Here is a 57,671-nt window from a genome sequence, read left to right as displayed (position 1 = left end):
TCGCCGGGTGGGCCCGCAAGCCGATCGACCTCGGACACCCAGGCCTCGTCTTGCGGCCTCTCGTCCTCGGCCCGGACGAGGTTCCCGTCCTGACGGATGGGCAGACGGTTCCCGCTCCGGAGCTTGCCGTCCTGTCTGCCGCGGTGCACGGTCCCGGTCCCGATGGCCCCAAGGTCTTCGAAACGTTGCTCGACTGTATGAAGACCATCGACGTCGATCGGGCACAAGGTTTAATGGATGAGGTACTCGCCGTGCTTCCTCGGGCGGCTCGGGCTCTTCTGGAGGGGATGATGAAGACCGAAGCGGGTTACAAGAGCGACTTCGCCCGCCGCTACTTCCACGAGGGTAAGACGGAAGGCAAGGCAGAGGGACAGGCCGACATGGTCCTCGCCGTGCTGTCCGCCCGGGGGATCGTGGTGCCGGACGAGGCCCGGGCGCGCATCGTCGAGTGCACCGACCTCGAGCAGCTCGTGGAGTGGGGACGGCGAGCCGCTACGGCGCAGTCAATCGACGACGTGTTCGATCAATGACACGTGTCGCGATCACCGACCCCTGCAGATACAAAAGCGATTTCTTCCGCAGGAACTTCTACGCGGGCGCGGCTGAGCTGGTCTTGGCCATGCTCGCCGCTGATGAAGTGGCGGTCCCGGATCGGGAGCGCATTCGTATCGCCGAGTGCACCGATTGGGGACAACTCGTTGAGTGGGGGATTCGGGCCGCTACGGCCAACTCCATCGAGGATGTTCTCGGCTGAGGATCCCCGTACGTGAGCGGGCCCCGGGACGGTTGTCCCGGGGCCCGCTTCATTCGGTGATCAGTGGAAGTCGTGGGGCTGCTTGGGCAGGACCACGTGGGTCGGGCCGCGCCACTTCTGCTCGGCCGAGAAGGTCGACTCCGACGGCGTGCCGCCGACGATCACCGGGAGGGTGATCTTGCTGCCGGCCAGGTCGACCGTCACGGCGGCGCCGGTGGCGTCGTCGTCCTGGGTGTCGGCGTCGGTGCCGATGAGGACGAGGGCGAGCCGGTGCCCGGCCTTGAAGCGGTAGTCCTGCGGCAGGGTGTCCCAGCGGACCGAGTAGGCCGTGCCCGGCGTCAGCGGTGACGCGTGGCTGAGGGAGTGCCGGTTCTGCGCGTCGAGGTAGCCACGGGTCACCACGTTGACGTCGGACGTCACCGTGTCCGTGACCACCTTCTTGTAGCAGGCGTCGTCGGCGGCCGTGCTCTCACCGTGGCAGTCCTCGGTGGTCAGTGTCTTCACTCCCGAGCCGGCGCCGAGGTAGTTGACCCGCGTGTCGGTGCCGTAGTCGACGAGCAGCGCGCCCAGGTTGGCGGTCGGCTTGTCGAGCTTGATCTTCAGGCTCACCTCGGGTGTGCCGGACAGCCGTACGTCCCGCTTCAGCGGCGCGGTGGTGTAGGCCAGCCGGTACGCCTTCGCCGTGGTGGGGTCGGACACGTCGTCGCCCTCGGCCTGCTTGCTGTCGGTGTACGCGCCGGTGCCGGTGCCCGCCTTGAGCCCCAGGGTGCCGTCCGCCTGCGGGCGCAGGCTCAGCGCACGGGTGTGCGGCGCGGGCCAGTCGGACTGGGTGACCCACTGGTCGGGGCCCACCTCGAGGTCGGCGCGCGGCTGCTGCATGACGCCGTTGGGGAGCTTCCACAGCCAGTGGTCGAACCACTGGTGGAGGGTGTCCACCCAGACGTCGCGGCGGAAGTCGAACGGGTCGACGTGGCCGTACTGCGACAGCCAGACCTTCCGCGGCACCCCGCGCTTGGCCAGTGCCGCCCACCAGGTGGAGAACTGGCTCGGCTTGACGTTGAGGTCGTTCATCCCGTGAATCGCGAAGACGCTGGCGTGCACGTTGCCAACGTCGGCGATCGGCCCGACCCGGTAGTTCCGCTCGTTCCAGAACGGGTTGTAGTTCCCGGTGGCGTCGTCCTGGCCGTCGGCGAGCTTCTGGCGGACGGCGGCGCACTTGGCGGGCGGGTCGGTGTCGACGAACTCCGCGAGCCCGTCCTCCTCGCCCTTGAACCAGATGGTCCCGTTCACGCGGCTGTAGTCGTACCAGGAGCTGATCGCCGAGATCGGCACGATCGTGTCCAGGCCCTTGACGCCGGTGGCGGCGACGGCGTTGGCGAGCGTCCCGTCGTACGACTTGCCGATCATGCCGGCGTGGCCGGTGGACCAGGTGGCCTTCACCTCCTTGCCGTTGGCGTCGAAGGCCTTGGCCCGGCCGCCCAGCCAGTCGATGACGGCCTTGCCGCCGAGGACGTCGGAGGCGCCGCCGGAGGTGGGGCAGCCGTCGGACTTCGTCGTGCCGTCCATGTCGACGTTCAGGACGGCGTAGCCGCGCGGCACGAAGTAGTTGTCGTAGAACAGCGGGAACTTCACCGGGTTGCCGTTGGCGTCGTACTGCTTGCGCTCGGACTCGTTGCCCCGGCCCGCGTTGTCGTAGTACGGGCTCTCGTCGATGATGGCGGGCACCTGGAGCCCGGCGTTCGTCTCCTTCGGCCGGATGATGTCGACCCGGATCAGGTCCTTCTTGCCGTCACCGTCGGCGTCGACGCTCGACTGGACCCGGACGAACTCCCGGATGGCGTTCTGGTACGAGAAGACGGGCTGGGTGACCCCGCCCGACACCTTGATCGTCGGCTTCTTCGCCGCATGGGCGGCGGGCGTCCCGGCCGCCGCGAGGGCGGCCGCGACTGCGATGGGGGCGAGGACTCCTCGCCGTGCTGAGATCCGCACGCGCTACCTCCTGAGGTTGCGCGCGAAATCTCTCGCAGTGCGCGGCGCCGTCACAAGGTCATTGCCACATGTGGCCCCGTTCATCGCGACCCCTTGGGGCGACGAGGCCGGGCACCGCGGATCAGAACCGGTTGAGCGGCCGGATGTTCGGAGCGATCGCCGAATTCAGCTGGAGCAGCACGACCAGCGCGATGCTCACATAGGTGTTGACCACGCACAGCGCGAACGCGGCGGCGTACAGCACCTGGGGGATCGCGATCCGGCGTTCGAAGGCCCGCTGGAATCCGGGCGTGCGTTCGGTGTCGAGGAGCCCGGCCCTCCGCGCGTACCGGACGAGGGCCAGCAGCAGCAGGCCCAGCGCCAGCAGGTTCAGCCAGTACAGGGCGACGGCGATCCGGAAGGTGATGAACTTCGCCAGCAGGGCGGTGGTGAAGGGCAGCAGGGAGACGCCGAGCAGGAAGGTCAGCTGCAGCCAGGTGAAGTTCCGGTCGCTGCCCCGCAGGTGGTTGAACAACGTCTGGCAGCCGACGTAGAACATCCCCAGGGTCAGGAAGCTCATCAGGTACGTGAGCAGGTTGGGCCCGACCTCTCCGAGGAGATGCCACAGCTCGCGCTCCGACGAGAGCGAGCCGTCACTCCACAGCGGCCGCTGCCGGTGGATCACCTTCTCCGCCGGCACGTGCAGATCCAGCACGAGCAACGTGAGCACGATCGCGAACACGCCGTCGTTCAGCGCCGACAGACGTTCCAGGCTTCCGCCCGCGACGCGGTGGTACAGCGACGTCACTGGTCACCGACCCGATGATCATTGAACATCGCTCCATCATGGCCGTGTCACCGACACGGCCACAACGGTTATCCGGGGCGGAGGGACCGTCACTCCGGGGCGAGCCAGACGGCGCCGAGCGGCGGCACCCGCAGGCGGGTCGAGGCCGGCAGGCCGTGGCTGGGCTCCTCGACCGCCTCGACGTGACCGAGGTTGCCGACGCCGCTGCCGCCGTACTCGTACGCGTCGGTGTTGACCAGTTCGCGCCAGCGGCCCGGGCGGGGCAGGCCGAGCCGGTAGTCCTCGTGCGGGATGCCGGAGAAGTTGACGACGCAGGCGAGCGGCGAGCCGTCCGGGGCGTACCGGAGGAAGGAGATGACGTTGCCCGCGACGTCGTCCGCGGCGATCCAGCGGAACCCCTCCGGGTCGGCGTCCATCGTCCACAGCTGAGGCGACCCCGTGTAGGCGTGGTTCAGGTCGCGGACCAGCTCCTGGACCCCCCGGTGGTAGTTGTTCTCGGCCTCGTCGAGCAGCCACCAGTCGAGGGAGCGGGACTCGGCCCACTCGGCGCCCTGCCCGAACTCCTGGCCCATGAACAGCAGCTGCTTGCCCGGGTGTGCCCACATGAAGGCCAGCAGCGTCCGGAGGTTCGCGAACCGCTGCCACTCGTCACCGGGCATCTTGCCGAGCAGGGAGCCCTTGCCGTGCACCACCTCGTCGTGCGAGAGCGGCAGCACGTAGTTCTCCGAGTAGGCGTACACCATCGAGAACGTGATCTCGTGGTGGTGGTAGCCGCGGTAGAGCGGGTCGCGCTCGAGGTACGCGAGCGTGTCGTGCATCCAGCCCATGTTCCACTTGAACCCGAAGCCGAGCCCGCCGAGGTGGGTGGGGCGCGAGACGCCGGGCCAGGCGGTGGACTCCTCGGCGATCGTCATGATGCCGGGGGAGCGCTTGTAGACGGTGGCGTTCATCTCCTTGAGGAAGTCGATGGCCTCGAGGTTCTCCCGGCCGCCGTAGATGTTCGGCGTCCACTCGCCCTCGGCCCGTGAGTAGTCGAGGTAGAGCATCGAGGCGACGGCGTCCACGCGCAGCCCGTCGACGTGGAACTCCTCCAGCCAGTAGTTCGCGTTGGCGACGAGGAAGTTGCGGACCTCCGTACGGCCGAAGTCGAAGATGAGCGTGCCCCAGTCCTTCTGCTCGCCCCGGCGCGGGTCGGCGTGCTCGTACAGCGGCGTGCCGTCGAAGCGGGCCAGGGCCCACTCGTCCTTCGGGAAGTGGCCCGGGACCCAGTCGATGATGACGCCGACGCCGGCCTGGTGCAGCCGGTCGACGAGGTGGCGGAAGTCGTCGGGGTTCCCGAAGCGGGACGTGGGCGCGTAGTACGAGGTGACCTGGTAGCCCCACGACCCGCCGAACGGGTGCTCGGCCACCGGCAGGAACTCCACGTGCGTGAACCCCATGTGGGTGACGTAGTCGACCAGCTGGTCGGCGAGCTCGCGGTAGCCCAGCTCGGTGCGCCAGGAGCCGAGGTGGACCTCGTACGTGCTCACCGGCGAGTGCAGCGCGTCGTACGACTTGCGGCGCGTCATCCACTCGTCGTCCGCCCACTCGTAGGAGGACGTGAAGACGGTGGACGCGGTGGCGGGCGGCTTCTCGGCGTACCGCGCCATCGGGTCGGCCTTGCGCCGCCAGACCCGGTCGGCGCCGAGGATCTCGAACTTGTAGTTCGTGCCGTCGCCGACCCCGGGGACGAACAGCTCCCAGACCCCCGTCGCGCCGAGCGAGCGCATCGGGTACGCCCGGCCGTCCCAGTGGTTGAAATCGCCGACGACCCGGACCCCGCGGGCGCTCGGGGCCCACACCGCGAACGACGCGCCGGGGACCGGGCCGAAGACCGAGCCGTACGTGCGGGTGTGCGCGCCGAGGACCTTCCACAGCTCCTCGTGCCGGCCCTCGCCGATCAGGTGCAGGTCGAGCTCGCCCAGGGTCGGCAGGTGGCGGTACGGGTCGTCCTGCAGGAGCTCGGGCCCGTCGTACGTGACCGCGAGCCGGTAGTCGGGCACCGCCTGGGGCTCCTCGCCGGCCAGCGTGGCGTCGGCGGGCAGCGTGGCCGCGAAGACGCCCTCGTGCACGTGACGCATCGGATGCCGGGCACCGCCCGGGAGCACGACCTCGACCTTCGAGGCCAGCGGCCGCAACGCGCGGACGGTGATGCCGTCACGCCCGGGATGGGCGCCGAGCACGCTGTGTGGGTCGTGGTGATCTCCACCGATCAACCGGTCGATCTCATCGTGGGTGACCCGCGCCATGACGCTCCTCGGTTCTTGTGTGCCACGTCTCCCTAAGCCTGCCCGACCGTCGATGACTAATCCTCCGGCGGGGCCCGATCTCCGCGCGGTCACGGCGGTGGGGCGGCCTGGCTCTGTATGCGGACTGTACGGCCAATGTATGAGCCCCGGCCATGATCGCCGCGCGAGTGCGGAGACAGCCGGCGTCCCGGACGCGGCTGCCGATGGCCGGAGGTAGTGGCGTTGATGCGACGAATCATGCGGGGCCTGACCGCGACCGTGGCCGTCGGGGCCGTGCTGTCGGGGACCCAGGGGATCGCGAGCGCGGCGACGCCGCCGCGGAACAACAGCAAGAACGAGGCCGTCTACTTCGTCCACGGCAGCGATCTCGTGCACAGCGACGTCAACGGCGGCGGCGACGACTGCAACTCGGCCTGGGGCGCCGAGATGTCCGCGCTGCGCAAGCGGGGCTGGACCGGGGACTTCGTCACGTGGGGCTTCTACAAGGGCGACACCCACTGCACCCGTAAGTTCGACGGCGACCTGAACAGCAGGATCCAGGAGCTCGGCCGCCGCCTGGCGTGGGACATCTACGACCACTATTCCAAGCACGGCAAGTCGGTCGACGTGGTCGCGCACTCGATGGGCGGTCTGGTGGTCCGGGCGGCCATCACCGGAGTCAACAGGTACGGCGCGACGTCGAAACAGTGGCCGAAGTACCTCTACGTCGAGGACGTCGCGACGCTCAGCACCCCGTTCACCGGGACCAGCTGGGCCACGACGTGCACGGTCGCCTACGGCTGGAAGCAGTGCAGCGACATGCGCCCCGGCAGCGGCTTCCTCAAGTGGTCGGGGCAGAACCCCCAGTCGACCCAGGGCACCGACTGGACGCTGGTCGGCGCCAGCGACGACGACATGGTCACCAGCGGATCGGCCACCGGCATGACCGCCAAGCACAAGGTCATCTACGCCGCGCATCAGGGACTGGAGCACAGCGCGCTCCCGCACAAGGGACCCGGCACCGGCTGGACGATGAAGTACTCCCACGACAACGGGAAGAGCTGGAAGAACACCACCAACGGCGCCGGCCCGATCCGCCTCGTCGGCGATGCCCTGTACTACTGGACGGCCTCCTGACCGGCGGCCGGTTCGGCGCCGAGCCGCCCCGGGATCATCCCGCTTCGAGGAGGTCCTCGGCGCCGAACCTCCGGCCGCGCGCCGGCGGCTCGTCCCGGCCGTCGAGGTCGCCGCGGAGCATCCGGTCGTAGAGCCGGCGCAGCTCGATTCCCGGCTCGACGCCCAGCTCGTCGATCAGCCGCAGGCGCAGCACGTGGTAGACGGTGAAGGCGTCGGCCTGACGGCCCGACCGGTACAGCGCCAGCATCAGCTGCGCGTGGAGGCGCTCGTGCAGCGGCTGCTCGACCGTCAGCCGCCGCAACTCGCCGATCATCTCCGCGTGCCGGCCGAGGACGAGCCAGGCGTCGCCGAGCTGGACCGCGGCCCTGAGGCGCTGCTCGGTGAGCCGGAGTGACTCCGCGGTCAGCGAGGGCCACGCCGGAACGTCCTCGCACACCTCGCCCCGCCACAGGGCCAGGGCGCGGCCGAGGGCGTCCGCCGCGCGTTCCACGTCGGCGCACCGCAGTGCCGCGTCGCCCTCGCGGGCGACGGCGGTGAACTCCAGCGCGTCCACCTCGGACGGCTCGACGGACAGCAGGTAGCCGCCCGCCCTCGTCTCCAGGCGGGACGCGGCCGATCCGAGGATGGTCCGCAGCTCACGGACGTACGTGCGGATGTTGGCGACCCCGGACGCCGGCGGCCCGGACGGCCACAGCGCGGCGGCCAGCGAATCCAGCCGTACGAGACTGCCCGGCCGGAGGAGCAGAGCCGCGAGGAGCGTACGGTGCTTCGGCGCCCGTACGTACGTCGTCCGGCCGTCGGCCCGTAGCTCCAACGGTCCCAGCATGTTGAAACGCATGGCGCCTCCCCGCTTCCGAGATGACTGTCGCGGTTCGGCTCCAAGATCACTAGAGACCGTGGTCCCGAAATGAGGGTTTCGCTTGGGTCCCCGGTCCCAAGATCACAAATCTATCGCGTAATCGAGGACGACCCGGTCGGCGGGGAGGACGATGTCGCGGCAGACCTCGAGGACCCGGTCGCCGGAGAACATCCGCCGCGTGATGGTCAGGACCGGGACACCGGTGCCCATGCGAAGCGTGTCGGCCTCCTCCCGGGTCGGCATCCGGGACCGTACGGCCTCCTCGACCCGCGTGGCCGGATGGCCGAGGAACGCCAGCTGCGCCGGCGTGCCCCCCGGCCACGGCTCCCGGTCCGGGTCGGCCACGGGCGTGCCCTCGACCAGGCTCCACGGCAGGTAGTTCGTGGAGATCTGCTGCGGCTCGCCGCGCGCCCAGAAGACGAAGTACCGGCGCAGCAACAGGGTTCCCGGCTCCACCGCGAACAGCGCGGACAGCTCCTCGTCGGCGCGATGTCGCGAGTAGGACCGGTCCAGGCGGTAGTCGCGCCACGTGATCTGGTGGTCGACGGTGAAGGAGGTGGCGGGCACCGCGGCAGGGGCCGTCTCGGCGCGGTAGCGCTCCATGGCCAGCCGCCGGGCGGGCGGCCGGCCGCGCACCACGGTGCCGCCTCCCCGGCGCGTCTCGACCAGCCCTTCGGTCCGCAGGAGGGCGAAGGCCTGGCGGATCACGATCTCCGAGACGCCGTGGACGTCGCACAGCCGGCCGATCGTGGGCAGCCGCGTTCCGGGCGGGTAGGTGCCGTCGCGGATGAGTTCACGGAGTTCGCCGGCGATCCGGGCGTAAGCGGGGAGGATAGCCATCTTGCCCTCCTCATAGCCATACAGGGACGTTCCGCTTACGGGCGTCTTGACACCTCGACGTATACGACCCACTTTCGTATACAGAAGGCCGTGTTTCCAGCGCGAAGGGGCAAGATGGCGGAATTCGCCGTTGTCAAGGCCACATTAGAGGCCGATTTTCCGGGCTGGGTCGTCTGGCGCAGCGACGCGGGCCACTGGTACGCGACCCGGGCGGGCAATCTCACCGACCAGCAGATACAGGCCGGTTACGCGAGGACCGTGGCCGCCGAGGCGCCGGAGACCCTCCGGCTCCTTCTCGCCGAACAGGTACATCCCGGCGAGGGCGCGGGATGACGGGTCGCCCGTAGGGTTTCCGTCAGACCGGAACTCTACAGGGCGACCTGCATTTCCAAAAATGCGGGTTGCGGCCGGAAATAATCTTACGGTCGCCTTTTCTCCGTCATTCAGTACGCCAGATAATCCGACTCCGGGCGGGTGCTGAGGGCGGCGATGGAGCCGAGGGGGATCTGTAGCCAGGACGGCCGGTTGCGCGCCTCGTACATGACCTCGTAGACGGCCTTGTCGAATTCGAAGGCGCGCAGGACCATCTCGTTCGCGGCCGGGTCGGTGCCGCCGGCCTCGGCGTACCCGCGGCAGAAGGCGGCCCGGTTGCGGTCGGCCCACTCCTGGGCGCGGAACTCCAGCTGGTCGGGGTCGCCGCCGATGGCCTGGCCGTTGGCCAGCAGGTGCCGGGCCGCGTAGTCGAACGAGCGCAGCATCCCGGCGACGTCGCGCAGCGGGTGGGCGGGGGCCCGGCGCTCCTCCAGGGGCTTGGCGGGCTCGCCTTCGAAGTCGAGCAGCATCCAGCCGGAGTCGGTCCGCATCACCTGGCCCAGGTGGTAGTCGCCGTGGACGCGCTGGACGGTCAATGGCCTCTCCAGCTCGGCGAGGGCGTCGAAGGCGTCGGTGAGCCGTCCGGCGTACGGGGCGAGCTGGGGCACGGCGGAGCACGTCTCGACGAGGCGGGCGTGCATCTGGTCGGCCACCGCGCGTACCTCGGCCGGCGGCATCTCGCCGGTGCCGAACGCGGCGGCCAGGTCGCGGTGGACCTCGGCGGTCGCCGCGCCGAGCCGCTCGGACTCACTGGCGAAGTCGCCGCCGACCTCGTCGGCGCGCAGGTCGGCCTCGGCGTACAGGTCGCGGACGCTGGTGCCGGCGAGCTGCCAGCCGTCGGTCCCGCTGCGCAGGAATTCCGACATCATCGCGAGCGTGGACAGGGTGCCGTCGAGGTCGCTGGAGAACCAGCCGTACAGCTCGGGGACGTGTTTGCTGCCGGCCCGGGCGAGGCCGAGGCTGAGTTCGAGGTCGGGGTTGATGCCGGGGGTGAGCCGGCGGAAGAGCTTGCAGATGTAGGCGTCGCCGTAGATCAGCGAGGTGTTGCTCTGCTCAGCGGGGCTGGCGAGGCTGTCGAGCTCGGTGTCGATGCCGGTGATCGAGCGGAACGTGAGCGGCCCGGCGTCGACGTTGCCGGCCATGTTCTCCAGCCAGACCCGGGTCAGCTCGGGATCGTGCACGGCGTCGTAGAGGTGAGCGTCGTCGTCGAGCTGCCCGATCGCCGCGTACTCGAGTCGGCCGGGCAGCTCGCTGCGTACTCCCAGGGGCACCTGATATCGGTCGGTGCCCCCGGCCTGGCGCACGGCGATGATGACGTGGTGTAGCGACGGATCGCCCTCGACCAGTTCCGTGTCGTATAGGACGGAGATCGCATCGATCGCCCGGTCCTTGCCCGCGAACCAACGCTGGCGCGGGAGCCAGTCCACCAACAGGTCGTCGAGTCGTTCCAGTCGCACTGACTATGTCACCTCGCCTGTGCCTCCTGCGTCCTTGTCATGGCTGTTCGCCATCACCCCCGGGCTTCGGGGACAGGAGGAACCAGTAGAAACCATGCCCAGGGAGCGTCAGAAGATACGGGAGCTCCCCAATTGGCGGGAATTGCACCCCTCCCATGCACTCCACCGGATTGACGCCCTCGAATCGCCGCAGGTCGAGCTCCACCGGCTGCGGGAAACGCGAGAGGTTGTTGACGCACAGCACGCGGTCCTCGCCGTACTCCCGCACGAACGCCAGCACGCTCGGGTTGGAGGCGGTGAGCTCGGTGTAGTCGCCGACGCCGAAGACCATGTGCCGCTTGCGGATCTCGATCATCTTGCGCGTCCAGTGCAGCAGCGACCCGGTGTTGTTCTGCTGCGACTCGACGTTGATGGCCTGGTATCCGTAGATCGGATCCATGATGGCCGGGAGGTAGAGCCGGGCCGGGTCGGCCTTGGAGAACCCGGCGTTGCGGTCCGGGGTCCACTGCATGGGCGTACGCACGCCGTCGCGGTCGCCCAGCCAGATGTTGTCGCCCATGCCGATCTCGTCACCGTAGTAGATCACGGGCGAGCCCGGAAGCGACAGCAACAGCGCGGTGAACAGCTCCAGCTGGTTGCGGTCGTTGTCCAGGAGCGGCGCCAGACGCCGGCGGATGCCGATGTTGGCCTTCATCCGCGGGTCCTTGGCGTACTCGGAGTACATGTAGTCGCGCTCTTCGTCCGTCACCATCTCGAGCGTCAGCTCGTCGTGGTTGCGGAGGAAGATGCCCCACTGGGCGTTCTCCGGGATCTTCGGCGTCTGCGCCATGATCTCGGAGATGGGGTAGCGCTGCTCCCGGCGGACCGCCATGTAGATGCGCGGCATGACCGGGAAGTGGAACGCCATGTGGCACTCGTCGCCGCCCGTGGCCGGGTCGCCGAAGTACTCCACGACGTCGGCGGGCCACTGGTTCGCCTCGGCCAGCAGCACCCGGTCGGGGTAGAGCCGGTCGACCTCCTTGCGGACCCGCTTGAGGTAGTCGTGGGTCTCCTTGAGGTTCTCGCAGTTGGTGCCCTCCCGCTCGTACAGGTAGGGCACGGCGTCGAGGCGGAACCCGTCGATGCCGAGGTCCAGCCAGAACCGCAGGACCTCCAGCATCGCGTCCTGAACCGCGGGGTTGTCGAAGTTCAGGTCCGGCTGGTGGTTGAAGAAGCGGTGCCAGTAGTACTGGCCGCGCACCGGGTCGTACGTCCAGTTCGACGTCTCGGTGTCGACGAAGATGATCCGCGCGTCCTTGTACTGGTCGTCCGTGTCGGACCAGACGTAGAAGTCGCCGAACGGCCCGTCCGGGTCCTCCTGGGACGCCTTGAACCACGGGTGCTGGTCGCTGGTGTGGTTCATGACCAGGTCCGCGATCACGCGGATGCCCCGCTTGTGCGCCTCGTCGACGAGCTCCACGAAGTCACCGAGATCGCCGAACTCGGGGAGGACCTTCATGAAGTCGCTGATGTCGTACCCGCCGTCGCGCAGCGGCGACTGGTAGATCGGCAGCAGCCAGATGCAGTCGATGCCGAGCCACTGCAGATAGTCGAGCTTCTCGGTGAGTCCCCGGATGTCGCCGGTGCCGTCGCCGGTGGAGTCGTAGAAGCCCCGGATGAGGACCTCGTAGAAGACCGCGTGCTTGTACCAGCGAGGCTCGTTGGGTGCCTCACGCGTGAACGTGTCGGGAACCGGCTCGACCGGGCCGACGCCCGCCAGGGGATCGAACTGGGTCAACTGTCGCCTCTCGAGACCGTGAAGATGTGGGCAGGCCTGTTATGGGGGTCCAGGCGCACGTAGTTCGCCTGCCGCCAGTCGTACGACTCGCCGGACAGCTCGTCGTGGACGACGAACTCGTCCGACCAGTCGAGACCGAGCGCGGGCAGGTCGAGTTGGACCGTCGCCTCGCGAACCTGATGTGGGTTGAGGTTCACGACGACCAGCACGACGTCTCCGGGGCGGTCGGGACCGTCCGACACGCGTTTGGAATAACAGATCAGCTCGGGCTGGTCGACATGATGGAAATGTAGGTTACGCAGCCTACGCAACGCCGGGTGCGTTCTTCGCAAAGAGTTGAGGTTCCGGATGAGCGGAGCCAGGCTGCGGCCCTCGCGTTCGGCGGCCTCCCAGTCCCGCGGGCGGTACTGGTACTTCTCCGAGTCGCGGTACTCCTCGCTGCCCGGCCGCACCGGGGTGTTCTCGTACAGCTCGTAGCCCGAGTAGACACCCCAGGTGGGGGACAGCGTCGAGGCGAGCACGGCGCGGATCGCGAACGCCGGCGGCCCGCCGTGCTGGAGGTACTCGTTGAGGATGTCGGGCGTGTTGACGAAGAAGTTGGGCCGCATGTAGGCGGCCGCCGCGCCCGACAGCTCGCGGAGGTACTCCTCCAGCTCGTCCTTGCTGTTGCGCCACGTGAAATACGTGTACGACTGGTGAAAGCCGATCTTGCCGAGCGTGTGCATCATCGCCGGGCGGGTGAACGCCTCGGCGAGGAACAGCACGTCGGGGTCGGTCTCGGCGATGCTCTTCAGCAGCCGCTCCCAGAACGCGACCGGCTTGGTGTGCGGGTTGTCCACCCGGAAGATCCGCACGCCGTGCGCCATCCAGTGCCGGACGACCCGCTCGACCTCCGCGTAGATGCCCTCGGGGTCGTTGTCGAAGTTGATCGGGTAGATGTCCTGGTACTTCTTCGGCGGGTTCTCCGCGTAGGCGATCGAGCCGTCGGCGCGCGTGGTGAACCACTCGGGGTGCTTGCTCACCCACGGGTGGTCCGGCGAGCACTGCAGGGCCAGGTCGAGGGCGATCTCCATGCCGAGCTCACGGGCACGGGCGACGAAGGCGTCGAAGTCCTCGATCGTTCCAAGTTCGGGGTGGATCGCGTCGTGACCGCCCTCCTCCGAGCCGATCGCCCACGGCGAGCCGGGGTCGTGGGGCTCGGCGTGCAGGGTGTTGTTAGGCCCCTTGCGGAACTGCCTGCCGATCGGGTGGATCGGCGGGAGGTAGACGACGTCGAAGCCCATCTCGGCGACGGCGGGGAGCCGCTTCATCGCCGTTCGGAACGTTCCGGACTGCGGTGCCCGGCGGCCCATCGGGTCGTACGTCGCGCCCTCCGAGCGGGGGAAGAACTCGTACCAGGAGCCGAACAGCGCCCGCTCGCGCTGCACGATCAGCGGGTGCCACTCCGAGGTGGTCACGTGCTCCCGCAGGGGGTGCGCGTCGAGGACCTCGTGCACCTCCGGGGCGTCCGCCGCCTCGAACCGCAACATCGGCGGGATCGTCCGCTCCCGCAGCGTACGGGCGAGCGCGGTCAGCGCCGCCCGCTTCTTCGGGGCGCCGGCGGCCTTCTTCGGCAGGCTCGCGGCGGCGCGCTCGAACAGCCGGGCGCCCTCCTCGAGCATCAGCTCGACGTCCTGACCGCGCGGGATCTTGATGCCCGCGTCGTGGTACCAGTGCCCGATCGGATCGCCCCACGCCTCCACGCGGAAGTGCCACAGCCCGGTGGTGGTCGCCGCCACCTGCGCGGCGTACCGGTCGGTGCCGGGGGTGACCTCGGACATGCGGACGAGGGGCCCGGCTCGGCCCTCCGGATCCCGCAGGACGACGCCGGCGCCGAGCTGCTCGTGGCCCTCGCGGAACACGGTGGCGCCGACGGCGAACTCCTCGGCGGGAACGGCCTTGGCGGGCCAGCGTTCGCAGTCGATCACTGGCTGCACGTCGAGGATGGGAATGCGTCCGATCATCGCAGGCGAGCGTACAGACGCGGGTACGCGATCAGCCTGCTCTTCGGAAAGAATTGATCTTTCTTGAGGGTCGCTGTCGCCGGATCGAGTGGGGGTGCTCGGCGAGGGTTGGCGCATAACGTCTCCGTTGCCGGTATCCGCGGTATGAAACGGGTGTTTTGTCGCGTTCTGACGACGGTGGTGCCGCCGCGTCCGATGCCCGCACGCGACGGCGGTCCGTCCGCGCTCGGATTCTTTCATCGCCTCGGGTGAGGCGCCGGGTGCGACGCGTCCCCGTAAGGATCTCGTCTCCCGGAGGCGTCAGAGGCGCCCTCGCCGCGCTTCTCCGGCAATCGTCGCATGTCAGCGCCAAATTCGCATTTCCGGCGTGCTGGTTGGGCTTCCAGGCTCAAACGGAGATCAAGATGTGGGCCACTGGGCGGGTTAGGGTCGCGAGCACCGGGCCGGACCGATTAGTGTCGCCGCACGTGAAGGCGATCCGCAGATTCACCGTACGCTCCGTCCTGCCCGAGCCGCTGCAGCCGCTCGAGGAGCTCGTTCTCAACCTGCGCTGGTCCTGGCACCCCGAGACGCTCGACCTGTTCGAGTCGGTGGATCCGGACCTGTGGGAGGCGACCCGGCACGACCCGGTCCGCCTTCTCGGGGAGGTCTCGCCGGAGCGGCTCTCCGCGCTCACCGGTGACCGGCGCTTCCTGCGTGCTCTCGGCGACGCCGTCGACGATCTCCGCGAGTACGTCACCGCCCCCCGCTGGTACCAGAGGCTGTCCGACGCCCCCGCGGCGATCGCGTACTTCTCCCCGGAGTACGGCATCGCCGCCGCGCTACCCCAGTACTCCGGTGGCCTGGGCATCCTCGCCGGCGATCACCTCAAGACCGCCAGCGACCTCGGCGTGCCGATCGTCGGGGTAGGACTCCTGTACCGCCACGGTTACTTCTCCCAGTCCCTCTCGCCGGACGGCTGGCAGCTCGAGCGCTACCCCCCGATCGACCCGGCCGGGCTCCCGCTGACGCTCCTGCGCGAGACCGACGGCACGCCCACGCGGGTCACCGTCGGCCTCCCCGAGGGCCGGTCCCTGCGCGCGCAGGTCTGGGTGGCCCAGGTCGGCCGCGTGCCGCTGCTCCTCCTCGACTCCGACGTCGAGGAGAACGACCCGGCCGCCCGCGACGTCACCGACCGCCTGTACGGCGGCGGCACCGACCACCGCCTGCTCCAGGAGATGCTGCTCGGCATCGGCGGCGTCCGCGCGATCCGCGCCTACTCCCGCATCACCGGCCACAGCGCCCCTGAGGTGTTCCACACCAACGAGGGCCACGCCGGCTTCCTCGGCCTCGAGCGGATCCGCGAGTACATCGAGGAGCAGGGCCTGTCCTTCGACGAGGCGCTCGAGGCCACCCGGGCGGGCACGGTCTTCACCACCCACACCCCGGTCCCGGCCGGCATCGACCGCTTCCCCCGCGAGCTGATCCAGCGCTACTTCGGCGACTCCAACGAGGACAACGGCCTGCCCGTCGAGCGCATCCTCGGCCTCGGCGCCGAGACGTACGAAGGCGGCGACGTCTCGGTCTTCAACATGGCCGTCATGGGCATGCGCCTGGCCCAGCGCGTCAACGGCGTCTCCGAGCTGCACGGCAGGGTCAGCCGGGAGATGTTCGGCGGCCTGTGGCCCGGGTTCGACACCGACGACGTGCCGATCGGCTCGATCACCAACGGCGTCCACGGCTCCACGTGGGTGGCCCCCGAGTTCATCGACCTCGCCCGGCGGGAGCTGCCCGACGTGGTCGAGTTCGGCCGCGGCTGGGAGGGCGTGCAGCGGGTCTCCGAGTCCGAGATCTGGCGCATCCGGCGTACGCTCCGCGCCCGGCTCGTCGAGGACGCCCGCCGGCGCCTCCGCGACTCCTGGCGCCAGCGCGGCGCGAGCGAGGCCGAGCTGACCTGGATCGACGACGCGCTCGACCCCGACGTCCTGACGTTCGGCTTCGCCCGCCGCGTCCCGTCGTACAAACGGCTCACGCTGATGCTGCGCGACCCGGAGCGGCTCAAGTCGATCCTGCTCGACCCCGAGCGGCCGGTGCAGATCATCATCGCCGGCAAGGCGCACCCCGCCGACGAGGGCGGCAAGCGGCTGATCCAGGAGATCGTGCGGTTCGGTGACGACCCCGAGATCCGGCACCGCATCGTGTTCCTGCCGGACTACGACATGGCGCTCGGCCAGTCGCTCGTCCAGGGCTGCGACGTCTGGATGAACAACCCGCTGCGCCCGCTCGAGGCCTGCGGCACCTCCGGCATGAAGGTCGCCCTGAACGGCGGGCTGAACCTCTCGATCCGCGACGGCTGGTGGGACGAGTGGTTCGACGGCAACAACGGCTGGGCCATCCCGTCCGCCGACCGCGCCGCCGACCCGGACCGCCGCGACGACATCGAGGCGCAGGCCCTCTACGAGCTGATCGAGGACCACGTCTCCGTGCTGTTCTACGACCGCCCGGGCGACGGCCTCCCGCGCCGCTGGCTGGAGATGGTCAAGCACACGCTGGCCTCCCTCGGCCCGAAGGTCCTCGCCGGGCGCATGGTCCGCGACTACGTCGTCGACCTGTACGCCCCGGCCGCCGGCTCGGCCCGCCTGCTGTCCGCCGACGGCAACGCCGCCGCGAAGGCCCTCGCCGCCTGGAAGCACCGCGTCGGCAAGGCCTGGCCGTCCGTCACGGTCGAGCACGTCGAGTCCACCGGCGCGAGCGAGACCCCGCACCTCGGCACCCACCTGACCGTGCGCGCCACGGTCCACCTCGGCGAGCTGATCCCGGACGACGTCGCGGTCGAGGTCGCGTACGGCCGGGTCGACGACACCGACGCGCTGGTCGAGCCGTCCTACCTGGAGCTCACCCAGGCCGAGACCCTCGGCGACGGCCGGTGGCGCTTCGCCGGCGAGGTCCCCCTCGACCGGACCGGGGCGTTCGGGTACAGCGTGCGGGTCGTGCCCCGGCACGAGCTGCTGGCCTCCCGCGCGGAGACCGGCCTGATCGCGCTGCCCGCGGCCCCGATCGGCATGACCAACGGCGACCTGCGCTGATCACCTGATCGTCCCTGACCCCGCCCCGTACGCGGCGGGGTCAGGGACGATTCATAAGATTGCGGTCATTTGCCACATACGGGGTTGAGCTTGGTCTTCCATCGCATTTGAGCGGCAAAGACCCCCTGTGAAAGGGTTCCGTTCCGCAGGGAGGCCTGTCATGTGGCTCGAGTACATGGCCCGGCACTGGTGGCTGCTCACGGTGCGCGGCGTCCTCGCCGTCATCTTCGGCGTGCTGGCCATACTCTGGCCGGGCATCACGCTCCTCGTCCTGGCCATCATGTTCGGCGTCTTCGCCCTGGCGGACGGGATCTCCGCCATCGTCGCCGCCTTCGGCGCCCCGGCCGGAGGGCGGTCGCTGCTCATCTTCGAGGGCGCGGTCGGCATCATCGTCGGCCTGATCGCGCTGTTCTGGCCGCGCGCCACGGCTCTGGCGATCGTCCTCCTCGTCGCGATCTGGGCGATCGTCACGGGGATCAGCGAGATCGTCACCGCGCTCCAGATGCGCAAGGAGATCCACGGCGAGTGGATGTACGTCCTGTTCGGCGTGCTCTCGGTGGTCTTCGGGCTCATCGTGCTGCTCTCGCCCGTCTCCGGCATCTTCGCGGTGGCCTGGCTCATCGGCTTCTCCGCGATCGGCTTCGGGCTCGCGACGATCGCGGCGAGCTTCCGGCTCAGGAAGCTCCGCGGCGGACGCCCCGGCATCGCGCCGGGCGGTGCCATGCCGGCGCATCCCTGACCGCGTCAGCCGGCGGGCTCGATGTTCTGGTTCAGCCGGAACAGGTTGCCAGGGTCGTACGCCTTCTTGATCGAGGCCAGCCGCGCGTAGGCGTCCCGATAGTCGTCCCGGACATGGGCGCGGTCGTCCTCGGACATGAAGTTGACGTAGCCGCCGGACGCCGAATGGGGGCGCAACGCCTGGAAGTAGTCCCGTACCCAGGCGATGTTGCCCTCGTTCGCCGACGGGTCGGGCCACATGCCGGCGATCACGGTCGCGAACGTCATGTCGCGGCCCGTGAACGCGGTGGCGCCCGCGGGCACCCGGTGGCACGCCCCGTTGATCGGGTAGATGTGCACCGTGGAGTTCACGGCGGGCAGCCCCGGGCCGTGCTGGAGATGCGCCGCGATGGCGCCGTCGGTCAGCTCCGTCGCGAACGCCGTCTTCCAGTAGTGCTGCAGACCCCGGGGCACGAGCGCGTCGAGCGCGCTGTTGATCATCGGGTACGGCATCGGCGCGACGAGCTCGCCGACCGTCGGCGCGACCGTCCGGATCGGCCGTAGGGCCCGCTCACCCTCGTCGAGCGGACCGGACCAGCACGCGACCATCGCGCAGTGCGGCGTGGCCTGCTCGGACTCGGGGATGAACGGCAGCGGCGGCGTGATCTGGAAGGCCGGGTAGCAGCCCAGCTCCTCAGGCGCCTCCTTGATGTGGTCGCGGTAGAACTCCAGCACGTCACGGGCGCGGTCGAGCGGGTAGAAGAAGATCCCCGCGAAGATGTTCTCGACCGGGTGCAGGCGGTACTCGAAGGACGTCACCACGCCGAAGTTCCCGCCTCCGCCGCGCAGCGCCCAGAAGAGGTCCTCGTACTCCTTCTCCGAGGCCACGAGGAAGCGGCCGTCGGCGGTGACGACGTCCGCCGAGATCAGGTTGTCGATCGTCAGGCCGCAGCGGCGGCTCAGATAGCCGATTCCGCCGCCGAGCGTCAGCCCGCCGATGCCCGTCGTCGAGATGATCCCACCGGTCGTCGCCAGCCCGTACGCGTGCGTCGCGTGGTTGAAATCCCCCCAGGTGCACCCGCCCTCGGCCCGGGCCGTACGGGTGCGGGGATCGACGCGGACGCCGCGCATCGATGACAGGTCGAGCACCACCCCACCGTCGTTCGTGCCGTACCCCGGCACACTGTGCGAACCGCCGCGCACCGAGAGGACGAGGTCGTTCTCCCGGGCGAAGTCCACGGTGGCCATGGCGTCGCCCGCGTCGGCGCACCGCACGACCACGAGCGGCCGGCGGTCGATCATCGCGTTGTACACCCGGCGCGCCTCGTCGTACCCGGCGTCCTCCGCCGTGATCACCCGGCCCCGTACACGCTCCCGCAGGCGTTCGATCTGCTGTCCCATGAGTATGTCCCCCCAGGTCAGCCCTACCCGGGCAGAGCCGGGCCGAGACCCCGGGCGACCGGCCCAGGGGGTCGGTCACCTCGGTCGGCCGGTGGACTCCGGGTCGGCGGTGACCGTGGATGTGATCTTCTCGAGCACGGTGAGGTAGACCTGCCGTTTGTCCGGGCGCGCCCGCCCGGCGGCGTGCCTGAGAGCGGGGATCGCCGGCGCGCCGAGCAGCGTGAGCCCGTCGGTGGTGGCCCTTCGGACCGCCGGATGGGAGTGCGTGAGCAGGCCGACCAGTGCCGGGACGGCCGGCTTCCACGCCGCGTGGCACAGGGTCTTGACCGCCGAGCGCACGATGTCGGGTTGCCGGTCGGCCAGCAGCAGCGACGTCTGCTCCAGGTAGTCCCCGCGGTTCAGAACCTTGCGGGAGATCCGGTGGGCGTGCAGACGGACCCTCGCGTCGGGGTGGCCGAGCGACTCGGCGAGTAGTTCCTCGAGCTCGGTATCGCGGCCCTCCGGCCGGTCCGCGTCCTTTCGGGGTGTGCGGGCGGGGTCGTCGTCGTGACGCTCGGCGAGCAGGGTCAGCGCCCGGCGGACCTGCTCGGGGCCGCCGGTTCGGGCCAGGCGGAGCAACTCGTCGCGGGGCGGCCGTTGCTCCCGGGCGGCCGCCTCCGGGCCACGGGTTCGGCCGCGGAGTGCCGAGAGGGCGGCGGAGTCCTGCCGGTCCGCGTCGGGGTGGCGTATCGGCCCTTCCACCAGCAGGATCTTGTCGGCGAGGTCGTCGCGTCCCTCCTCGCGTAGCCGCCGGCGCGTCCGTGCCAGCGCCGGGGTGCGCAGCAGCGCGACACCGGAGATGAGATCGACCAGACCCCAGGCTCCGGCCTCGAGGCGTCCGGACAGGGCCGCGGCCAGGACGTCCGGGGCCGCGTTGCGCAACGCCCGCTCGGCCGACGCGTGAAGGGCGGGCCCGCCGCGTTCCCACCACGAAAGCAGAAGGGGGATGAGCGGTTCGACGTCCTGCGGGTCCAGATGGGCGGCGACGCGGCCGATCCGTTCCCAGACCATCTCACCGGCGGCGTCGTGCTCACCGGCCTCGCGCAGCTCGGACTCGCTCATCAAGGTCAGGGCATGCGCGAGATCCGCGGTGACGATGAGATCGACCCGGCCATCGAGGAAGGCCCGCAGCACCGTGAGCCGGATATGGGGTTCGGGCCAGCTCAGCAAGGCGTCGGCCGCGAGGTCGCGTTGACCCCGCACGGGATCGTCCAGCATCTCCAGCAGGCGCTCATTCAGGACCGCTGAGCGGGGCTGCTCCCGATCACCGGGACGAGGCGCGCGGGCCGTTGCCACGGGCCGGCGGGCGTCCTCGGCGATGGTCCAGGATGGCGCGTCGAGCGGCTGCAGCTCGATCATCCAGTCCAGGAGGGTGTCGCGCGCGTCGGTGTCGGCGGTGGGGAAGACGTCGATCAGCGTGTCGAGCCGGTCCCGTGAATCCACCGGTCGTCCGTCGTGACCGGTACGGGCGAGGTCCCGGTGGGCGGTCTCGTCAGGGTCCTGGGCGTCGACGGGCCGGTCCGCGTCGCGGAACAGCCGGAGGGCGGCGGGCGTGCGGGCGGCCGAGGCGAGGGCCTCCCGCCATCGCCGTACGGCGGGGCGGTCGGACGCCTGAGGGCTGCCGTGTACGGCGGGGCGGTCGGGTGCCGCAGCGCCGCCGTCCGGTGCGGCGGCGGGTCCGGTCGGCCCGAACGCCTCCCGCAACACCTCCTTCTCGGCCGGCCACGGGTTCGCGCCGGCGCGGGCGGCGGCCAGCGCCCGCCTGAGGTCGGTGCGGGTCAGCACCGCGCCACACCGGCGCAGCAACACCAGCAGGTACCGGCCACCCGTGGTCTCCGCCGGCAGCGTGCGGATCCGCGCTGCGATGTCGAACGCCGCGGCGGCGGGCAACGACGGGATGGTGTCCTCAAGCAGTGCGAGGAGGCGGTCACGGTCTGCATCGCCGATATCGGCCAGCCCGGCGACCAGGACCCGTACGGACCGGGCGAAGGTCCGCGTCTCTTCGGCGGTCCACGGTGCGGGGCACAGCTGCAGCGTGAGGCGCAGGGCCGGCCCGCGACGTTCCGGTTCATCCGCGGCCAGCTCCAGCCAGCGTGCCAGCATCGGCCGAAGCCGGCTGAGCCGGTCGGCGGGCAGCTCGTCAGAATCCCGGTCGTTCCGGTCCGTAAGACGCCGTGCGATCTCGGTGTCCCAGCCGTCGCGCACCAGAACGTCGAGGTCGGCATCCGGTGGGGCGGCCGGCGGTTCCTGACCGGTCGGCGGGGTGATGCCGTGAGCCGTCATGCGGCCGGCCAGCTCCGCGGCCGTACCCGAGCCGAGGACGAGTCGTCCTGTGGCGACGAGCAAGAGCAGGGCGGCCCCGGCCGGTGACCCCTGGTCGGCCAACGCGCCGACGGCACGCGCGGACAGTGAGCCGTCGAGTCCGCTCAGCAGCAGGACGCGGGTACGGTCATCGCCGGCACGATCGGCCGCGGCGACGACGGTGGCGGCGTAGGCGTCGCCGAGGATCGTTCGCAACGCCGTGATGAGCGCCTCACGCAGACCCGGGTTGTCGTGCCTGCCGAGCCACAGCAGCAGCTTCGGCACCGCCACCGGGGCGCCGGCGCGGATCAGCGCGTTGGCGGCGGTCTTCTTGACGTTCATGTTCGGATGGTCGAGGCGGTTCGCGATCGCCGCCGCCGCCCAGCACGCGCGTGCGTGCCCGAGCGCGAGCAGCGCTTGGCGTACGGTCTGCACGTCGGAGGCGGTGGTCAGGGGGACCAGGCTTGCCGACAGCGCCTGCGCGTCCTCCCCGTCGGCATCGCGGGCGAGCAGCGCGATGACATGTTTGCGAACGTGACGGTCACCGTGGCGCAGAAGCGGATGTACCCGTGACCGGATTCCGCGATGGGAGGTCTGCAGGAGCAGGCCGAGCAGGACCATTTGCTCAGCGGCCGTGAGCGCGGGCCGATCCAGCAGATCGAGCGCGACGCTCGCGACGAGCGTGTCGCCTGCCTCCCGGGCGTCCGCGGCGTCCAGAAGACAGCTCGGCCGGATCTTCGCCCTGTCGTGGAGACGAGCGCCGAGGTGACCGATGGCGGCGACCACTTCCTGCGGCACCGCCGGTTCGCCGCGGCCGTCAGCCGCGTCCGGCGTCCAGGACGCCGCGAGGTCGGATACGACCCGCAGCAGAAGGTCGGCGATGACGGGCACCGTACTGGAGCTGCCATTGCGCGCCAGCCTGCACAGGGCGGCCACGGGCTCATCGGGGTCCAGGCCCGCGCGGAGCAACGCCAGTTCCCGTTCGTCCGGGCCACCGAGATCGGCGGCGACCCGACGCGGCAGATCCTTCGGGTCGAGCCGGACCAGGATCGACTGCCGCTGGTCGGGATCCTCGGTGAGATGCCACAACACTTCCAAGGCCCGGTGCCGAACCGCCCGCAGGTAAGGCACCACGAGGCCGACCGCGTCTTGTCCGCTCAGGCCGAGCCCGTCACGCAGCACCGTGACCGTGCGGGCTCCGCCCACGGCTTCGAGAGCCTCCAACGCCGCCGCGGGCGACCGCGGCAGCGCGGCGATGACGACCTCCTCGGCGGTCACGTGGCGCAGCTCACGGATCGCCCGCAGGAACGGCCGCGGATCCGGCGCGGTGCGCAGCAGGTCAGTGATCTTCTCACCCACGGGCAGGGCCCCGGTGCCCTGCGCGGCCAAGGCGACCAAGAGCTCCATCCGCCGCGGCCAGTGCCGATCGTCCGCGGCCGCCGTCGTCAGTTCCCCGAGCGTCTCACGCCGGCACGTGAACAAGATGACGGCGACCTCGCCCGCCGGCACCGAGTGGTCGGCGATGGCCAGGCGCACGATCGCCGGTACGTCGTCGCGCGCCGGGAAGTGACCACGCCGGTGCAGCCCACGTAGGCACTGGACGACCGGCCCGGCGAGCAAGAGCGGGTCGGTCGCGGCGATCCCCACGAGATCGCGGACGTCGTCGCGGCTCGCCAGGTCTCCGAGCAGCTCCAGCGCGCGCCGTCGGAGCGCCGGGGGCCGATTCCGGTCGGCGGCCACGTCCCGGAGTACAGCCTGATGCCCGTGGTGGGCCGCGGCTTCGATCGCGGCGTCGGCCACCGCGGAGACGGCGGTCTCAAGGAGCCGGTACAGGTGCTCTTGCGGCAACGGGTCCAGAGCGGCCCAGGGCTCTGACAACTCACGCAGCGCGGCTACGGCGAGGTCGGCCGCGACAGCGTCCGTGCCGGATTCCCCGGCGATCGATCCGGTGAGCCCCACCAGGAGTGTCCGGGCTTGTGCGGGTGCCAGCAGGCCGGCGTGTACGGCTTCGCGGGCAATGCGCAGAGCCTCGGCCCGCAGCACAGGGTCGGGCCGGTCCGCCAGCTCCCGGGCGAGGTCGCCGGGATCGTCCACGTCGGCCGCGCCGAGACCGCGGACGGCCTGGTAGAGCAATTCGCCGGTGGGCTCGTCTCGCAGGGTTTCCGGCCGGTCGGCGATTTCAGCGCTCAGCCAGGCGATCCGGACCCGGGCCGGCAGATCCGCCTCTCGCCACTGCGGCCAGGGCCGGGGACGGACGTGGGCCCGTAGCCGGCGATAAAGGCGCGCCAGGGCCAACGTCGCCTCCGGCGGACCATCCAGCGAGCTCGGCAACGACGCCGCGAATGCGGCCTCCTCGGAACGGTCTTCATCGCGACCTTCAGCAAGGCGGTCGGCGAGGCACACGAGGCCCAACCCACGCAGCCGCGGATCCTCATGCCCGATGAGAAGCCGCAGGGCGGCCGGCGGACACCTCAACGGATCAAGGCCGGCTGAAAGCCGGTCCGCATCGGCGCGGCGTATGGCGGCGAAGATCGTCTCGTCGACCGACGTCATGCGCTGTCAACTTTCTCCGTCGGCGGGATCTCGGTGATCGCCGTGATGAGGAAACCTATTCCTGGCCGCCGTTGCGGTCGATCCCATTTTGACCTTGGGCGGGTCGAGGAGGCGGAGCAGCAGGACGGCTTCGCCGGCCACGGACGGGCTACGGAGATCGACGCTGCCGGTGTCTGTTGAGGGCCTCGCGCTGCGCGGCGGTGAGCCGGTGGCGTCGGGCAGTGACGGTATAGGCGCCGGATTCGAGGGTCTGCAACATGACCGGGCCGCCGATGTCCGGATATCTCTCGGCGTCGCGCAGGGAGCCGGTGACGCGGTCCGGATGCCATCCCAAAGCGACGGCGAGTTGCTCCACTGTCAGGGGCTCGCCCGCATGCAGGAGCGCGGCGAGCACGGTCAGCACGTCGCTGATCGCGGCTTGGCCGGGGCCACCGGTCATGTTCACGCTGAGCCGTGCGAAGAACCGGGCCATCTCGTCCAGCCGGGCTCCGGCAGGTGTCGTGGCGCCGAAGATCCGGACTCCCCGCCGAGCGGTATCGGCCCACATGATGTTCTTGCGGGCGCTCGCCGTCCATGCCCGGCGCCAGACATCGTCACCGATGACGTACCACTCGCGGCGTCGCCGGGGGTCGCGTTCGCGACGGACGACATCCAGGCCCTCGAGATAGGCGATCGCCTTGGACACGGACGCCGGGCTGACCTGAAGCTGCCGGACCAGATCGGCTGAGGTCAGGGCGCCGGAGTCGGTCGTGATGAGCTGCGCCAGCACCCGCCCTGCCATTCGGGGAAGCCCGATCTCGACCATCAGCGCCGCGAAGCCCTCCGCGTAAGAGCGGACCGCCTCAGCGTTGCGCCCGTGGGTGTTCCTGGCGGCCGGGGCCCGCGGCGGCGAGCCCGGTGGGCGCCGGCGGGAACGCCGCTCGGTGGACTGCTGGGCGTGGTCCGCCCGGTAGCCGCCGGGTCCGCTGTTGCGCGCCACCTCCCGGCTGATGGTCGAGGTCGGCCTGCCGAGCCGCCTGGCGATCTCCGCGCATCCGAGCCCCTCCGTCAGCCAGGCCGCGATGCGCCGGCGGTCCTGCTCGGTCAGCCTGCTTCCCGGCATCCGTGCAGTATGCATTCGCAATCATTCCGTTGCAACGGCGGGCGTTCCAGGGTTTGCAATCGTCGACAGGCCATTGCAATTTTCTCCACTAAATCCGCAGCTCAACGGCGTATTCAACGTGTATGCGCGATTGACGATCGGTGAAAAGCTACGTACTTTCCTGACCTCTCAAAGGCATCGTGAGGAGTCGACATGACCCAGTCCGACCGTGCCACTCTTCAGCGGCTGCTCGACCGGGCGGTCACGGAAGGCAGTGTTCCCGGCATCGTCCTGGAGGTCCGAGACGGCCATGGGCGGTGGTTCGGTTCGGCGGGAGCGGCCGATACCGAGACCGGGCGCGAACGCACGCCGCAAGAGAGGTTCCGCATCGGGAGCACGACGAAGACCTTCGTGGCCACGGTGATCCTGCAACTCGCCGCCGAGCGAAGCCTGAGTCTGGACGACACCGTGGACGAATGGCTGCCCGGAAGGGTCCACGGCCACGGTCACGAGGGCGGGAAGATCAGTATTCGGCGGCTGCTCGACCACACCAGCGGGATCTTCAGCTACACCGAGGACCCGGAAACGGTGAACCGCTACGAGAGCCACACCCCGGATCTGCTCGTAGACGTGGCCATGGCCCATCCTCCGGCCTTCGAGCCGGGCACGGACTGGGCTTACAGCAACACCAACTACATCCTCGCCGGAATGCTCGTCGAGCGGGTGACCGGCCAGGCGCTGGCCGACCAGATCGCCCAGCGGATCACCCGGCCGCTCGGCCTGGCCGGGACGTACCTGCCGAGCGGCGCCGACCCGACGATCCAGGGACCGCACCCACGGCACTACACGAAGCTGATGAACCCCGCCCCCGACGCCGAGATCCACGACGCGACCGAACTGGATTCGTCCATGTTCTGGGCGGCCGGCGGCATGATCTCCACGACCGGGGACCTCCACCGGTTCTTCGGCGCACTCCTGGGCGGCCGGCTCCTCCCGCCCGCCCGGCTCGAGGAGATGCTCACCACGGTCCCGACCAAGAACTGGATCCCCGACACGGCCTACGGGTTGGGCATCTCCTCGGTGACGCTGCCGTGCGGCCCCACGGTGTGGGGCATGGGCGGTGCCATCTTCGGCTCATGGTCGTACGCCTACCGCACCCGCGACGGCGAACACACGGCCGTCGTCAACGTCAACGGCGACTGGGCCCACGGCCCTTGGGGCGACCCGATCGGCATCTTCACCGACGTACTCCAGACGGAGTTCTGCCCGCCGAAGCCGACACCATAAGGCAAGATGATCATCGCAGGGCGAAGCGACCGCTGGAGCAGGTGTGCCCAACAGGCCGACCCGCGTCATGGCGTGGATGGCATTTCTCGTCATCGCGCTGACGATCTGCTCGGATTCGGTGACGGGCGGGCTGCCGGCCTGCCCGAGCGGCCCGTCGGACTCCGCGGCGCCGGCCATGCCCCCGCGGCCGGCGGAGGGGCACTGGCGCATCGTGGCCGCCGATCCGGTGCCAGTGCTCTCCGCGGCGCACGACGAACCCGCGATCGTCTCGGTGGGAGCCGGTGGCGTGTGGGTGGCCGGTACCGACTCTAAAGTTCTGCGGGATCGTATCGAGAACACTGCGGTTCTTCTGCGCTTCGACGGCGAGCGGCTGCGCAGGGTGAGAACACCCGCCGCCGAACGCGACAGCCGGTTCAGCTCCCTGTTCGCGACGCCTTCCGGAGAACTGTGGTTGCCGGGACAGAACGGCAACCGGGCTGTGGTCTACCGCTCCGATTCCGGTCGCTGGACCACTGCGAGGAGTCTTCCCGACCACGACGGATTCGGCTTCAATGTTGACGCCGGACTCGCGATCTCCGGTGACGACGTCTGGATGTACGAACCGCTCCAGATGATGCACTACGACGGCCGGGAATGGCGGGAGCCGGGCGGCCTGATGGGTGATCCTCACGTCGTCGTCTCCGGCATGGCCGGTCAGACGGCGGACGACATGTGGGCGGTCGGCGAATGGGACACCACGCCGGGTGTGAGCGACTCCTCCCCCATAGCCGGAGTCGGTGGCACGTTCTACGGTCGTGAGTGGAAGCGTGCCGGGCCTCCTTCGAATCGGTCCGACGACCCGATGCTCCGCATGGAAGCCCTTACCCGGGACGCCCACACCGGGAGGCTATGGGCGGTCGGTTTCACCGGCCGCGCCACGAGCCCGGAGCATCGCACCGTACTCGCGACCCTTGAATGACCGTCCCAGCGAACGCGCGGATCCCGCCGCCCAAAGCATGAGTGGCACTCGGCGGCAAGGTAAATCGTTCTGCGGCGTCTACTGAGCCGCGAAAATTCTCGGCTCAGTAGACGCCATGGAATTCGCCGGCCCTCCATCGTCGTCCGCTTCGGCCGGATAAGCCGAGAACGGGGCTGGTCCGTCATTCGGGCTGGTCGAGGTCGGGGAGGGCCTCGTAGGCGGGTTTGAGGACGTCGGTGAGGTCCTTGCGGCGGATCTTGACCTTGGGCGGGTCGAGGAGGCGGAGCAGCAGGGCGGGTGGGATCGGGGGAGCGGGCGGGCGGTCGTGGACGGCGGCGGGGGCCCAGAAGTCGTCCATGCGCTCGGCCAGCGGCGTCTCCTCGATCTCGAGGGGGTCGACCTCGGCCGGCTCCAGGCGGCGCAGTCCGGCCAGGAGGTCGTCCTTGGTGCGGCCGTGCCAGGCGAGGATCAGGAACGGGTCGTCGTCGAACGCCTCCGCGAGGAGGTAGAGCACCGCGGCGGTGTGCTTGCACGGGTCGCCCCAGTCGGGGCAGCTGCACATCAGGTGCATGTCCGTCGACGACCTCGGGAAGAGCGAGACGCCGAAGATGGCGAAGACGTCCTCGATCTCCGGCGGCATCTCCCCGGCCAGCAGGCGGGCGCGGAAGACCGCCTGGGAGGCGAGGGCCTCCTCGATCGACTCCCAGACCGTGGCCTGGATCGGGTCGATGCCGATCGTCACCTCGTACGGCTCGGGGTCGGAGCCCTGGACGAGGGCGGTCACCTCGTACGCCCCGACCCGCAGCTCGATCACCTGGCCCTTGCGGGCGTACGTGCGGCCGCGCGTCAGGCGGCCGCGGTCGGCGAAGGATTCGAGTACGTCGATGAAGCGGCGTGACCACCACTGCTCGCCGATGGAGCCGCGCCCGCCGGACTTCGCCTTGAGGCCGCCCTCGACCGGGCGGGCCTTTCCGTAGATCGGCATCAGTCGCTCACCGCCTCGGGGTCGAGTCGCATGATCTCGCGCAGGTCGGCGACGGACAGCTCGGTGAGCCAGCCCTCTCCGGTGCCGACGATGCGCTCGGCGAGGGCCTTCTTGCGCTCGATCATCTCGTCGACGCGCTCCTCGATGGTGCCGACGCAGATGAACTTGCGGACCTGGACGTTCTTGGTCTGGCCGATGCGGAACGCGCGGTCGGTCGCCTGGTCCTCGACGGCGGGGTTCCACCAGCGGTCGACGTGGACGACGTGGTTGGCGGCGGTGAGCGTGAGGCCCGTGCCGGCCGCCTTGAGCGACAGCAGGAAGACCGCCGGGTCGGGGTCCTCCTGGAAGTGGCGGATCAGCTCGTCGCGCTGCTTCTTGGGGACGCCGCCGTGCAGCCAGAGCACCGGGCGGTCGAGCTTGGTCTCCAGGTGCGGCCGCAGCATGGCGCCGAACTCGGCGTACTGGGTGAAGACGAGCGCCTTCTCGCCCTGCTCGACGACCTCGGCGCAGATCTCCTCCAGGCGCTCCAGCTTGCCGGAGCGGCCCGGCAGCCGGGAGCCGTCCTTGAGCAGGTGGGCGGGGTGGTTGCAGACCTGCTTGAGCTTGGCCATGGTCGCCAGGACGAGGCCGCGCCGTTCCATGCCCTCGCTGCTCGCGATCTGCTCGAGCATGTCGTCGACGGTGGCCTGGTACAGCGACGCCTGCTCGGGCGTGAGGTTGCACCAGACCTTGATCTCCTGCTTCTCCGGCAGGTCCGTGATGATCGACTTGTCGGTCTTGAGGCGGCGCAGGATGAACGGGCCGGTGACCCGGTGCAGCGCGGCGGCCGCCTCCTCGTCGCCGTGCGCCTCGATGGGCACGGCGAACCGTTCGCGGAACGCCTGGCGGGGACCCAGCATGCCGGGGTTGCCGAACTCCATGATCGACCACAGCTCGGTCAGGTGGTTCTCCACCGGCGTGCCGGTGAGCGCGATCCGGCTCCGGGCCGGGATGCTCCGGACCGCCCGCGCCTGCCGGGTGCCGCTGTTCTTCAGCGCCTGGGCCTCGTCGCAGATCACACGGTCCCAGTCGATCGTGGCCAGCGCCTCGTGGTCGCGGGCGGCGGTGCCGTACGTCGTCAGTACGAGGTCGGCCTCGGCCGCCGCCTTCGCGAGGTCCTCGCCGCGGTGCCGTCCACCGCCGTGGTGGACGTACACCCGCAGCTTCGGGGTGAACCGCGCCGCCTCCCGCTGCCAGTTGCCGACCAGCGACATCGGCCCGATCAGCAGCGTCGGCCCCGACTTCGTCCGATTCACGAGCAGTGCAAGGGTTTGGGCGGTTTTCCCGAGTCCCATGTCGTCCGCGAGGATCGCGCCGAGGCCCAGGCCGTCGAGGAAGGACAGCCAGGCCAGGCCGCGCTCCTGGTACGGGCGGAGGGTGCCCTCGAAGTCGTCGGGCGTGCTCATCGGCTCGAGGCGGCGGTCGGCCTCGCCGGACAGCAGGTCGCCGAGCGGGCCGTCGGCGTCGAGCTGGAGCAGCGGCAGCGCGTCGTCGCCCGCGTGGATCGCGGCGCGGACGGCCTGAGACGCGGTCATCTCGCCGGTGCGCCGCTGCTTGAGGAAGTCGAGGGCGGACGCGAGCTGCCGCTCGTCCAGCTCCACCCATTTGCCGCGCAGGCGCACCAGCGGCGCCTTGAGCCGCGCGAGCTCGGCCAGCTCCTCCTCGGTGACGTCCTCGCCCTCGATGGCCAGGTCCCACCGGAAGTCGACCAGGCTGTCGAGGCCGAAGCCGGACGAGGTGGCGGCGCCGGCCTCGGTCGCCGTCTTGGTGCGGGTGGTGAGCTTCATGCCGAGCCGGGCCCGGCCCGCCCACTGTGGCAGCTGGACGCCGAATCCGGCGGCGGACAGCAGCGGCGCGGCCTCCCGCAGGAACCGGAACGCGCCCTCGGCGTCCGTCGTCACGCTGGTCGGCGTCGCGACCCGCAGGGCCTGGGCGACGTCGGGGTAGAGCCGCAGCGCCCGGCCCAGGCCGGTGAGGAGGGTCTCCTCGGCGTTCGGCACGGAGGTGACCTCGCCGGTCCAGAGGGCGGCGGCCGGGACGTACAGGCTGGGGTCGTCGGTGCCCTGCACGGCGAACTCGACGGTCCACGGCCCCTGCGTGGCGGTCTCCCCGTCGGGGGCCGGGGGCTCGACGAGACGGAAGCAGACGCGCAGCGGGCCGGTCGAGCGGCGGGCCGCGGCGGCCCAGGCGTCGAGCTCGGCGGCGAGCGCGTCGGGGTCGTCGCCCGGCTCGCGGGGCACCGTGGGGTCGGGGCCGGTGAGCGCCGCCGCCCAGCGCTCGGTCAGGGGCAGCCGGTCGGGCACCCGGCCGGTGCGCTCGGGGAGGAGCGGGTGCGGCACGACGCCGCGCACGGCCGCGTCGACCAGGCCGGCCAGCGCGTCCATCAGGACGTCCGACGCGGAGCGGTCCTCGTCGGCGGCCCGGCAGGCCGGTGGCATCGCGGCGGCGAGCTCGCGGAACCGCGCGGCGTCATCCCCGGTGACGACCGGTCGCCAGCGGGCCGTCGGGTCGCCGTCCTCCCGTACGAGCGCGGGCAGGACGCGGCCCCGGGAGGCGAGGTGCACCGCCTCCTCGGCGACGTGCGCGAAGAACCTCAGGTCGGCGCCGCGCACGACGTCCTCGGCGTCGCCGGCCAGATGCAGCAGGGTCATCGCGGCGAACGGGTCGAGCACGAGCGCCGGAACCCGCCAGGGATGCGGCGCCGGTTGCCGGGACGCCGGCTCGCGCGCCAGCTCGGGGGAGGGGAACGGCCCGGTGGCGGCGCCGGGGAGCAGCAGGGTCGGCTCGATCCTCGGCGCGCCGTGAGTGACGGCGGCGTACGAGGTGCCGGCGAAGTCGGAGGTCGCGAAGGGGTGCGGCTTGGGGGACGTGCGCACCCGCGTGGTGGCCGGGAGCACCGAGTCCTCCGCCCACAGGCACAGCGCGCCACCGTGCCAGGCGGCGTGCGCCACGAGCATGATCGCCCCCCGGAAAGCGCTACGGACCAGGCGAAGGTACCAAACGGCCCCGACAGCTCTCGCCCTTCCCGCACGTACGGAGCGTCATCGGCTCAGCGGCTTTCTGTCATCAAATTTCTCCTTTTCTGCTGACTTATCGCTCTTGATCCGCGATTGTTGATCTTCACCGAAGTCGATCTTGGTGAGGAGACACGTGGCACGACGAACGACATTCGCAGCGGCCCTGATCCTGGCGGTGCCCCTCGCGGTGGGTACCGCGGTTGAGGCGTCGGCGGCCCCGCCCACGCCGCCGACGGCGGCCAAGGCCCGTACGGAGCTCACGAAGCTCAAGGTCGCCAAGGAGGGGACGCTGACCGGCTACAGCCGGGCGAAGTTCCCGCACTGGATCGACCAGGGCCATGAGTGCAACACCCGGGAAGTGGTGCTGAAGCGGGACGGCAAGAACGTCCACACCAACGCCAAGTGCGCGCCCACGTCCGGCACCTGGTACTCCCCGTACGACGGCGCGACCTGGCACAAGGCCTCCGACGTGGACATCGACCACATGGTGCCGCTCGCCGAGGCGTGGCGGTCCGGGGCCAAGGCGTGGACGACGGCGCGCCGCCAGGCGTTCGCCAACGACCTGACCCACGCCCAGCTGTGGGCGGTGACCGACAACGTCAATCAGGAGAAGGGCGACAAGGACCCGGCGAAGTGGCAGCCGCCGCTCAAGCGTGAGCGGTGCGTCTACGCGCGCGCCTGGACGGACGTGAAGTACCAGTACGGCCTCACCGTCGACACCAAGGAGAAGACCGCTCTCGCGGCCATGCTCAAGACCTGCTGACGCCCGTGCCGCGGCGCGCCACCCTCCGGTCGGCGCGCCGCGGATGTGCGGGACTAGGCTCACGGCGCAGCGCAGTCGATGAGCGGGAGGTTCCGTGGGCGAGTTCGTACGCGTGGAGACCGAGGGGGCCGTCGCCACGATCCGGCTGGACCGGCCGAAGATGAACGCCTTGAACGCCCAGGTGGTGGCCGAGCTCGCCGAGGCGGCCCAGACGGTCGACGCCGACCCGGCCGTCCGCGCCGTCATCCTGTACGGCGGCGAGCGGGTGTTCGCGGCCGGGGCGGACATCAAGGAGATGGCCGAGCTGCCGTACGCCCAGGCCACCGGGCACGCCCGGGCGCTGCAGGACGCCCTGAACGCGATCGCGCGGATCGGGAAGCCCGTCGTCGCCGCGATCACCGGCTACGCCCTCGGAGGCGGTCTGGAGCTGGCGCTGTGCGCCGACTTCCGCGTCGCAGGCGAGTCGGCCAAGGTCGGCCAGCCGGAGATCCAGCTCGGCGTCATCCCCGGCGCCGGCGGCACCCAGCGGCTGCCCCGGCTGATCGGCCCGGCCCGCGCCAAAGACCTGATCTTTACCGGGCGCCACGTCACCGCCGGGGAGGCCCTGGCGATCGGCCTGGTGGACCGGGTCGTTTCGGACGCCCAGGTGTACGTCGCCGCGACCAAGCTGGTCGCCCGGTACGCCGAGGGCCCGGCGGTCGCGCTGCGCGCCGCCAAGCAGGCGATCGACGCAGGCCTGGAGACCGACCTGGCCACCGGCCTGGAGATCGAGCGGCTGCACTTCGCCGGCCTGTTCGCCACCGAGGACCAGAAGAACGGCATGCGCAGCTTCGTCGAGGAGGGCCCCGGCAAGGCGCGGTTCACCGGCCGCTGAGCCGGCCGCCGCCGACCTGCCGGGAACCCGGCGGCCCCTGCGGGACGTCACACGACACGTGAACGAGTCGAACGATCCACTGCCGCCCGCGGCGCAGGCGCGTCTCGGGCAGGCCCGGCAGGCCGGCACCTGGACCTCGAGCCTGACCGTCGACGAGTTCGCCGGCCTGCGGTCGATCGGCTTCGAGCCGGTCGGCCAGGTGATGGGCAGCACCGTCCACAACCTCGGCTGGTGGGCCCGCTCCCAGATCAACTGCGGGTACCAGCGCGGCGTACTCGGCGGCGGCTTCGCGGCCACGGTGACCTCGGGCTTCCGCGCCTACATCGACACCCTCTACCAGGCGCGGCGTACCGCCATGAACCGGATGGCCGCCGAATGCGCGGCGCTGGGCGGTGACGGCGTCGTGGCCGTCCGGCTCACCATCGCGCCGTTCCAGGGAGCGGCGCACCACCTGGAGTTCCAGGCGATCGGCACCGCCGTACGCGCGGCGGGGGCGGTCCGGCCGGGCCGGGTCTTCCTGTCCCATGTCAGCGGGCAGGAGTTCGTGAAGCTCATCGAGACCGGGTGGGTCCCGGTCGATCTGGCCCTCGGCGCCGCCATGGGCATCCGCCACGACGACTGGCGGGTCAACTGGTCGACCGGCAGGTTCGCCCCCACGCAGGAGGTGGGCGGCTGGACGGAGCTCGTGTCGGCCACCCGGCGCAAGGCCCGCAGCCGCCTGTTCGCCGATGCCAGGCGCACCGGCGCCGACGGCGTCGTGGTCTCCGGCATCGATCTGCGTGTCGACGAGCGCGCCTGCAAGCTCGGCGGCGACCACGATCACGACCACATCGTCGAGAGCACCGTCATCGGCACCGCGATCGCCGAATTCCGTACGTCGCACCGCCCGACCCGACCACTGACGATCATGAGGTTCTGAAGAAGATGACCGATCCCGTCGCCCAAGGTGTCCCCGCCGACGCGATGGCCCGGCTCGCCGGGCTGCGGCCCGGCGCACCCGGGACGCTGTTCACCAGCGACCTGTCCGTGAACGAGTTCCTGCTCGTCCGCGAGGCCGGGTTCCGGCCGCTCGGCCTGGTCCTGGGCAGTTCGATCTACCACGTCGGCATCCAGATCGGCCGGTGGAGCAAAAATATGGAGCTCGACCAGCTGTCCGGCGCGATGTACCACGCGCGGGAGCTGGCGATGACCCGCATGGAGGCCGAGGCCGACCAACTCGGCGCCGACGGCATCGTGGGCGTGCGGCTGCAGGTGGAGTTCCGCGACTTCGGCAGCGACATCGCCGAGTTCATCGCGATCGGCACCGCCGTGAAGGCCGACGACACCTCCCAGAACTGGCGCAACAACAAGAACCAGCCGTTCACCTCCGACCTGAACGGCCAGGACTTCTGGACCCTCATCCAGGCGGGCTACGCCCCGCTGGGCATGGTGATGGGCACCTGCGTGTACCACGTGGCGCACCGGCGGCTCGGCTCGGTGCTCGGCAGCCTCGGGCAGAACGTCGAGATCCCGGAGTTCACCCAGGCGCTGTACGACGCGCGGGAGCTGGCCATGACCCGCATGCAGGCCGAGGCGCAGGCCCTGCACGCCGAGGGCATCGTCGGCGTGGACCTCGACCAGTTCCACCACCAGTGGGGCGGGCACACGATGGAGTTCTTCGCCATCGGCACGGCGGTGCGGCCGCTGCGCGAGGATCACGTCATCGCCAAGCCCCAGATGGTGCTCGGGCTGGACCGCTGATTCACTGATGACCATGGAGTTCGACATGGTCGCCGCCGCGCTGCGCCGCGACACCGCCGACGTCGCGACGTACGCCCGCGTGCTCACCGGAACGCTCGCCGACGCGCTGCCGCCCGGATGCGTGACCGTGGAGCACGAGCGCAGCCTCGGCGACCGGCTGCGCGGCCGCGACGGCCACCCCCGCCGGATCGTCGTACGGCTGGGGGAGCGCACGCTGTCCCTGACCGCGGGAGACGGCCCGCCGGTCGCCGAGATCCACCACGAGGTGCGCGGCGTGGTCCTGTCCCGCGGCCAGGTGACGCTCGACGTCTGGGTGCGCACCCTCACCGAGGGGCTCATGGCCCAGGCCGAGGCCGACGCCCGCGCCGCCGAGGCACTGCGCCGCCTGATCGCGGGCGGCTGACCGTTCGCCGCCGGACGCCGGCGGGGTACGGTCGAGACGCTGTCTCGCGGAGGAGGTCGTCAGTGCGGGTGTTCGTCTCGGTCGACATGGAGGGCGTGTCCGGGCTCACCGATCCGGATGAGATGCGGGCCGGCGGGCGCGGGTACGAACGCGGCTGCGAGCTGATGACCGCCGACGCGAACGCCGCGGTGGCCGGGGCGTTCGACGCGGGTGCCGACGACGTCATCGTCACGGACTCGCACGGCAGCACGAAGAACCTCCGGGCCGACCTCATCGACGAGCGGTGCTCGCTGATCCGCGGCCCGTACCGTCCGCTGCGCATGGGGCAGGGGCTCGACACCGCCCACGACGCGGCGATGTTCGTCGGCTACCACGCCCGCGCCGGCGTGCCGCACGGCGTGCTCAACCACACGTGGATGGGCTATGAGATCCAGAACCTCTACCTCAACGGCGAGGTGTGCGGCGAGATCCGGCTGATCGCCGGGCTGGCCGGATCGATGGGCGTGCCGGTCGCGCTCGTCGCGGGCGACGAGGCGGCCTGCGCGGAGGCCCGCGAGGTGCTCGGCGACGTCGAGACGGTCGCGGTGAAGAAGGGCATCGACCGCTACTCCGCGCAGCTCCTGCCGCCCGTCCGCGCCCAGGCACTGATCCGCGAGGCGGCCGTACGGGCGCTGGGCGACCTGGGCCGGCGCCGGCCGTACGTCGTGCCGTCCCCGTACACGCTGGGCATCGACTGGGCGTCCACGGCGATGGCGGAGTCCTGCGCGATGATCCCCGGCATCAAGCGGGCCGGACCCCGGTCGGTGGAGTTCACCACCGACGACTACGCCGAGATCGTCGGCGTCCTCGGCATCATGGCCACGATCGGCGGCAGCGTCGGCTGCACCGGGCAGCACTACGGCTGACCGTCGGTAGGGTTGCGTCGCATGTGGGGACTGTCGCTCGAGCCCGCCCTCGACCGTACCGATCTGCTCGCGCCTCCGGTCGCCGAGGCGATCCGCGGGTGGAAGGGCGAGGACGCCTTCCAGGTCACGGAGATCGACCCGGAGCTGGCCGACACCGCCGCGTTCTGCGAGCGGTACGGCACTCCGCTCGAGACGTCGGCCAACTGCGTGATCGTCGCGGCCAAGCGGGGCGGTGACGTACGGCTCGCCGCCTGCGTCGTGCTCGCCACCACCCGCGCCGACGTGAACGGTGTCGTCCGGCGCCACCTCGACGCGCGGAAGGCGTCGTTCGCGCCGCAGGATCAGGCCGTGACCGAGGCCGGCATGGAGTACGGCGGGATCACGCCATTCGGCCTGCCCGCCGACTGGCCGGTGCTCGTCGATCAGGCCGTCGTCGACACCCCGTACGTGGTCGTCGGCAGCGGCGTGCGGCGTTCCAAGCTGGTCGTCCCCGGGGCGGCGCTCGCGGGGATCGAGCAGAGCGAGGTCATCGAGGGCCTCGCCCGCTGACCGAGAACCAGGGCGGAAGGTAGACCACCCAGCCGGAGCCGAGTCTCGACAGGGGATGTGCGACCCAGGAGGCGGCGTACCGGGGCGGCGGCGTGCCGTGGGACAGAATGCCGGTGGGCTCCCGGCGGGCGAGAGCGAGGAAGCGGGCCGCGGTCGTCGACTTCAGGACCCCGCTCGTCGCCTCGGTCCCGCAGCCGAGGTAGAAGGCGACCGGCACCGCGCGCGGCCCCCCGAGCAGGCAGGGACGGCGCAACCCCAGGTGCCTCAGCGCCGTCGCACCGCGGACGTACGAGAGGCGCTCGACCGCGTTGTCACGTGTCTCCTGCGACAGGAGCAGCACCTGCGAACCGACCTGCGCGAGGACGACCATCGAGACCAGCACGGCCAGTGGCGTTCGCAGCCGCGGAACGGCGGCGGGCAGCCTGACCAGGCACTCCGCGACGGGCAACGCCAGCAGCGCGTAGACGGGCAGCAGGAACCGCGGCGCCGCGTACCCGAGGAGCAGCAGGTACGGCACCGACGCGGAGACACCGCAGGCGGCGGCGACCGCGGCCGGCACGACCTCGCGGGCCCGGGCCGCCAGGATCAGCCCGCCGACGACGAGCAGGGGAACCGCGAGCCACCACAGGGTCAGCGCCGGGCGCTGGACGCCGCCCCCGCAGGGACGGCAGAGCAGCGGCCCGTTCACGGCGTACAGCTCGTACAGCACACCCCGTGGATGCCAGGCGATGCCGCCCTCGATGGCGCTGGACGCCCTCAGGCGTTCCAGAGGCCCGCCGTATCGCAGGTACGCCTCGACGATCCACTGCGCGGCGCCGAGCGCGAGCCCTCCCACGAGGGCGACGATCAGAGCTCGGCGTCGCCACCGGCGGACCAGTACCGCCGCGATCGGCAGGGGCAGCGCGATCCACGCCGCGTCCCCCGGCCGCATGAGCGTCACGACGGCCGCCGCGGCGACCACCCCGAGGAGAGCGGTCCGCCCGCCCGCGACGGCGTAGCGGACGAACCATCCGACCAGGGCGACTCCCGCGACGGCGACCCAGAAGTTCGGGATGACCTCCGACACGTAGTAGGCGGTGATCCAGAGCCCGCTGAAGAGCAGGGCCGCCAGCGGGACGACCGCCCGGCGCGATGTCAGCGCCAGCCAGGGCCAGTAGGCGAGCACGACCGCGGTGGCGCCGATGACCGCGAGGTACGCGCGCAGCACCGTGACCGACGCGGTCAGCCAGACGACCGGCGCGATCAGATAGGTGATGCCGCGTGCCCGCGGCGCGCTGAAGAAGGCCGCCGGGAGCCTCGGGCTGACCTGGCTGATGTACAGGGCCTCGTCCCAGCCGACGTCGCCGTGGCGTACGACCAGGGCGAACTCGACCGCCGCGAGGAGCACGGCCACGGCGATCAGCCATGTGACCGGACGCCGTATCACCGCACCATCACCATCACCGCACCATCACCCCGATCATTCACGCCCCGCTCGCCGAGCGGCGGCCGAATCCGCACTAACCGACATACGTTTGTGCGTGTTCGTGAGGGGAGGGTGACCGGCGGCTGAACGGCGGCCCTCCGGCGGGGGTCGGATCGTATTCTCGGGCGCCGCCGACCCGTCTTTCGCCGGGTTGATCTGCGCGGCTTGGAACCTTCGCACCGCGACCGGCGTCAAAACCGGCATGAACGCGTCGGGACTAGCGCCGCTGGGCTCGTACGAGCTGCTGGAGCAGGTCGGTGAGGGGGCCACGTCCGTGGTGTACCGCGCCATGGACCGCTTCGGGCGGACGGTCGCGGTGAAGGAGCCGCGCCGGGAGGTCGCGCACGATCCGACCGTGCGCCGCCGCCTGCGGCGCGAGGCCCGCACGATGGCCCGGGTGCGCAGCCCGTACGTCGCCGAGGCGTTCGACGCCTGTCTGGACGGTGAACGTCCCTACCTGGTCACGGAGTACGTCGCGGGCGTGCCCCTGCGGGATCTCGTGACGATGTACGGGCCGCTGTGGGAGGACGCGCTGTGGGGCTTCGCCGGCCGGTTCGCGCAGGGGCTGGCCGCGGTGCACGGGGCCGGTGTACTGCACCGGGACCTCAAGCCGGGCAACGTCATGGTCGTGGGCGGGATCCCGAAGATCATCGACTTCGGGATCGCGCAGGAGACGGGGGCCGAGCAGGTCACGCAGCCGGGCGTGCTGACCGGGACGCCGGGCTACGTCGCGCCGGAGCTGATCGACGGCGGTCTCTGCAGCGAGGCGTCCGACGTGTTCTCCTGGGCCGCGACGGTCGCGTTCGCGGCGACGGGCCGCCCGCCGTTCGGCGCCGGGTCGCTGCACGGGATCTGCTTCCGGGTGCTGCGGGGCGCCGCCGACCTGGACGGCGTTCCGGAGCGCCTGCTGCCGCTGCTGCGCCAGGCCCTGGTCCGCGACCCCGCCGCGCGGCCCGCCGCGTCGTGGCTGGTGGACCGCCTCACCGAGAGGCGGCCGGTCTCGGCGGCCTGACGGGTTCCGCCGGAATCCCATGAGGGAACACATGCCCAGGTATCGTGACGGATCTATGGAGGGGGTAGAGACGTCCGGGGAGAGTATCGGCCGATACCGCCTGCTCGAGAAGATCGGGGAAGGCGGGATGGGGGTCGTGCACCTGGCGGCCGACCCCATGGGCCGCAAGGTCGCTGTGAAGGTTCTGCGGCCCGGGGTGGCGACGGACCAGACGGCGCTGCGCCGCCTGGCGCGCGAGGTCGACTCCATGCGCCGGGTGCACAGCCCGCACGTCGCGGAGATCGTGGACGCGGACGTCACGGCCGAGCCGCCCTATGTCGTCACGCAGTTCGTCCCCGGCCGCACGCTGGAGCAGAGCGTGCGCGACGACGGGCCGCTGCGCGGGGACAGGCTCCAGCGGCTGGCGACGGGGCTGGCCTCCGCGCTGGCCGCCATCCACGACGCCGGCATCGTCCACCGGGACCTCAAGCCGGGCAACGTCATGTTCCTGGAGAACGGTGAGCCGGTCGTCATCGACTTCGGCATCGCGCAGGGCGTCGACGCGACCCGGCTGACCGCGACCGGGCTCGTCATCGGCACCCCCGGCTACCTCGCCCCGGAGATCATCGAGGGGGAGGACGCCGGCGCGTCGGCGGACGTGCACGCCTGGGCGGGCACGCTCGCCTTCGCCGCGACCGGGCGGGCGCCGTTCGGCGGCGGCACGTTCGAGTCGATCTTCTACAAGATCATGGAGGGGCGGCCGGACCTGGACGGCGTTCCGGAGCCGCTGCTGCCGCTCGTCCGCGCGGCCATGGCGCGCAACCCCGCCGAGCGGCCGACCGCGCACGCCCTCGTGGGGCTCACCCAGCGGATCGACGTCAACAGCACCCTGGTCGACCCGCCGTCGACCCAGACCAAGCGGCTCACCGCCGTCTCGGCCCCGCCACCGGCGCGACCGGCCAACCCGCGCGACTTCAGGGGGCAGCTGCCGCCGGCGCCGCCGCCTCCTCCGCCGCAGCAGCCGTACGCCCGGTCCCCGTACGGGGCGCCCGGGCAGCAGCAGCCGCCGGCGCGGTACCAGCAGCGCCCTCCGAAAGAGCCGCGGCCCGACGAGCCGAAGCCGTACGGCATCTACCGTTTCCTGAGCCTGCTGCTCCTCGTCGGAGCGGTGGGGCTGTCCGTCGTGACGCCCGCCATCGCGTTGATCGTCGTGCTGCTCGTCCTGCTGGGTCTGCGGACCGCCGACCGTGGCGCTCAGGAGCTCACGTCCAAGCGAACGCGGCGCGGACCGCGGTCGGGTGACCTGGCCGCGGTGATCGTCAAGTCGCCGTTCTCGGCGGTCCGGGCGGCGCTGGGCATGCTGCTGGTCAGCCCGCTGGCGATCATTGCCGCCGTCGTCGTGCTGCTGATCGGCCTCGCCGCGAAGACCGGGCTGACGATCCCCCGGGCGGTGGCGCTCGCCACGGCCGCGTTCGTGATCGTCCAGTGCCTCGGGCCGGGCAGTGAGCCCGCGCGCCGTCAGCTCGCCCGCGTCTGGGGGGCGGTCCTCCCGAGGAGGTCGCAGGCCCTGGTCGCCCTGGCCGTCATCGGCTTCCTCGTCTTCCTGCTCGTGTCGTTCTCGCTCGGCCAGGCGCCGGACCTGCGGCCGTTCGACTCCCGGTCGCTCACCCACAGCCTGAGCGGCCTGCGGTCCGGCATCCGCGGCCTGCTCGGCGGCTGAGCGGAGACACCCCGACAAGGAAAAGATCCGAATGCCAGTGGAGGACGCCGAGGTGCAGAAGGTGGGCCCGTACCGCCTGGTGGCGACCCTCGGCGAAGGCGGCATGGGCGTGGTCCACCGGGGCGTCGACGACGCCGGCCGCGAGGTGGCCGTGAAGGTGGTGCGGGCGGAGTACGCCGAGGACGCCACCTTCCGGCGGCGGCTCGCCCGCGAGGTCGACACGATGCGGCGGGTGCGCAGCCCGTACGTCGCCGAGGTCCTCGACGCGGACGTCGCCGCCGAACGCCCCTACATCGTCACCCGGTTCATCGACGGCCACCCGCTCGACGGCGTCGTCCGGGCGGCCGGGCCGCTGTCCGGCGGCCCGCTGGCACGCGTGGCGGTCGGCCTCGCCGAGGCGCTGACCGCCATCCACGAGGCCGGCATCGTGCACCGGGACCTCAAGCCGAACAACGTCATGATGGTCGACGGTGCGCCCGTCGTCATCGACTTCGGCATCGCGCACGCGATGGACGCCACCCGGCTCACCCAGACCGGCATGGTCGTCGGCACGCCCGGCTACCTCGGCCCGGAGGTCATCGACGGCAAGCCGCCCGGCCCCGCCGTGGACGTCTATGGGTGGGCGGGGACCGTCGCGTTCGCCGCCACCGGACGGGCGCCGTTCGGCGGCGGATCCCTCGAGGCGGTGGTGGCCCGCATCCTGTCCGGCAACCCCGACCTGACCGGCGTGCCGCCGTCCCTCGAGTCCCTGCTTCGGGCGGGGCTCTCCCGCGACCCGGAGGACCGGCCCTCGGCGGCGCAGCTCGTCGACCGGGTCCGCGCCCTCGACCTCGGCGCGCCGCCGACGATCGCCCCCACCGCCCTCGGCCCGGCCGTCGCGCCGCCGGCCTCCACCGGGGTGCCGCATCCCGCCGCCGCGGGAACGCCGCCGAGCCCCGCCGGCACGGCCTCGGGACCGGGCACGGCCTCAGGCACCGGTACGGCTTCAGGACCGGGCACTGGCTCAGGGCCGGGCACGCCTGCGGGCGCCGGGACGGCGTCGCGGCACACCGGATCCGCCGCCGGGGTCCCGCCGAGCCCACCGCCCGGTCCGGCGACGCCTCCGCGCGTGGCCCTGGGCTGGTACAAGCTGATCGCCTACCTGGCGATCGTCATGGCCGTGGCGGCCTGCGCCGTGGCGCCCGTCGTCGGCCTGCCGGCGGTGGTGGCGGCCATCTGGTACCTGCGGGCGGGGGACATCGCCGTCCGCTCCCGGCGGGTGCCGGTGCGCGGAGCCGAGGACCTCGTCATCGTGCCCTTCCGCGTACCCGGCTCCCTGGGCCGGTCGACCTGGGCGCTGGTCCCCGCCCTGCTGTACTCCACCCTGGCCGCCACGGTGGCGGGCCTGGCACTGATCGTCTGGACCGCCGTCCACAAGGAGCAGTGGCCCGACGCCGTCACCCGGTGGAGCGCGGCGGCGTTCGCCTGGGTGGCGCTGGCGGGACCCGGCGTCATGGCGCCGCGCCGTCAGCTGGTCCGCCTGCTGTCGGCGGTGGCCCAGAGCCGGCGCCACGCCGCCCTCACGGGCCTGTCCCTGGCCGTGGCCGCGGCGCTGGCACTCGCGGCGGGCTGGGCGTTCCGGCCGCGGTGGTGGCCGATCGGCGACCGCGCGGACATCCTCGTCCAGCTCACCCACCGGATCAGCGAGCTGGTGAGCCGCTAGGGCGCGTCCGGTGACACGCCGTAGCCGTACCGTCCGGCAAACGCACCTGGCGGGCACGTGCGGTGAGAAAATGCGCCCACTCCGCGGCGCATCGCGCCGGGCGTACCGGCGCGGCGCGGTAGTGTGGCGTTGCCTTTCACGTCCGCCCGATGCGGGGACCACAGCGACATTCCGAGGAGGGAACGGCGTTCCTCCGGCCCGGTGGCCGGGGCCGCGCCGCGCACCGATGACGTGGGATGACACCTCCGGGGCTGTCTCTGAGCGGCCGCTCGCGGCCGACGAGACCGTCGACGCCGTCGTCGAGGGCTGGTCACGGCTCTTCGCGTACCTCGTCGTCGCGATCGTCTTCGGGTTCAGCGTCATCATGCCGTTCTTCGGGCTGCTGCTGGCGCTGGCGTTCGCGTCGTACCTTCGTGCCGGGCAGGTGCACGCGCGGCGGCACCGGGGCAGCCTGTTGCGGCTCGTGGTCGGCCCGCTGACCGCACCGCTCGACCTCGCCCGCGGCTTCGCCGGGACGCTCCTCACCGTGCCGTACGCGGCGGTGTTCGCGGTCGCCGTGCCGATGGCGATCATGGCCACGTCGGCGATCGACGTTCAGGTCGCTCCGCTGGTGGGGGCGGCCTGGGGCGCCGGGGCCGCGGCGTACGTCCTGCTGGCCGCGCCGGGCATCCGGGCGCCGCGCCGTCACCTGGTCCAGGTGTTCATCGCGCTGGCGTACGGGCCGCGCCGGATCGCGGTGGTCGGAGCGGTGCTGTGCGTCGTGACGCTCGCCGTCCTGGCCGCCGCCATCGTGCTGAAGCCGACCTTCGCCCCCATGTACGAGCTGGAGAACTCCATCGCCCAGGAGCTGTCCCGCTTCCAGGACTCGATCCAGCAGCGCGTGTCGTGACGGCGGGCCCGCCGGGCCGACATTTACGATCATGCGGTAGCCCGTCCACCGCGGAATCCCCCCCATGACGTCCCTGCGCGAGAGTCTCGGCCCGTACCGGCTCCTGGAGGAGATCGGTGTCGGAGGCATGGGCGAGGTGCACCTCGCGCTGACCCCGGACCGCCGCACGGTCGCCGTCAAGATCCTGCACCCGGCGGTCGCCCGCGACGCGCTGGCCCGCCGGCGTCTCGAACGCGAGGTCTCGACGATGCGGCGGGTGCGCAGCCCGTACGTCGCCGAGGTCGTGGACGCCGACTTCACCGGGCGCCGGCCCTACGTCGTCACCGAGTACATCCAGGGCCGTAACCTCGACCTCCGCGTGCGCGCCGAGGGGCCGCTGCGCGGCGCGGCGCTGCTGACGGTGGCGCGCGGGCTGGCCCGCGCCCTGCATGTGATCCACGCGGCGGGAGTCGTCCACCGGGACCTGAAACCGGCGAACGTGATCCTCGTCGACCGTGATCCGGTCGTCATCGACTTCGGCCTGGCGCACGTGCTCGACGCGACGCGGCTGACGCGCACGGGGGCGGCGATGGGCACGCCCGGATACCTCGCGCCGGAGATCCTCGACGGGGAACGGGCGGGGCCGTCCGCCGACGTCTTCTCCTGGGCGGGCACGGTCGCGTTCGCGGCCACCGGCCGGTCGCCGTACGGTCCCGGGCCCGCGCAGGCGATCTTCTCCCGCGTGCTCCGGGGGCGGCACGACCTGCGCGGCGTGCCGGGCGAGCTGCGGGCGACGCTGGAGGCGGCGCTGGCGCTCGATCCGCAGACGCGCCCCGGGACCGGTGATCTTCTCGAGGTGCTCGCCGCCCTCCGGGGCCGCCCGAGGCCCGCCGCCGCGCCCCGGCGGCCTCCAGCGGAGCGCGACCCGGCACCACGCACCCGGACACCGAGCGAAAGCCCATCGGACGACCGGCCGCAGGGCGCGAGGAGACCGGGCGCCGGGATTCAGGCCGGCGGGATGCAGGCTGGCGGGACACGGACCGGCGGGCCGGCGGCCGGCCGGCTGCCGGACGAGCGGTCGCCGGGAGACCGCGCGCCAGGGGACCGCGTGCTGGGCGGCAGCCTGCCGGACGAGCGGTCGGCGGGTGAGTGCTCGCCGGGTGAGAGCGCGCAGCAGGGCAGGGCAAGCGACGGTCGTGGCCTGCAGGGGCGGGGAACCGACCGCCCGGCCCGCGAGGGCGTCCCCGCCCCGGCGGCGGACGGCGCCGCGGCGGAGGAGCCCGCCGAGCCGCGTCGCCGGCTGCCGGGGCGGCTGCTGCGCGGGGTCCTCGCGCTGGCCGTTCCCGCGGCCTGCTACGCGCTGCCGGTCCTGGCCGTGGCGACGATCCTGTCGGCCTGCGCCGCCGGGTACACCTGGGACGCCATCGCCCGCGCCCGCCGCCGGACGGCGGCGAGGGTCGGCCGGCTGGCACGGCTGCGGGCCGCTCTCGGCGCGCTGGTCGCGGTCCCGGCGCAGACGGTGATCCGGCTGGTCGCCCTGGTCGTGGCGCTGGTCGTCGGCTATGCCGCGGTGCTGGCGGTCACCTGGTGGTCCGTCGTGCCGCGCGAACGGGCCCTCGCGCTCCCGCTGGGCGTACTGGCGGTCGTGGCGGGTTTCGTGCGCGCCCGCTACGCGAGTGAGCGCCGTGCGGCGCGGCTGGTCGTGGCCGTTCTGGCGGCCGGGGTGCTGGCGCTGGCGGCCGTCGGGATCCCGTTCCCGGCGTGGTGGCCGCTCACGGCGCCGTGAGCGGGGAGAGCGGAGTTTGCACCGTCGCTACCCGTGGGTAACATCGGGGGCGATGCGTGGAACGCCCCCGAGGCCGAATCCCCTTCGGGTGTTTGGCAGGCTAAGGGCGTCGAACGCATCAGACCGCGTCGCCCGCAGGGACGGCGCCCGTCGTGCCGGAGGAGCGCGTAGATGAAGTGTGCAGGGAGGGCGGACACCATATGAACATCGTCGTCTGCGTGAAGCAGGTCCCCGACACGGCGACCGAACGCAAGCTGCGGTCCGACGACAAGACCCTCGACCGTGAGAACGCCGACGGGGTCATCAACGAGCTCGACGAGTACGCCGTCGAGGAGGCCCTGACGATCAAGGAGGCCCACGGCGGTGAGGTGACCGTCCTCACCATGGGCCCGGAGAAGGCGTCGGAGTCGATCCGCAAGGCCCTGGCCATGGGCGCCGACAAGGCCGTCCACCTGTCGGACGAGGCGCTGCACGGCTCGGACGCGCTGTCGACCTCGTACGCGCTCGCCCAGACGCTGAAGAAGATCGGCTTCGACATCGTCATCCTCGGCTCGGAGTCGACCGACGCCCGTACGGGCATGCTGGCCGCGATGCTGTCCGAGCGGCTCGGCGTCCCACAGGTGACGCTCGCCAACAAGGTGGAGGTCGACGGGTCCTCCCTCAAGGCGCAGCGGCTGACCGACTACGGCTTCGACCGCGTCGAGGCGAGCCTGCCCGCTGTGGTGAGCGTCGTCGAGAAGATCAATGAGCCGCGCTACCCCTCGTTCAAGGGGATCATGGCGGCGAAGAAGAAGCCGGTCGAGAAGCTCGCCGTCGCCGACGCCGAGATCGACGCCGCCAAGGTCGGGCTCGCCGGAGCCTCGACCGAGGTCGTCGACTTCGCGGACGCGCCACCGCGCGAGAAGGGCCAGATCGTCAAGGACGAGGGCGACGGCGGCGTGAAGGTCGCCGAGTTCCTCGCGTCCAAGAAGTTCATCTGAGAGGCGGGGGAATGGCGGAGATTCTCGTCCTCGTCGACCATGTCGACGGAGAGGTCAAGAAGGTCACCTTCGAGCTGCTGACGCTCGCGCGCCGGCACGGCGACGCCGCGGCGGTGTGGGTCGGTCCGGGTTACGAAGGCGCCAAGGACAAGCTCGCCGAGTACGGCGCGGCCAAGGTCTACGTCGCCGCCGACGAGGAGCTGACCTCCTACGTCGTCGCCCCGAAGGCCGAGCTGCTGGCGCAGCTGGTGGCGGACAGGTCGCCGGCCGCGGTGCTCGTGGCCGCCACGGGTGAGGGCAAGGAGATCGCGGGTCGCCTCGCCGTCAAGATCGACTCGGGCGTGCTCACCGACGTCGTCGACGTCGCGGACGGGTTCGTCGGCGAGCACTCGATCTTCGGTGGCGCGATCGTCTCGCACGCCAAGGTGTCGAAGGGCACGCCGATCATCGCGGTACGCCCGAACTCCACCGCTCCCGAGGCCGCGCCGTCGAGCCCGGCCGAGGAGCAGGTGTCGGTGACGCTGTCCGACGCGGCCAAGGCCGCGAAGGTCGTCGAGAAGGTCGTGCAGGAGAAGGGCGAGCGGCCGGAGCTGACCGAGGCCGCGATCGTGGTCTCCGGCGGCCGCGGCGTCGGCGGCGCCGACAACTTCAAGCTCATCGAGGAGCTGGCCGACTCGCTCGGCGCGGCCGTCGGCGCCTCGCGCGCCGCGACCGACGCCGGCTGGTACCCGCACACCTTCCAGGTGGGCCAGACCGGCAAGACGGTGTCGCCGCAGCTGTACATCGCGGTCGGCATCTCCGGCGCCATCCAGCACCGGGCCGGCATGCAGACCTCCAAGACGATCGTCGCCATCAACAAGGACCCCGAGGCGCCGATCTTCGAGCTGGTCGACTACGGGATCGTGGGCGACCTGTTCCAGGTGGCCCCGCAGCTCACCGAAGAGATCACCAAGCGCAAGTAGCCGCGCGCACGGCGACGCCCCGGCGGAGGACCGCCGGGGCGTTCCCGTCTCCGGGCCGCGTCACCCCGCCGTCGGCGTCCGAGACGTTCGGGTGGGGCACCCGCCGTCAGCGGCGGAAGCGCCCGGAAGAGGACCGTGGGTCTTCCCGTCTCCGGGATACGTCATCGCGCGGTCGGCGTCGCAAACGGGAAGCCCGGAGCCGGCGGCTTGCCGTTACCCGCGGGGGCGTGGGTCTGCCGCGTCGGGCCGACGAACAGCAGGACCTGGTTCTGCGCCCACGGGCTGGCATCGTGCACGAACCAGCCCGGCTGCACCTTCTCCGGCGGCACGCCGTTCCGGTAGGGCGCGTTGTCGCCGTCGGCGCCCTCGTACCGGTACTCCGGCACGGTGACGTGCCGCTTCTTCAGCATCGCCACGACCTCGGCGACCGTACGCCCGCGGTACGTCATCCCGTGCATGACCTCACCGGGCGCCTCGACCGGGGCGCTGGAGGAGTACTGCTCGCCGGGCCTGGCAGCACGGCCGAAGACGACCTGGGCGTGCTCCTTGTACCCGAGAGGGATCTTCACGCCCACCGGGCAGGCGGCGCCGCCGCCCCCGGTGTGGCACCGCCCGCGCGCGGTGATCATCTTCATCGAGCCCTCCGACATCACCACCGTCCCGACGATCGACGGAGACACCGGGACCAGCTTCAGGTCGATGTCCATGCCGTGCGCGGCGAACTCCTTCCGGTACCGCGCCGGGTCGGCGAGCGGGTCGTTGACCTTGACGACCAGGTATTTCCCCTGCGTCGAGAAGCTCAGCGCCGCCAGCTGGACCTTCACGGGCCCGCTGCCCGGGCGCTGTGACGGCGTGGGCGTCGCGTGCGTGGCGCCGGAGCCCGCTGAGGTGACGGCGACCGCGATCGCGGCGGTGGCCGCGGCGGCGGCCAGCGGCAGGCCGACGACCAGCCCTCGGCGGCGCCGGGCCCGGTGCCGCGCCGGAACGGCGGTGGCGGTGATCTGTTCGGACAGTTCGGTCTTTGCCTGCGGGCTCACCATGCGGGCGGCCTCCTCGTCGGTGATCGGCGCGAGCCGCCTGATCAGTTTGTCGTGGTTCATGCGTGCTCTTCCTCCGCGATCCGCGCTCGTCGCAGATGCGGCTCCGCGTTGGCGCCCCTGTTCTTCAGCTCGCGCGCGAACCGCTTGCGCGCCCGGTGCAGCCGGATGCGCACGGCGTTGCGGGAGCAGCCGAGCACGGTCGCGATCTGACCGGTGTCCAGGCCTTCCCAGCCGACCAGGGACAGCAGTTCGCGGTCGTCGTCGGACAGGCCGCGGAACGCCTCCGCGATCACCCCGGACTCGGTGTGGTGATCGGCGGCCCGGACGGCGTCGCCGAGTTCGGTCCGTAGCCGGTCACCGAGGGCCGTGCGCCGCCGCTCGCCGCGGTGGTGGTTGGCAAGGACCCGCCGCGCCACGCCGAACAGCCACGGCCGTGCCCGGTCCCCGGCGGGGATCTCGTCGATGCGTCGCCAGGCGACCAGGAAGGTCTCGGCGAGGACGTCGGCGGCGTCGTGACCGTCCTCGGTACGGCGCAGGACGTATCCGAGGACCGGGTCATGGCAGGCGGCGTAGATCTCCTCGAATCTTCGCCTTCTCTCATCGAGAGGTCCCAAGGACCCTCTCCTCTCGGTCGGTGCCGACCCGCGGATGCGCGCGGTCACCTCGGACGTGTCCGGCCGGACAGGAGCATTTCGCGCAAAATGCTCCGCCGTCCGGCCGTGAAATGCCGGACGAGGTGCCGGACACGCACGAGGCGGAGGCCGCCGCTCGTGGCGGTCCCGGTCCCTCGAAGGAGATCTTTTGGCACTCGTCAGAGCCGCCGTGGCGTTCGGCGCCATGGCCGCCCTCTCCGCCGGTACGGTCCAGGCGGCCCACGCCGCACCGCGACCGGCCGCGTCCACGCCGGCCGGCAAGGCGCGGAACCTCAAGAGCAAGATCGTCACCGGCCGCCCGATGCGCAAGCCGATCCCGCTCGGCAGCCGCCGGTTCGCAGGCCCGACACCGACCGTGAAGGTCGACATCCTCGACCGCGACGGCAACGCGCCGCCGGACGCCAACGTGTCCTCGGTGACCTTCATGGCGTTCGGCGGAGGTGACTGGTTCGACGGAACGCCCGTCGACGGGCATGTCGAGGGCGCCATCCCCGCGGGCGACTACGCGGTGCAGGTGAGGGTCAAGACGGACGCCAAGAGCGGCGCCACGTCGACCACCCTCGTCTACCGGTCGAAGGTCTCCATCACCGCGGACACCTCCCTCACGCTCGACGCCCGGCAGGGCCGACCGGTCACGGCCTCCGTGGACCGCGCCGACGCGGGGGTGAAGGACCTCACCGTCCAGCTCATGCAGGACCTCGGATCCGGACCGGAGGGGGTCGCGATGGACGGAGGCACGAACTTCTACATCACGCCGACCGGGACCGACGGTGGGCTCACCTACACCGTCCAGGCGCTGCTGACCAGGAACGGCGCCGAGACCGGCAGTCCCTACGTGTACAACCTCGGCGCCGCCTCGCCCGGCATTCCCGCCGACCCGGCCCTGCGGGCCCGGACGAGCGCGCTGGCGGCCGTGCGGACCACGTACACGGGGGAGGGCGGGCCGGCCTGCGGCGGATCACACGCGGGGGCGGACTGGGGCACCGGGATGGTCCTCCTTCCCTTCACGGGACTCGGCTCGCTGCCGACGACACGGACCGAGTACTTCACGCCGGGGCTCGACTGGTCGACCGACGAGGACGTCACCGGCGGCGACTGCGGGTTCGGGTTCGACAGCACCGACGTCCGGAGCCGCAGCGTGAACTTCCCGCGCGCCGGGTCGTACACGCGGGGATGGAGCGCGGCGCCGCTCGGCCCGGCCGCCGCCGCGATCTACTGGAGCGCCAACAGCGGCCCGGACGCGGAGCCGGCCATGTTCGTGCCGATGCTGTCCTCCGCCGACGCGCGAAGCCAGATCGCCCCGTACGCGAACATGACGGGCACCTCGACCCTGCGCGACGCCGCCGGGAACGTCGTGGCGACCAGCGATCAGCCGGGCACCGCCCAGGGCTGGACCGCGCCCGCACCGGGGCAGTACACGCTCACGATCGATGCCGAGCGCTCCGCCGCTCCCCGGTCGGACCTCGCCACCCGGCAGCACGACGTGTGGAACCTGACCGTGGACGACGGCCCGAAGGTGACACTGCCGGCGCTCCGCTACCGTACGGCGCTGGACTCCGGCAGCCGTGGCAAGGCCGGCGCGGACCAGGCCGTCACCGTGGTGCCCGACGGCACCGACGGCACCCCGACGCTGCGGGTCTCCTGTGACGACGGTGTGACGTGGAAGGACGTCGCGCTGCACAAGGACGGCACGGCGTGGACCGGGACCGTCCACAACCCGTCGTCCGGCTACGTGTCGCTGCGCACGGCCGTCGCGGGAGTGGTCGACCAGACGGTCATCCGCGCCTACGGCGTCCGCTGACGGAACGACCGGTGCCGCCGGGGATCGCGGCCGCATGCGTGATCCCCGGCGGCCCGAGGCCTGCAAGCGAAACCGCAGCCAATTCCGACGTTTCGGTTGACGCGATCTGACCGCTCCGGCAGTCTTCCGGGGTCTAGTCGATCTTGGGGGAACACCGAGATGTCCAATCGACGTCGCGCGATCGGCGCGGGGGCCGCCCTGGTGGCGGCCGTCGCCGCAGGCGCCGTCTATGTCCAGCAGTCCTCGTCATCGGCGGGTCTGCAGTCGTCGTCCTCGCCGGCCCGGCAGGCGGCCTTCGCCGCCGCGGCGAAGAAGTACAAGGTGCCGGAGGGTGTCCTGCTCGGGGTGTCGTACCTGGAGTCGCGGTGGGACACCAACGACGGCCTGCCGAGCGTGAGCGGCGGGTACGGCCCGATGCACCTCACCCAGGTCTCCGCCGCGTCGGGACGCGGGGTCGAGCAGGGCGGCGGTGACGACTACGGCACGGCCGCCGCGCCGAAGACCGCCGCGGCGGCCTCGGATCCGCAGACCCTGCCGGAGGCGGCCAAGCTGACCGGCGTCGACGCGGCGAAGCTGCGCACCGACCCGGCCGCCAACATCGCGGGCGGGGCGGCGCTGCTGGCGAAGTACCAGCGCGACGCGCACAAGACGCTCGGCGCCGACCCGGCGCAGTGGTACTCCGCCGTCACCCGCTACGGCGGGAGCTCGTGGTTCGCCGACGAGGTCTTCTCGGTGATCCGCTCCGGCGAGACCCGGACCACCGACGACGGCCAGAAGGTCACGCTCGCCGCCGACCCGAAGGCGGCCCCGGCCGCCGCCAAGGACGTGAGCGCCGCGGCGGCCACCGACTGCCCGGCTAGCCTGAAGTGCCAGTGGATCCCCGCGCCCTACAAGCAGCTGGACCCGAAGGACCCCAGCAAGTACGGCAACCACGACAAGGCGAACCGGCCCGCCCAGCAGAAGATCGACTACATCGTCATCCACGACACCGAGTCGACGTACGCGTCGGCGGTGCAGTCGGTGCAGGACCCGACCTACCTGGCGTGGCAGTTCACGATCCGCTCGAAGGACGGGCACATCGCCCAGCACGTGCGGGTCAAGGACCTCCCCAGGCACGCCGGGAACTGGTACATCAACTCGAAGTCGATCGGCATCGAGCACGAGGGCTACGTCGCCAAGGGCACGTGGTTCACCGAGGCGATGTACCGCTCCTCGGCGAAGCTGGTCCGCCACCTGGCCGCGACCTACGGCGTCCCGCTCGACCGGGGGCACATCCTCGGCCATGACAACGTGCCCGCCCGGGCGATGAGCGCCGTCAGCCAGATGCACCAGGACCCGGGCCCGTACTGGGACTGGGCGCACTACTTCAGCCTGCTCGGCAAGCCGTTCAAGGGCTCGACCACCGTCAAGTCCCGGGTGATGATCCTGCCGAACTACGCCAAGAACAAGGTGGCGTACACGGGCTGCGACTCCGCCCACCAGTCCGCCAAGTGCCCGTCGCACGGCGGCGCGTCCATCATGCTGCGCACCAAGCCCAGCAAGACCGCCCCGCTGGTCAAGGACGTCGGCCTGCACCCCGGCAGCGGCAAGGCGACGATGAGCGTCTACGACCACTCCGCGCGGGCGTCGACCGGCCAGACCTACGCGGTCGCGGGGAAGAAGGGCTCGTGGGTCGCGATCTGGTACCTGGGGCAGAAGGCCTGGTTCTACAACCCCAAGACCAACCGCACCGCGGTCGCGGCTCCGGGCAAGATCGTCACCCTCAAGAAGTCGGCGCAGATCTGGGGCATGGCCTACCCGGCCAAGCTCGGAGTCACCCCGCCGGCCGACCGGGTCGCCGAGCCGCTGAAGTACACCGTCGCCGCGGGACAGAAGTACGCCCTGCTCGGCAGCGAGACCGGCGAGTACTACCACGCCGTCAACTTCGACGTTTCCAAGCACGTCCTCGTCAAGGACCAGACGAAGTACTACGAGATCCAGTTCGGTCACCGCGCCTATTTCGTCAAGGCCGGTGACGTGACGGTCTCCACTGTCGCCTAGTCCCGAGGAAGAGCGCCGCCGCGACCGCCCGCCCGGGCGACCGCGGCGGCGTTCTCCTTTTCCCGGCGGTTTCGGGGAGGCGATGACAAAGATCACGGAACAGAACGCGATATTAGGTCCCGAGTCCTATTCAGTGCCTGTGACCTGGCCTTTCACGGTCCCATTAACCCACGGTCGCGGCGCAATGATCTTGTTGACCCCATCTGGTCGCTCTGAAAGTCTCCACTGGTCAATTTCGATCAAGGAGACTGCACAATGCTCGTCCCCCGTATCGCTGCGGCGGCGGTCGTGCTGGCCTCGCTCGGGGCCGGCCCGGCATTCGCCGAGCAGCGGGCATCGGCGCCGCCCGCACGGCAACAGGCGTTCGCGACGGCGGCCAAGGAGTACAAGGTCCCGGAGAACGTCCTCCTCGCCGTTTCCTACCTCGAGTCCCGCTGGGACACCAACCGCGGCCTGCCCAGCACCACCGGCGGGTACGGTCCGATGCACCTCGTCGAGGTCACGCCGGCCACCGGCGCGGTCGAGAAGCCGACCGGCGAGGACTACGCGGCCGCCAGGACCCCCCACCGCACCGTCGCGGCGAAGGTGCGGCAGACGCTGCCGGACGCCGCGAAGCTGACCGGCGACGACGCGAAGACCCTGCGCACCGACCCGGCCGCCAACATCCGCGGTGGCGCGGCGCTGCTCGCCCACTACCAGCGCGACCTCCACAAGTCGCTCGCCGCCGACCCCACGGCGTGGTACGCCGCCGTGACGAAGTACGGCGGGAGCACCTGGTTCGCCGACCAGGTCTTCTCGGTGATCCGCTCGGGCATGTCCCGCACGACCGACGACGGGCAGAAGGTCACGCTTGCCGCGAGCCCGAAGGTCACCACCCCGAAATCCGTCCGGACGCGCGCGGCGGACGACGAGACCGACTGCCCGGCCGACCTCGGCTGTGAGTGGCTCCCGGCGCCGTACCAGCAGCTCGACCCGAACGACCCGACCAAGTACGGCAACTACGACAAGGCCGACCGCCCGGCCAAGCAGAAGATCGACTTCATCGTCATCCACGACACCGAGGCGTCCTACGACTCGTCGGTGAAGTCGGTGCAGGATCCGACCTACCTCGGCTGGCACTACACGATCCGCTCGAACGACGGGCATGTCGCCCAGCACGTGCGGGTCAAGGACGTCGGGCACCATGCCGGCAACTGGTACTACAACGCAAAGTCGATCGGTATCGAGCACGAGGGCTACGTCGCCAACGGCGCCTGGTACACCGAGGCGATGTACCGCAGCTCCGCCGAGCTCGTGCGCTACCTCGCGGATCTGTACTCGATCCCGATGGACCGCGCCCACATCCTGGGACACGACAACGTGCCCGCCCGGGTCATGGGCACCGTCAACCAGATGCACCAGGACCCGGGCCCGTACTGGGACTGGGCCCACTACTTCGACCTGATGGGACGGCCGCTCACCGGCTCCGCCGACCTCGGCGCCCGCGTGATGATCCGCCCGGACTACGACACGAACGTCGTGCCGTACACCGGCTGTGACAAGGCCGGCTCCGGGAATCCCTGCCCGGCGCACGGCGGTGGTTCGGTCATGCTGCGGACCGAGCCCCGGGACGACGCGCCGCTCGTGAAGGACATCGGTGTCCACCCCACCACCGGCGGCGCAGCGACGATGGACATCTACGACCACTCCGCCCGCGCGTCGACCGGCCAGACGTACGCCCTGGCCGACCGGCAGGGCGACTGGACGGCGATCTGGTACCTCGGCCAGAAGGCATGGTTCTACAACCCGGCGAGCAAGCCGACTGCCGTCGGCGTCCACGGTTCCGTCGTGACGCCGAAGCCGGGCCTCGACTCCGTGCCGCTGTACGGCATGGCCCAGCCGGAGGACGCGGCCTTCCCGGCCGGCGTCACGCCTCCGTCGGACCGCACGGTGTCGCCCATGGGCTACGTCTTCGGCGCGGGCCAGAAGTACGCCGTGGTCGGGTACGAGGAGAGCGAGTACTTCCACGCGGTGACATACGACCCGGCGCAGCACATCGTCGTACACGGTGATCAGACGTACTACCTGATCCAGTTCGGCCACCGCGCCTACTTCGTCAAGTACGAGGACGTCGTCCCGGTCACGAGCTGAACCGGCATCCTCTGACGCGCGCCGCCGTGACCGGGTCACGGCGGCGCCGTTCTTTCTCAGGTGAGGCGGGCGGGCCGCGCCTCCGTTCCCGGGCTCTCGTTCCAGAGCCGGTCCAGGGCCGTGACCGCGTAGACGTACGCCTTCCCGGGCTCGGCGGTGGTGTCGGTGAAGGAGGTTCCGCCGGTCACGGCGATCCGGTGGGACGCGTCACCGAGGGCGCAGCGGCCGGGCGAACCGTCGAATCGGTAGACCGCGTACCGCACGGCCCCCTGCACCGGGCGCCAGGCCACGGTGGAGCCCGTGACGGCGGGCCGTGGCCGGTGCGGGGCGTGCCCGCCGAGCTGCGGCATCAGCGGCACGAGCGCCGGGCGGGCGTAGTGGTCGGCGACCATGCGGCTCACCGCGCCGATCCGGTCGGCGTCCATGTCCTTGGCGCTGAAGTGGATGTCCCCGGCCACCTGCGGATACGCCCGGTTGAACGCGAGGTGCCGGGACAGCTCGGCCGGGTCCTGCCAGGGCGCGGCCTGCCCGGCGGCGCCCTGGCGGTAGTCGGCCTGGCCGATGTAGAGCTGCACGCCCGTGCCGTCGACCTGCCGGGCCCACCAGGGGACGAGCTTGGCGTAGTCGGCGATCGCGAACCCGATGTACCAGTAGATCTGCGGGGCGATGTAGTCGATCCACCGCTTCCTCACCCAGCCGCGCGTGTCGGCCGAGATCGCGGTGTACGACTCGGTGCCGTTCGTGTCCGAGCCCTCGGGGTCGGAGGTCTTGTTGCGCCAGATGCCGAACGGGCTGATCCCGAACTTCACCCACGGTTTGAGGGCGTGGATCCGGCGGTCCATCTCCCGTACGAGCAGGTCGATGTTGTGCCGCCGCCACGACGCCTTCTCGGCGAACCCGGAGCCGTACCGGGCGAACGTCGCGTCGTCGGGGAAGTCCGCGCTCCCGCTCGGATAGGGGTAGAAGTAGTCGTCGAAGTGGACGCCGTCGATGTCGTAACGGCGCACCGCGTCGAGCATCGCGCGTTCGACGAAGCGGCGGACGGCGGGGATGCCCGGGTCGTAGTAGAGCTTGCCACCGTACGGGTGCACCCAGTCGGGGTGGCGGCGGGCCGGGTGGTCCGGCGCCAGCAGGCTCGGGTCGGCCTTCATCGACACCCGGTACGGGTTGAACCACGCGTGGAACTCCAGGCCGCGCGCGTGCGCCTCGCGGACCAGGAAGGCCAGCGGGTCGTACCCCGGGTTCTTGCCCTGCGTGCCGGTCAGCCACTGGGACCAGGGCTCGTACGGGGACGGCCAGAACGCGTCGGCCGTCGGCCGTACCTGGACGAACACCGCGTTCAGGTGACGGGCGACGGCGTTGTCCAGCAGGCGGACGTACTCCGCCTGCTGACGGGCGACCGGCAGGCCGGGGGCGGACGGCCAGTCGATGTTGGTGACGGAGGCGATCCAGACGCCCCGCAGTTGGCGCTGGGCCGTCGCCGGCGCGGAGCAGGACCGGGTACCGGCGGATCGGGTACGGGCGCCGGCGGGGGCGGCGAGGGGCCCGGCGGCGAGTGCGCCGGCGAGCAGCGCTGCGGTGGCGAGGGACAGGACGTGGCGAAGGACCATGCGGCTCTCCTCAGGCTCTTGAAGAGAACTTACGATCAATGGTTGATCGATGTAAATGATTCACGTCGCGTGTCGCCGTGATGGGCGTGCCGCGCGGCTCGCGAATCCCCTGTTCAGCGGATGTTCGGCGCTCGTTACTTCGGCAGGATAGGCGCGGTATTCCTGCCTGACGTGGCGGGCGGGGACACCTTCGAGATTGTTGATTAGGCAGGACAGGGCGATCTTGGGTGGCTAGTACGCGAGCAGGTGGACGTGGTCGGTTTCGCCGTTGAATTCGCGGAGTTGTACGCTGATGTCGGTACGCAGTTGTAGGGTCACTGACTGTGAAGCTGGTGGTGCAGGTGAAGCTGCTGCCGACGCCTGAGCAGGCGGCGGCGCTCGCGGCGACCCTGCCCCTGTGCAACGCCGCCGCCAATGAGGTGTCGGCGCTCGCGTTTGAGAAGGGTGTGTTCGCCCGGCAGAAGCTGCAAAAGCTCGTCTATGCGGATCTGAAGGCGCCTGTCGGCGCAGCCCGCATTACATGTGATCCGTAAGGTCGCCGACGCCTACACCACCCTGCACGCCCAGATCGAGGCCGGTCTGCTGGGCGGTGAGCATTCACGCAGACGCCGCAAAGCAGTCTCCAAGCCCATCGGCTTCCGGGCTGATGCGGCTCAGCCGTTCGATGACCGGTGCCTGTCGTGGCAGATGGACGCCCGGACCATCTCGACCTGGACCGCTGCGGGCCGGGTCCGGGGCATCGCCTTCACCGGCGAGCCCGGGCAGCTCAAATTCCTGGCAACCCACCGCAAGGGCGAAACCGATCTGGTGCACCGCGACGGGATGTTCTTCCTGATCGCGACGTGTGAGGTCGAAGCGGCCCCGCAGTTCGAGCCGACCGATTGGATTGGGGTGGATCGGGGGATTGTGAACCTGGCCACCACATCTGATGGGGACAATCATCAGGGCAAGGGCTTGGCGCGGTATCGCCGGCGCCAGGCCCGGCTGCGCGCCGAGTTGCAGGC

At 71.1% G+C, this 57,671-nt stretch carries 43 protein-coding genes and 1 pseudogene (1 of these 44 running past the window's edge); 27 read left to right on the top strand and 17 right to left on the bottom strand.

The genetic code is table 11. The annotated features are described in order from the left end of the window. Both ABEA24_RS42040 and ABEA24_RS42035 read left to right on the top strand, forming a co-directional pair. Window positions 1–530, top strand: partial view of a hypothetical protein gene (locus ABEA24_RS42040; protein WP_345439217.1) — the 3' portion only. The gene continues 334 nt to the left of window position 1, outside the view; only the last 530 of its 864 coding nucleotides appear in the window; its start codon lies beyond the left edge, outside the window; its stop codon occupies window positions 528–530. Further along, on the top strand, window positions 527–754 hold the full coding sequence (locus ABEA24_RS42035; RefSeq protein ID WP_345439215.1) for a hypothetical protein: 228 nt from the start codon (window positions 527–529) through the stop codon (window positions 752–754). The genes ABEA24_RS42040 and ABEA24_RS42035 overlap by 4 nt, the downstream gene beginning before the upstream one ends. Before the next feature lie 60 nt (window positions 755–814). Here the strand turns inward: ABEA24_RS42035 and ABEA24_RS42030 are convergent, their stop codons facing one another. The 3 genes from ABEA24_RS42030 to glgB form a co-directional block, all read right to left on the bottom strand. Next, window positions 815–2,743: a Xaa-Pro dipeptidyl-peptidase gene (locus ABEA24_RS42030; RefSeq protein WP_345439213.1), complete on the bottom strand. Its 1,929-nt coding sequence runs from the start codon at window positions 2,741–2,743 to the stop codon at window positions 815–817. A gap of 121 nt (window positions 2,744–2,864) precedes the next feature. Next, window positions 2,865–3,530: a TMEM175 family protein gene (locus tag ABEA24_RS42025; protein ID WP_345439211.1), complete on the bottom strand. Its 666-nt coding sequence runs from the start codon at window positions 3,528–3,530 to the stop codon at window positions 2,865–2,867. Between the two features lie 89 nt (window positions 3,531–3,619). Then, the gene (gene glgB / locus ABEA24_RS42020) at window positions 3,620–5,818 is read right to left on the bottom strand and encodes a 1,4-alpha-glucan branching protein GlgB (protein ID WP_345439209.1); all 2,199 of its coding nucleotides are present in this window, start codon (window positions 5,816–5,818) and stop codon (window positions 3,620–3,622) included. A 225-nt stretch (window positions 5,819–6,043) separates the two neighbouring features. Between glgB and ABEA24_RS42015 the strand changes: the two genes are divergently transcribed. Next, complete coding sequence (locus tag ABEA24_RS42015; RefSeq protein WP_345439207.1) at window positions 6,044–6,934, top strand: esterase/lipase family protein; 891 nt, start codon at window positions 6,044–6,046, stop codon at window positions 6,932–6,934. Between the two features lie 34 nt (window positions 6,935–6,968). On the opposite strand, the gene ABEA24_RS42010 is transcribed toward ABEA24_RS42015, so the two are convergent. Next, window positions 6,969–7,772, bottom strand: coding sequence for an AfsR/SARP family transcriptional regulator (locus ABEA24_RS42010; RefSeq protein WP_345439205.1), 804 nt, complete (start codon window positions 7,770–7,772; stop codon window positions 6,969–6,971). Between the two features lie 102 nt (window positions 7,773–7,874). Beyond that, complete coding sequence (locus tag ABEA24_RS42005) at window positions 7,875–8,633, bottom strand: GntR family transcriptional regulator (protein WP_345439203.1); 759 nt, start codon at window positions 8,631–8,633, stop codon at window positions 7,875–7,877. Between the two features lie 114 nt (window positions 8,634–8,747). Between ABEA24_RS42005 and ABEA24_RS42000 the strand changes: the two genes are divergently transcribed. After that, window positions 8,748–8,966: a hypothetical protein gene (locus tag ABEA24_RS42000; protein ID WP_345439201.1), complete on the top strand. Its 219-nt coding sequence runs from the start codon at window positions 8,748–8,750 to the stop codon at window positions 8,964–8,966. A 110-nt stretch (window positions 8,967–9,076) separates the two neighbouring features. On the opposite strand, the gene ABEA24_RS41995 is transcribed toward ABEA24_RS42000, so the two are convergent. The 3 genes from ABEA24_RS41995 to ABEA24_RS41985 are packed head-to-tail and all read right to left on the bottom strand — an operon-like array spanning window position 9,077 to window position 14,242. Next, the gene (locus ABEA24_RS41995) at window positions 9,077–10,462 is read right to left on the bottom strand and encodes a maltokinase N-terminal cap-like domain-containing protein (RefSeq protein WP_345439199.1); all 1,386 of its coding nucleotides are present in this window, start codon (window positions 10,460–10,462) and stop codon (window positions 9,077–9,079) included. Between the two features lie 37 nt (window positions 10,463–10,499). Continuing rightward, window positions 10,500–12,239 (bottom strand): maltose alpha-D-glucosyltransferase, encoded by a 1,740-nt coding sequence (treS, locus tag ABEA24_RS41990; protein ID WP_345439197.1) that lies wholly within the window; start codon window positions 12,237–12,239, stop codon window positions 10,500–10,502. After that, window positions 12,236–14,242 (bottom strand): alpha-1,4-glucan--maltose-1-phosphate maltosyltransferase, encoded by a 2,007-nt coding sequence (locus tag ABEA24_RS41985; protein WP_345439195.1) that lies wholly within the window; start codon window positions 14,240–14,242, stop codon window positions 12,236–12,238. The genes treS and ABEA24_RS41985 overlap by 4 nt, the downstream gene beginning before the upstream one ends. A 467-nt stretch (window positions 14,243–14,709) precedes the next feature. Here ABEA24_RS41985 and glgP point away from each other — a divergent pair, with 467 nt between their 5' ends. Beyond that, entirely contained in the window at window positions 14,710–17,307 is a 2,598-nt protein-coding gene (gene glgP, locus ABEA24_RS41980; protein ID WP_345439193.1) for an alpha-glucan family phosphorylase, read from the top strand. 160 nt (window positions 17,308–17,467) lie between these two features. Then, complete coding sequence (locus ABEA24_RS41975) at window positions 17,468–18,046, top strand: HdeD family acid-resistance protein (protein WP_345439191.1); 579 nt, start codon at window positions 17,468–17,470, stop codon at window positions 18,044–18,046. 5 nt (window positions 18,047–18,051) lie between these two features. On the opposite strand, the gene ABEA24_RS41970 is transcribed toward ABEA24_RS41975, so the two are convergent. From ABEA24_RS41970 to ABEA24_RS41960, 3 genes are all read right to left on the bottom strand, one after another. Further along, window positions 18,052–19,425, bottom strand: coding sequence for an FAD-binding oxidoreductase (locus tag ABEA24_RS41970; RefSeq protein ID WP_345439189.1), 1,374 nt, complete (start codon window positions 19,423–19,425; stop codon window positions 18,052–18,054). 75 nt (window positions 19,426–19,500) lie between these two features. Continuing rightward, complete coding sequence (locus ABEA24_RS41965; RefSeq protein ID WP_345439187.1) at window positions 19,501–24,060, bottom strand: HEAT repeat domain-containing protein; 4,560 nt, start codon at window positions 24,058–24,060, stop codon at window positions 19,501–19,503. 406 nt (window positions 24,061–24,466) lie between these two features. Further along, window positions 24,467–25,420, bottom strand: coding sequence for a GbsR/MarR family transcriptional regulator (locus ABEA24_RS41960; RefSeq protein ID WP_345439185.1), 954 nt, complete (start codon window positions 25,418–25,420; stop codon window positions 24,467–24,469). Window positions 25,421–25,612: 192 nt separating this feature from the next. Here ABEA24_RS41960 and ABEA24_RS41955 point away from each other — a divergent pair, with 192 nt between their 5' ends. Both ABEA24_RS41955 and ABEA24_RS41950 read left to right on the top strand, forming a co-directional pair. Next, on the top strand, window positions 25,613–26,686 hold the full coding sequence (locus tag ABEA24_RS41955) for a serine hydrolase domain-containing protein (protein ID WP_345439183.1): 1,074 nt from the start codon (window positions 25,613–25,615) through the stop codon (window positions 26,684–26,686). A 43-nt stretch (window positions 26,687–26,729) separates the two neighbouring features. After that, window positions 26,730–27,644: a hypothetical protein gene (locus tag ABEA24_RS41950; protein ID WP_345439181.1), complete on the top strand. Its 915-nt coding sequence runs from the start codon at window positions 26,730–26,732 to the stop codon at window positions 27,642–27,644. A 181-nt stretch (window positions 27,645–27,825) separates the two neighbouring features. On the opposite strand, the gene ABEA24_RS41945 is transcribed toward ABEA24_RS41950, so the two are convergent. Both ABEA24_RS41945 and ABEA24_RS41940 read right to left on the bottom strand, forming a co-directional pair. After that, complete coding sequence (locus tag ABEA24_RS41945; protein WP_345439179.1) at window positions 27,826–28,629, bottom strand: SWIM zinc finger family protein; 804 nt, start codon at window positions 28,627–28,629, stop codon at window positions 27,826–27,828. After that, on the bottom strand, window positions 28,629–31,625 hold the full coding sequence (locus ABEA24_RS41940; RefSeq protein ID WP_345439177.1) for a DEAD/DEAH box helicase: 2,997 nt from the start codon (window positions 31,623–31,625) through the stop codon (window positions 28,629–28,631). The genes ABEA24_RS41945 and ABEA24_RS41940 overlap by 1 nt, the downstream gene beginning before the upstream one ends. A 193-nt stretch (window positions 31,626–31,818) precedes the next feature. Between ABEA24_RS41940 and ABEA24_RS41935 the strand changes: the two genes are divergently transcribed. From ABEA24_RS41935 to ABEA24_RS41905, 7 genes are all read left to right on the top strand, one after another. After that, window positions 31,819–32,448: an HNH endonuclease family protein gene (locus ABEA24_RS41935; protein WP_345439175.1), complete on the top strand. Its 630-nt coding sequence runs from the start codon at window positions 31,819–31,821 to the stop codon at window positions 32,446–32,448. Between the two features lie 94 nt (window positions 32,449–32,542). Continuing rightward, window positions 32,543–33,322, top strand: a complete 780-nt coding sequence (locus tag ABEA24_RS41930; RefSeq protein WP_345439173.1) for an enoyl-CoA hydratase/isomerase family protein — start codon at window positions 32,543–32,545, stop codon at window positions 33,320–33,322. Window positions 33,323–33,380: 58 nt separating this feature from the next. After that, on the top strand, window positions 33,381–34,241 hold the full coding sequence (locus ABEA24_RS41925; RefSeq protein WP_345439171.1) for a heavy metal-binding domain-containing protein: 861 nt from the start codon (window positions 33,381–33,383) through the stop codon (window positions 34,239–34,241). Between the two features lie 5 nt (window positions 34,242–34,246). Next, complete coding sequence (locus ABEA24_RS41920; RefSeq protein WP_345439169.1) at window positions 34,247–35,062, top strand: heavy metal-binding domain-containing protein; 816 nt, start codon at window positions 34,247–34,249, stop codon at window positions 35,060–35,062. 7 nt (window positions 35,063–35,069) lie between these two features. Next, complete coding sequence (locus tag ABEA24_RS41915; protein ID WP_345439167.1) at window positions 35,070–35,465, top strand: hypothetical protein; 396 nt, start codon at window positions 35,070–35,072, stop codon at window positions 35,463–35,465. Window positions 35,466–35,527: 62 nt separating this feature from the next. Then, the gene (locus ABEA24_RS41910) at window positions 35,528–36,370 is read left to right on the top strand and encodes a M55 family metallopeptidase (protein ID WP_345439165.1); all 843 of its coding nucleotides are present in this window, start codon (window positions 35,528–35,530) and stop codon (window positions 36,368–36,370) included. Window positions 36,371–36,391: 21 nt separating this feature from the next. After that, window positions 36,392–36,919, top strand: coding sequence for a YbaK/EbsC family protein (locus ABEA24_RS41905; RefSeq protein WP_345439163.1), 528 nt, complete (start codon window positions 36,392–36,394; stop codon window positions 36,917–36,919). Here ABEA24_RS41905 and ABEA24_RS41900 read toward each other — a convergent pair. After that, window positions 36,897–38,345 carry a hypothetical protein gene (locus ABEA24_RS41900; protein ID WP_345439161.1) on the bottom strand — a complete coding sequence of 483 codons (1,449 nt, stop codon included), beginning with the start codon at window positions 38,343–38,345 and terminating at the stop codon, window positions 36,897–36,899. The genes ABEA24_RS41905 and ABEA24_RS41900 overlap by 23 nt on opposite strands. A gap of 241 nt (window positions 38,346–38,586) precedes the next feature. Between ABEA24_RS41900 and ABEA24_RS41895 the strand changes: the two genes are divergently transcribed. The 7 genes from ABEA24_RS41895 to ABEA24_RS41865 all read left to right on the top strand — a co-directional run bounded on the left by ABEA24_RS41895 (window position 38,587) and on the right by ABEA24_RS41865 (window position 47,393). Next, window positions 38,587–39,396: a serine/threonine-protein kinase gene (locus ABEA24_RS41895; protein WP_345439159.1), complete on the top strand. Its 810-nt coding sequence runs from the start codon at window positions 38,587–38,589 to the stop codon at window positions 39,394–39,396. A gap of 55 nt (window positions 39,397–39,451) precedes the next feature. Further along, complete coding sequence (locus ABEA24_RS41890; RefSeq protein WP_345439157.1) at window positions 39,452–41,095, top strand: serine/threonine-protein kinase; 1,644 nt, start codon at window positions 39,452–39,454, stop codon at window positions 41,093–41,095. Window positions 41,096–41,126: 31 nt separating this feature from the next. Further along, window positions 41,127–42,797 (top strand): serine/threonine-protein kinase, encoded by a 1,671-nt coding sequence (locus ABEA24_RS41885; protein ID WP_345439155.1) that lies wholly within the window; start codon window positions 41,127–41,129, stop codon window positions 42,795–42,797. A gap of 226 nt (window positions 42,798–43,023) precedes the next feature. Continuing rightward, a complete protein-coding gene (locus tag ABEA24_RS41880) occupies window positions 43,024–43,686 on the top strand; it encodes a hypothetical protein (RefSeq protein ID WP_345439153.1) in 663 nt (220 codons plus the stop codon). A gap of 64 nt (window positions 43,687–43,750) precedes the next feature. Continuing rightward, complete coding sequence (locus ABEA24_RS41875; RefSeq protein ID WP_345439151.1) at window positions 43,751–45,451, top strand: serine/threonine protein kinase; 1,701 nt, start codon at window positions 43,751–43,753, stop codon at window positions 45,449–45,451. Between the two features lie 200 nt (window positions 45,452–45,651). After that, window positions 45,652–46,431, top strand: coding sequence for an electron transfer flavoprotein subunit beta/FixA family protein (locus ABEA24_RS41870; protein WP_345439149.1), 780 nt, complete (start codon window positions 45,652–45,654; stop codon window positions 46,429–46,431). 11 nt (window positions 46,432–46,442) lie between these two features. Further along, window positions 46,443–47,393 carry an electron transfer flavoprotein subunit alpha/FixB family protein gene (locus ABEA24_RS41865; protein WP_345439147.1) on the top strand — a complete coding sequence of 317 codons (951 nt, stop codon included), beginning with the start codon at window positions 46,443–46,445 and terminating at the stop codon, window positions 47,391–47,393. A gap of 161 nt (window positions 47,394–47,554) precedes the next feature. Here the strand turns inward: ABEA24_RS41865 and ABEA24_RS41860 are convergent, their stop codons facing one another. Then, window positions 47,555–48,493 (bottom strand): hypothetical protein, encoded by a 939-nt coding sequence (locus ABEA24_RS41860; protein WP_345439145.1) that lies wholly within the window; start codon window positions 48,491–48,493, stop codon window positions 47,555–47,557. Then, window positions 48,490–49,047, bottom strand: a complete 558-nt coding sequence (locus ABEA24_RS41855; RefSeq protein WP_345439143.1) for an RNA polymerase sigma factor — start codon at window positions 49,045–49,047, stop codon at window positions 48,490–48,492. Before ABEA24_RS41855 ends, ABEA24_RS41860 begins: the two co-directional genes overlap by 4 nt. Before the next feature lie 187 nt (window positions 49,048–49,234). Between ABEA24_RS41855 and ABEA24_RS41850 the strand changes: the two genes are divergently transcribed. The 3 genes from ABEA24_RS41850 to ABEA24_RS41840 all read left to right on the top strand — a co-directional run bounded on the left by ABEA24_RS41850 (window position 49,235) and on the right by ABEA24_RS41840 (window position 55,057). Beyond that, window positions 49,235–50,887 (top strand): flagellar hook assembly protein FlgD, encoded by a 1,653-nt coding sequence (locus tag ABEA24_RS41850; protein ID WP_345439141.1) that lies wholly within the window; start codon window positions 49,235–49,237, stop codon window positions 50,885–50,887. A 159-nt stretch (window positions 50,888–51,046) separates the two neighbouring features. Further along, window positions 51,047–52,927: an N-acetylmuramoyl-L-alanine amidase gene (locus ABEA24_RS41845; protein WP_345439138.1), complete on the top strand. Its 1,881-nt coding sequence runs from the start codon at window positions 51,047–51,049 to the stop codon at window positions 52,925–52,927. A 255-nt stretch (window positions 52,928–53,182) separates the two neighbouring features. Further along, window positions 53,183–55,057 carry an N-acetylmuramoyl-L-alanine amidase gene (locus ABEA24_RS41840; RefSeq protein ID WP_345439136.1) on the top strand — a complete coding sequence of 625 codons (1,875 nt, stop codon included), beginning with the start codon at window positions 53,183–53,185 and terminating at the stop codon, window positions 55,055–55,057. Window positions 55,058–55,113: 56 nt separating this feature from the next. Here ABEA24_RS41840 and ABEA24_RS41835 read toward each other — a convergent pair whose 3' ends face one another. Continuing rightward, the gene (locus ABEA24_RS41835) at window positions 55,114–56,667 is read right to left on the bottom strand and encodes a glycoside hydrolase family 10-like protein (protein ID WP_345439134.1); all 1,554 of its coding nucleotides are present in this window, start codon (window positions 56,665–56,667) and stop codon (window positions 55,114–55,116) included. 323 nt (window positions 56,668–56,990) lie between these two features. Between ABEA24_RS41835 and ABEA24_RS41830 the strand changes: the two genes are divergently transcribed. Then, the gene (locus ABEA24_RS41830) at window positions 56,991–57,200 is read left to right on the top strand and encodes a hypothetical protein (RefSeq protein ID WP_345439132.1); all 210 of its coding nucleotides are present in this window, start codon (window positions 56,991–56,993) and stop codon (window positions 57,198–57,200) included. After that, window positions 57,190–57,671 (top strand): annotated as a pseudogene (locus ABEA24_RS41825) (RNA-guided endonuclease TnpB family protein); the annotation flags it as partial. The gene ABEA24_RS41830 and the pseudogene ABEA24_RS41825, both read left to right, overlap by 11 nt.

The organism is Actinoallomurus vinaceus, assembly GCF_039542055.1.
Lineage (GTDB): Bacteria > Actinomycetota > Actinomycetes > Streptosporangiales > Streptosporangiaceae > Actinoallomurus > Actinoallomurus vinaceus.
The sequence above is the reverse complement of the archived record's forward strand: the minus strand, read 5'-3'. Positions and strand labels throughout refer to the sequence as shown.

Coding starts and splice junctions, on each gene's coding strand:
- ABEA24_RS41835 (WP_345439134.1), bottom strand. CDS start 56,667: ATGGTCCTTCGCCACGTCCTGTCCCTCGCCACCGCAGCGCTGCTCGCC.
- ABEA24_RS41860 (WP_345439145.1), bottom strand. CDS start 48,493: ATGAACCACGACAAACTGATCAGGCGGCTCGCGCCGATCACCGACGAG.
- ABEA24_RS41905 (WP_345439163.1), top strand. CDS start 36,392: ATGTGGGGACTGTCGCTCGAGCCCGCCCTCGACCGTACCGATCTGCTC.
- ABEA24_RS41975 (WP_345439191.1), top strand. CDS start 17,468: ATGTGGCTCGAGTACATGGCCCGGCACTGGTGGCTGCTCACGGTGCGC.
- ABEA24_RS41840 (WP_345439136.1), top strand. CDS start 53,183: ATGCTCGTCCCCCGTATCGCTGCGGCGGCGGTCGTGCTGGCCTCGCTC.
- ABEA24_RS41865 (WP_345439147.1), top strand. CDS start 46,443: ATGGCGGAGATTCTCGTCCTCGTCGACCATGTCGACGGAGAGGTCAAG.
- ABEA24_RS41845 (WP_345439138.1), top strand. CDS start 51,047: ATGTCCAATCGACGTCGCGCGATCGGCGCGGGGGCCGCCCTGGTGGCG.
- ABEA24_RS42005 (WP_345439203.1), bottom strand. CDS start 8,633: ATGGCTATCCTCCCCGCTTACGCCCGGATCGCCGGCGAACTCCGTGAA.
- ABEA24_RS42015 (WP_345439207.1), top strand. CDS start 6,044: ATGCGACGAATCATGCGGGGCCTGACCGCGACCGTGGCCGTCGGGGCC.
- ABEA24_RS42000 (WP_345439201.1), top strand. CDS start 8,748: ATGGCGGAATTCGCCGTTGTCAAGGCCACATTAGAGGCCGATTTTCCG.
- ABEA24_RS41915 (WP_345439167.1), top strand. CDS start 35,070: ATGACCATGGAGTTCGACATGGTCGCCGCCGCGCTGCGCCGCGACACC.
- ABEA24_RS41985 (WP_345439195.1), bottom strand. CDS start 14,242: ATGATCGGACGCATTCCCATCCTCGACGTGCAGCCAGTGATCGACTGC.
- ABEA24_RS41945 (WP_345439179.1), bottom strand. CDS start 28,629: ATGCCGATCTACGGAAAGGCCCGCCCGGTCGAGGGCGGCCTCAAGGCG.
- ABEA24_RS41970 (WP_345439189.1), bottom strand. CDS start 19,425: ATGGGACAGCAGATCGAACGCCTGCGGGAGCGTGTACGGGGCCGGGTG.
- ABEA24_RS41920 (WP_345439169.1), top strand. CDS start 34,247: ATGACCGATCCCGTCGCCCAAGGTGTCCCCGCCGACGCGATGGCCCGG.
- ABEA24_RS41940 (WP_345439177.1), bottom strand. CDS start 31,625: ATGCTCGTGGCGCACGCCGCCTGGCACGGTGGCGCGCTGTGCCTGTGG.
- ABEA24_RS41890 (WP_345439157.1), top strand. CDS start 39,452: ATGGAGGGGGTAGAGACGTCCGGGGAGAGTATCGGCCGATACCGCCTG.
- ABEA24_RS41960 (WP_345439185.1), bottom strand. CDS start 25,420: ATGCCGGGAAGCAGGCTGACCGAGCAGGACCGCCGGCGCATCGCGGCC.
- ABEA24_RS41875 (WP_345439151.1), top strand. CDS start 43,751: ATGACGTCCCTGCGCGAGAGTCTCGGCCCGTACCGGCTCCTGGAGGAG.
- ABEA24_RS41880 (WP_345439153.1), top strand. CDS start 43,024: ATGACGTGGGATGACACCTCCGGGGCTGTCTCTGAGCGGCCGCTCGCG.
- ABEA24_RS41895 (WP_345439159.1), top strand. CDS start 38,587: ATGAACGCGTCGGGACTAGCGCCGCTGGGCTCGTACGAGCTGCTGGAG.
- ABEA24_RS41955 (WP_345439183.1), top strand. CDS start 25,613: ATGACCCAGTCCGACCGTGCCACTCTTCAGCGGCTGCTCGACCGGGCG.
- ABEA24_RS41885 (WP_345439155.1), top strand. CDS start 41,127: ATGCCAGTGGAGGACGCCGAGGTGCAGAAGGTGGGCCCGTACCGCCTG.
- glgB (WP_345439209.1), bottom strand. CDS start 5,818: ATGGCGCGGGTCACCCACGATGAGATCGACCGGTTGATCGGTGGAGAT.
- ABEA24_RS42035 (WP_345439215.1), top strand. CDS start 527: ATGACACGTGTCGCGATCACCGACCCCTGCAGATACAAAAGCGATTTC.
- ABEA24_RS42010 (WP_345439205.1), bottom strand. CDS start 7,772: ATGCGTTTCAACATGCTGGGACCGTTGGAGCTACGGGCCGACGGCCGG.
- ABEA24_RS41870 (WP_345439149.1), top strand. CDS start 45,652: ATGAACATCGTCGTCTGCGTGAAGCAGGTCCCCGACACGGCGACCGAA.